We start from the raw sequence: 57,671 nt of genomic DNA, 5'->3' as shown, positions 1-57,671 counted from the left end.
GGTGGTGTGGCGTCTGCTGTGCGTGCGCGAGACCTACGAGGCGCAACTGCTGGTAGATCAAGCTAGGGCTGTACTGGGCGAATCACCCGAGATCGCACTGGCCCAGGCGGCGCTCGCCGGCGCGGCCAACAGATCTCGCGTGGTCCTCGAACTCGTTCAACCTCTTCTCGTCGCCTCGGCGTCGGTGCATCCCGTCCACGCGGTCACCGGGTGGCTGTTGCACGCTCACGCCCATCAGGAACTGGGCGGGACGGCTTCGGCGCGTCAGGGAGTGCAGAACGCGCTGCGCTGTGCGGCCCCCGAACAGATCGTGCGGCCGTTCCTGGATGTTCCCGGCGCGCTGTCGCTACTGGACACGTTCGCCGGCGGCTTCGGTCAGCAGAACGCCTTCGCGGCGTCGGTGCGCCGACATCCATTGGTGCGCAGGCTTTCTCGCCATCCCACCCTGACCGATACCGAGCTCAAGGTGCTGCGGCACCTCCCGTCCGCGCACACCACCCAGCAGATCGCCGACGATCTGGGAGTCTCGATCAACACGGTCAAAACCCACCTACGCGGCATCTACGCCAAGCTCGGCACCAACTCGCGCGTGAAGGTGATGGCCGCGGCCCGCCGCAGCGGATTGCTCTGAACTTCTCACGGCCGAATTCACCCGCATCGGATGAAGCCGCTCTTGCACCCGGGCGCGCACACTTCGGTCGAAGCAGAACCTTGGGCGCCACTCGAGATCGTCCGACCAGGAACCTTCCAAGGAAAGCGGGGTCAGTGTCCGATGTCGACGAGATATCAATTCGTTGTCGACGGTGAGCTGTCCGAACGCGCGCTGGCCGCGTTCCCCGACCTGTCCTCAACGGCTCCGAATCACGGCACCACGGTGCTGTTCGGTGCGGTCACCGACCCCACCGCGATGCGCGGCATCCTCGCTCGCCTGGACAATCTCGGACTGACTCTCCTGGAGATGCGGCAACTACCCGATTGAGGAGTGCGCCATGCATCTGCTGGCCCCGGAACGCCAACGCCGAACTCTCGACGAACTTCACGACCGGCTCGATTTCACAGTCGGTGACGCGCGCTCGAAACGATCGGCGTTCTGGATCATGCTCACTCTCTCGAGCGTGATCGCGATCTCCGGCGTCATCGGCGATTCGACCGCCACGGTGATCGGCGCAATGATCGTGGCACCGCTGTCGGTTCCGATTCTGGGCGTCGCCCTCGGGATCGCCACCGGCAAAGCAGGTCTGGTCGGACGAAGCCTGGTCCTCGTCGCCGCAGGGATCGTGCTGGTGATCGCGGTGGGTTTCGTGTTCGCGCAACTGCTACCCAATCCGACGAACGTGCTGTCCAACGCTCAGGTGCTCGGTCGCACCTCACCGAAGCTGATGGACCTGACCGCCGCGCTGGCCACGGGCCTCGTCGGCGTGATCGCGATGATCCGCCGCGACGTCGGTGACGTACTGCCGGGCGTGGCTATAGCGATCTCGCTCGTACCGCCGCTGGCCGTGGTGGGTGTCTGCCTCGGTTCGCACGCTCCCGCACTTGCTCTCGGTGCGTTCGTGCTCTTCGCCTCCAACATGATCGCGATGATCATCACCGCCACCGTCGTCCTCGTCGTGACCGGATATGCCCACGAGGCAGGGATGGCAGGTGCCCGCCGGGGCCGGGCCTACATCTTGCTGACGGCGGCGCTGATCCTGGTGGCCGCGCCGATGGTGGTCAATTCGCTGTCCTCGCTGTGGGCCGATCGGATCGCGACCGCCACGCGCGCGTGGCTGGCCGATGTGCCCGGAGCCCAGGTCACCGAGGTGACCTTGCACAGCGATACCGCGACCGTGCGGGTGCTGGCGCCGAACGATCTGCCACCGATCGAGGAACTGCAGCGCAAAGTCGACGATATCGTCCCGTGGAACCCCCGGGTGGTCATCGTGCACACGGTGGGGAGCAGAACCGAGAATCGTTGAGCTAAGCGGGATTCCAGGTCGATGCGGCCCAGATCACCAGTGCGTCCAGAGCCATGATCAGGATGGCCCACCACGGGTAGTAGGGCAGCGACAGGAAGTTCGCCACCATCGACAACGCCGCGAGGCATATCGCGATCATCCGGCCGAACCGTGAACCCGACATCAGCCCGAGCGCGGCCAGGCCGAGCAACGCGCCCAGAACGATGTGGATCCAGCCCCAGGTGTTCAGGTCGAGCCGGTAGGCGTAATCGGTGCCGACTGCGAACAAGCCGTCACCGTTGACCGCGGCGATGCCCTGCAGTACCGAGACCGCCGCGGCGACCAGCATCAGCACCCCGGCCGCGAAGGAGATTCCGAAGGCGAACCCCTGACGCGCCGGATGTTGTGTGGTTGGTGACACCATCGGAACCCCTCTCGTGGAAACGCGGATATCCCAGGGTGTCGCGTGCCGCGACCCCGCGCTTCACCTGAATCGGGTGAGCCCATCCCTCACACGGCACATTCCGCGGACACCCGCGGTCCGGGGCTGCTGATGCGCGATCCGGACCGGGGCCGCGTCGAAGGAACTATTCATCCTCGACGTATGACCTGTCGGTGAAGTCTGTGCTGGCCTCCTCCCGATACGGGAGGGATCGGGTGGGAGCAGGGCGGTGACGGATTCCGGGCCGGGGAGTCGGCGCCGCCCCTGGGGCGGGTGGCTCTGTCCAGCAGTGGTTGCAGGCGAGTGTTCAGGGGAGCGGGGACATGGTGGAGAGCCAGGAGGGCTCAGCTCGCGCCTGCGGCGTGTCGACCATCGCGACGCGTATTCTCATCCTTCGTGCCGACTGGCGGTAGCAAACAGGTTCGCGCCGCGCGCAAGCGCAAGAAGCGGATGGCGAGCGTCGCCCACGACCTCACCGATGTGCAGTGGGCCGCTCTCGTGACGGCCTGGGGCGGGTGTGCGTACTGCGGTTCCGCCGGCGCATCGCCGCAGAAGGACTGCGTGCAAGCCATTTCGCGCGGTGGCCGCTACACGCTCGCCAATGTCGTGCCCGCGTGCGCGTCGTGCAATGCGAGCAAATGCAACGCCGAGGTGACCGGCTGGCTGCGGCGCAAGAAGCTCGACGAACGCTCGTTCCTCGTGCGCCACTACGAGATCTCGACCGAGCTCACCACCCGGTTCGCGGGCGGCGACGTTCTCCAGGAGCCGGACGGCCTGCTCGAGAGTGGCTAGCGTGGCTGCGAGATAGGCTATAACCGAACGGTTTTCGTTGTCGGCGATCGTTTTCTGGCAGAGGAGTCCGGGCGGATGGATCGCCGGTACACAGGGGTGAGCCGCCGCCGGGTACTGATCGCGTCCGGAGCCGCCCTCGCGATCAGCGCGCTGACCCGCCCGGCTCCGACCTGGACGATCAGCCGGAATGTGAGCCCCTACGCCGTCGGGACCGAGGCGAGCAGGGCGCGGGCCGAACTGGCCGAACAGGCGATCGTGCGGCGGAATGTGCGTTCGCTCTGGGGGCAGCCGGGCGTGCAGCTGGGCAAGCTCGTGTGGCCGTCGTCCGTGGCGGATCTGTCGTTCCTGAAGTGGTGCTACTGGTGGCAGGCGCACCTGCTCGACTGCGCGATCGATGCCGCCTGCCGCGCCCGCGACCCGGAACGGCTGCACCGGGTGGCCGCCCTCGCATCGGGAATTCGCACCCGCAATCTCGGCGGCTGGACCAATCGGTACTACGACGATATGGGGTGGCTGGCGATCGCGCTCGAGCGTGCCGATCGTCTGCTCGACGTCCGGTTCGGTGATGCCGTCGGGGATCTGCGCGATGCCTTGATCGGCGGCTGGAACCCGGTCGTCGGCGCGGTGCCCTGGCGGTTCGGTGACGACTACTACAACACCCCCGCGATCGGCCCGACCGGTATCGCCTTCGCGCGACTGGGCGAGGTGTCCCGCGCCGGGCAGCTGGCCGACTTCCTGCACACCCGATTGCGGGACCCCGGCAGCGGCCTGACCCTGGACGGAGTGCACGAGCCCGGCGGACGGGTGAATCGCACCACCCTGACCTACTGCCAGGGTGTGGCCATCGGGTTGGAAACCGAATTGGCCGTGCGCACAGGCGAATCGGAGCATCACCGCCGCGTGCGGGAACTGGTCGCCGCGTCCGGCGCCGGACTCACGCACGGGGGAGTGATCGCCGCGTCCGGCGGCGACGACTCCGGGCTGTTCATGGGCATCCTCGCCAGGTATCTCGCCGAAGCCGCACTCGCCCTGGGCGACACCGCCGCCGCGAAGATCGTGCACGACTCGGCCCGGGCCGCCTGGGACAACCGCGCCGAGGTGGACGGGCTTCCGCTGTTCGGGGTGGACTGGTCCCGCCCGGTCACCGCATCGGGTATTCCGCAGCTCGCCGCCCGACTCGTGCTGTCCCCCGGACCGCCCCCGTCGAGCGTGTGCCCCGATCTGTCGGTGCAGCTGAGCGGGTGGATGCTGCTCGAAGCGGACCACCGGCTCACCGCCGCCGGGTTGTGAGTCGGTAGTCCGCGGCGTGCTACCCGGTGCGGTCCGGAGTGGGTGCAGCACTTCGCGGATCGGCGAGGCGCCCGTGGGATCGACGGTTCACCGAACCGTTGCGTATTCGTCGAAGCCGAGCCGCAGGTCGTGATCGGCGTCGCCGTCGGTGATGGTGACCTGATCGGTCACGAGCGAATATCCGCGAACCTCGACCGTGTACTCACCGGCGCACAGGTCGCTCACGGCGTAGTGGCCGTGCTCGTCGGTATGAGCGGTACCGACGATGGTGCCGGACCAGTCGAGCACGGTGACCCTGGCATCGTGCACCGTCCGGCCGTTGGCGCGCACCGTGCCGGACAACACCGCCATCGGCGACAACTCGACGTCGATGCGGAGGCGGCCACTGCCGGGCATCGTCAATGCCGTTGCCGTGGGCCGCATTCGGGAGGCGACCGCCACCAGCGTGTAGGTTCCGGCGAGCACGCCACGACAGGTATAGGTGCCGTCCGCCGCCGTGACGGCGGTACCCACCACGTCACCGCACAGATCGGTCACACTGACCGTGGCATCGCGCACCGGCTCGTGTCCGGCGCGCACCACACCGGACACCTCGCTGGATCCCACCAGTGTGACGTCGAGGCGGTGTGCGCCGCTGTCCATCACGGTGACATCCATTGCCGCCGGTTGATATCCGTCCGCCGAGACGATCAACACGTAGCCGCCGGATGCGGGCGGCTCGATCGTGTAGCGGCCGCTGCCGTCCGCGGTCGCTCGCGAAACCTGCTGTCCGCGTGGGCTGATCAGCGTCAAGACCGCCTCCGGCACCGGGTGCCGGTCCTCGCGGCGGATCCGGCCGCCGATGGATCGGCCGCCCAGAGGGGCATGCGGTTCGACGACATCCGCCGCGGCGGCCTCCGGGCTGTGCGTCGCGTCCTGCTCCATGCGGACCCGCTCGGCCCGCACGGTCCCGACGTGTTCGTTCTCGATCTGCTCGACAGCGGTCGAAAGCTCCGGTGACGGCGACTGTGCGGCTTCGACGGGCACGAGCCACTCGGGATGCGCCCGTCGGCGCAGCCGCTGCAGCTTCGCCCCCTCGACGTCGATGTCGGGCACGAGTCGGTCGAGCCACCGTGGAATCCACCACGATCGGTGTCCCATGATCACGAGCAGCGCCGGGACCACCACCATCCGCACCACGAACGCGTCGATCGCGACACCGCACGCCAGCGCGAAACCCATGGATTTGGCGGTGACATCGGATTCCAGCAGGAAGGATCCGAACACCGAGATCATGATGATCGCCGCCGAGGTGACCACGCGGGCTCCGTGGTGGTAACCGGAGATCATGGCGTCCTTCGGTGATTTCCCGTGCACGTACTCCTCTCGCATGCGGGTCACCAGGAACACCTGGTAGTCCATGGCGAGCCCGAATACCAACCCGATCAACATGATCGGCAGGAAGCTGATGATCGGCTGCGGATCGGCGATCAGGCCGAAGGTGCCCTCCTGGAAGATCAGGACGGTCGCGCCGAAGGTGGCGGCCATGGACAGGAGGAAGCCGACGGCCGCGGTGAGCGGCACCAGGATCGACCGGAACACCAGGATCAACAGCACGAAGGCCGCACCGGCCACGATCGCCAGATAGGGCACGATCTTGCCGAGCAGGACGTGGTCCATATCGGCGTAGATCGCGGTGGTTCCGGTGATGCCGTACTCGATGCCATAGCGTTCGGTCAGCTCACCTTCGGCATCGCGGGCCGCGCGCACCAGGTCCTTGGTCGCCTGGTTGTTCGGCCCCGATTTCGGTACGCCGCTGAGCATTACGCCGAGACCGTTCGCGCTGATCTGCGGCGCGGTGACGTAATCCATCTCCTCGAGCGCGGCGAGCCGGTCGCGCAGCGCGGCGATCGCGGCGTCGCGTTCGCCCGGGGGGACCTCCGTCAGATCGGCCACGACGGTCAGCATGCCGTTGCTGCCTTCGCCGAACCCTTCGGTCTTGATGTCGTACGCCCGCCGGACCGTGGATTCGGTCGGGAAGCTGTTCTCACCCGGCAGCCCCAATTGCAGATGCAGTGCGGGGGCGGCCAGCGCGCCCAGGGCCGCCACCGCGATGATCAACGCGACCCACGGTCGTGCGCCGATCAGGCGGGCCACCCGGGTGCCGACGGTGACAGAGGTGTCGTCCCGCGGATCGTGCCGAGCGAGGATCGGCAGCTTCGGCGTGAACAGGAAACGGCCGAAAGCGCCGAGCAGGGCGGGCATCAGGGTGATGGCGGTCAGCACCGCGAAGAATGCCGCGATGGCGCCGCCCAGGCCCATGAACGTCAGGAAGTTCACCCCGACGATGCTCAGCGCGCCCAGCGCGACGATGACGGTGAGCCCGGCGAACACCACCGCGGATCCCGCGGTGCCGACCGAAATGCCCGCGGCCTCTTCCGAACTCTCCGTGACCCGCAGCTCGTGCTTGTAGCGGGAGACGATGAACAACGCGTAGTCGATGGACAGCGCGATGCCGATCATCGACGCCAGAAACGTTGTGAAACTGGGAATCTCGATGATCGAGGTGCTCAGCGAGATCAGCATCATGGCCGCGCCGAGACCCACGATGGCGGTGACGATCGGCACGAAGGCGGCCACGATCGCCCCGAAGGCGATCACCATCACGACCAGCGCCACGCCCATGCCGATCATCTCGGCCCGACCGCTGGGCTGTTCCTGCTTCTGCTCGATCGCCCCGCCGATCTCGACGCTCAACCCGTGGGCGCGGGCGGGGGCGGCCACCTCGTAGGCGGCCCGGCGCTGCGCGTCGGTGATGTCCGCCGCCGAGGCGATGTCGAACGGCACCGAGAGCACCGCGACGGTTGCCGGCGCCTGCTTGTTCAGCACGTTCAGCGGCGCACCGGAGCACACCGCCGGGTCGGCGTTCTTCAGACATCCCATCGCCTCGGCCGCCGCGATCGGGTTCTTCAGTGCCGCAGCGTTTTTGTCGGCGACGAGGCGCTGTGTGCCGTCCTTCACCGACAGGCTCTTCAGATCGGTGATCAGCGCGTCGATGGCCGCACGATTGTCCTTGTCGGTCAACGTCGTACCCGCCGGCGCCTTGATGACGTACGTTCCGCTGACGGCATCGATGCCGAACTGCCCTGACATGCCTGGGAATTGCTTGTCCAGGATGTCGGTGGCGCGTTCGGACGGCAGCGACGGCATGCTGAACTCGTCGCTCATCGGCTTGCTCAACACGCTGCCTCCGACGCCCAGCGTCACGAGCAACAGCAACCACACCGGCAGGACGATCCATGTGTGTCTGAACGCGAATTTGCCCCACCGATAAAGGTATACGGACACGAAAGGTTCTCCTAGGTGGTATCCGGATCTGCCGATTTCCGGGCCCGTGAACAACGCTTTCGCGGCCCCGCCACGCATGCGAACAGCTCCCCCCGGGCTCGCTCCGCCGATCTACCGCACAGCCCGACTGGTCGATCGACAGAAAGCCGAAAACGGAGGAGTAACCTCAAGTTTCGCGAGTTTACCGCACGAGAAATCGACGGCGCCGTCGGCGGGGTTCCGGGCCGAGCACCGCGCGCGAGCACCGAGTCGCCGCCGCCTGTGCGGGTGACGCCACCTCGATCGAGCGGCGAACCAGGCGGACTCCGCGGTTCGGCCCGTCGCCGCCGGTCGGCCCCTGTAGGTTGCGATGATGTTGCTGAATGTCTGGGCAGCTCATGCCGCGCCAGGTACGGACGGTTGGTTCGAGCGGATGATCGTCCTGCCGGGCAAGCTTCCGCTGGCGATCCTGCTGGTGATGTTCGTGCTCACGTTCGTGTTCATTCGGTTCAGCGTGCGGATGATCCGGGCGCAGGTGTCGTGGTGGCCGGGCAATATCACCCCGGGCGGCACACATATTCACCACATGGTGTTCGGCGTGGTGTTCATGATCGCGTCCGGATTCGGCGTCTTCAGCCCGATCGGTGACAGGTCGCCGTGGCTGGAGATATTCGCGGGACTGTTCGGGGTCGGCGCCGCGCTGGTTCTCGATGAATTCGCGCTGATCCTGGATCTGAAGGACGTCTATTGGTCCCAGCAGGGGCGTGTGTCGGTGGATGCCGTCGTCATCGGGGCGTCGGTGTGCGCGTTGATGTTGCTCGGGGCAACGCCGCTGGGTATCACCGATTCGTTTCGCGGTTGGCGGGTCCTCGTGGGGCTGGTGCTGTGGCACGGCACGCTCGCGGTGGTGACCATGGTCAAGGGCAAGGTGTGGATCGGCCTGCTCGCACTGTTCGTTCCGATAGTGGGCCTGGTGGGTGCGGTGCGGTTGGCGCGGCCGACATCGCCGTGGGCCCGTTGGCGATACCCGGCGGGATCGGCGAAGGCGCGCAGGGCGCAGCGGCGTGCGGCGGCGGAGGGCTGGATCGGCCGATGGCGTGACGCCGTCTACAACGTCATCGCCGGACGCCCGAACCCGTAGGCGCTCAGGCGGGCTGGAGCGCCTTCTCGCGCAACTCCTGCAGCACGCGAGTGAGAATGCGTGATACCTGCATCTGCGAGCAGCCCAATGCCTTCGCGATCTCCGCCTGGGTCATTTCCTGTCCGAACCGCATGGTCAAAATGTCGCGATCGCGCTCGCTCAGCAGAGCCAGGAGCGGTCCGGCGGTGAGCGTGTCCTCCATCAATGCGTATCCGGGATCCACGTCGCCGAAGGTATGGGCCACCGAGGAGGACGGGGCTTCGTCGGTGTCGGAGCCGGTGCTGTCGAGGGACTCGGTCTGATAGCTGTGGCGCGCGATCAGGGCCTGAGTGACCTCGCCGAGGTCCACTTCCAGATAGTCGGCCAGCTCACGCGCGGTGGGCTCGCGCCCGAGCCGCTGTGCCAGCACCGGGGCGCCCCGGGTGATCTTCAGGTGAACTTCCTTGGTGCGTCGCGGTACTCGCACCGCCCACCCGGTGTCGCGGAAGTAGCGCTTGACCTCACCCATGATCGTCGGGATCGCGAATCCGAGGAACGAGGCGCCGACCGCGGGATCGAACCGGTCGACCGAAAGTACGACCGCCAGCGCGGCGACCTGCGCGAGGTCTTCGTGGTCCACGCCGCGGCCGCTGTAGCGGCGCGCGATGTGGTCTCCCAGGGGCAGCGCGCGGGCGATGATGTCGGCACGCAGACGCGCCCGGGCCGGATCATCGGGCTCCAGGGCCGCGAGCCGGGTCAGGGCTGGTTCGATGTCGTCGTAGGAGTCGCCGCTGGTCCTCGCGCGGGCCGGAGCCGTGGGCTGTGCTGCGTATTCCGTTGACATATCGGTACTTTCGGTGCGTCGTGCCGAATATTGGGTAACCCTCAGGCATTTCCCCAAAAAACCGTTTCGAAACAATACGGACGAAACCCCCGCCACCTGGTCGAATGGGCGCTGACGGACGGAGCGCGTTCCGCCTGACCGGATCAGTCACCGCTGGGGGACCGGCACTATTCCGAGTTGCTGCATGAGACCGAGTTCGTCGAGCCGACCGCAGCGTTCGGTGATCGTGCCGTCGCGGACGATGGTGCCGCCCCGCGGCGTCGCGGGTCGTCCGGTGGGCGCGATGCCCACCGGATGGGTAGCACTTCTGCGGTTTCGTGCTGTGACCCTGCGGTGATTGGGCCGGTCGATCCCGGGTACGCCTGGCAAACCACCAGCTTGGTGTCTGGGCGAAAGGAGATTTCTCATGATGACGGACCGAGAAACCATGAACCGGGGTTCCGGGGAGCCCACGTCCCGGCGCGGGCGCCGGCCGCGCCGCCACGCCGGTGAAGGGGTCGAGGACGGATTCAACGTCGTAGGGGTGATCCTCGGCGGCCTGGGAATCCTCGCGCTGGCACTCGCGCTGATCGCCGCCGGATACGGGTACGCCGGATGGGCCACGGTGGCCGGCATCGCGTGCGTGGTACTGATCGTCAGCGGTATCGCGGTCATCTACGCCGAATGGCGTCGTCGCCGCACCCAGGAAGGCCCCGATTCCGAAGAGCGACAGGGACATTGAGCAGGTAAGCCGTATTCCAGCTCGCGGCAGTAGGCGCTAGCTCGCCCGAGAAGTTGTCCGGAATGTTCCGAAGATGCCGCTATCGATGAAAGTCGCTGCTCCGAAGGCTAACTCGTCGATTGCGGGGTACCTCTGGGTGGAACCCACGCAGAGGAGTCGAGACATGCCGGAAGACCTGTCGAAGGAGTGGGCCGACGTGCCCACCGGGCAGCGTGAGGCGCTGCGACTGGTCCGAGCACGCTTGCTACGAGAGTTCGCCGGGCTCGATGCCGCCATCGTGGGAGACACGGTGCTCACCTCTCGTGACTACCTCCTTTCCGTTCCCCGCGAGCACGAGCGGTCGGCGGCCATGGTGGAGCGCTTCGCCCGGGACCGGCTCACCGCCGTCGCCAAGTTGCGCGGGTGGCGGAGAGCCGGTCCCGCGGTGCTTTTCATGTGTAGAAACAATGCGGGGCAGTCTCAGATGGCGCGCGCGTTCTTCACCCGTTTCGAGCACGATCACGCGGTGGCCTGGTCCGGAGGTTCGGCACCCGGCACGCACGTGGACCCGGTCGTCGTGCAGGTGATGGCCGAACGGGGAATCGATATCGCGGAAGAATTCCCGAAACCCTGGACCGCCGAGTTTCTACAGGTCGCCGACGTGGTGGTGGACTTGGGCTGCGGGGACACCGATCCGATCGTGACGGGCCACCGCTACGAGCAGTGGCCGATCCACGACCCGGCCGGGCAGCCCATCGAACAGGTCCGCCTGATCGGAGCCGAGATCGAACGCCGGGTGCGGCGACTGATTTACACGCTCGGTCTGTCCTGTGACCAGGTCGGATGACGGTTATGCCGCAGCGGGCGGAAGGTGAGCCTCGTCGCGGACCGGCCTCGGGCGATTGGCGGCGAATTCCGCGGGTATGTCCAGCTCGAACGCGGCCCCACTGAGGGTGCCGCTGAATGACGAGAACGGAGAATTCGATGCTCGGACTCGGGATCATCGGCTGGATCATCATCGGTGGCTTGGCCGGCTGGATCGGCAGCAAGATCATGAAAACTGATGCCCAGCAAGGCATCTTGCTCAATATCGTCGTCGGCGTCATCGGCGGCCTGCTCGGTGGATTCCTGCTGAAGCTGCTCGGCGTCGACGTCGAGGGCGGCGGCCTGTGGTTCAGCTTCTTCACCTGCCTCGGCGGCGCGGTGATCCTGCTGTTCCTGGTCAACCTCGTCACGGGTCGTCGCGGCGCACTGCGCTGAGTCATTTCGAGGCTGAGTCATATTCAGCTCGACCCGAGGGCAGTGCGGTTCGCCGCGCTGCCCTCGACGCATGTTCGGCCCCGTTTGCTGCGTCGGCCTCGGGGTAGACGGCACGCATGATCATCCGGGAGGCAGCCGTCGCGAGTCCGCGCGCGATCGACGATGTCGTGGTCGTGGTGCCGGTGCGTGACGAGCAGCGATTGCTGAGCGGCTGTCTGCACGCGCTGCGTGAGTGCGCCGAGCGGGTGGATGTGCCGGTGCGCCTGCAGGTGGTGCTCGATGCCTGCGCCGACCGATCCGCGCTGGTGGCCGCGGCCGCCGGGGTGAGCGTGATCGAGGTCGGTGCGCACAACGTCGGCATCGCGCGTGCCGCCGGATTCGTCACGGGCGGCAGGGGGAGCGGCGCCACGACCTGGTTCGCCACCACCGACGCCGACTCGTGCGTCGATCCCGAGTGGCTCTCGCGCCAGCTGCGCTACGCGCGGACCGGTGCGGAGATCGTCGCCGGTGTGGTCACGGTGGCCGACTGGAGTCAGCACTCCCCGCAGGTGCGGGCCAGGTACGAGCGGGACTATCGGCGAACCCGCGCCACAGGTCATGTGCACGGTGCGAACCTGGGCTTCCGGGCCGATGTGTACTGGCGCACAGGCGGATTCGCGCCATTGAGCTCCGGTGAGGACGTGGAGTTCGTGAGCCGGGCCACGGCGCACGGCGCGCGAGTGCACTGGGCGGAGGATGTGGTGGTGACGACCTCGGGTCGACGGTTCGGACGTGCGCCGAGTGGTTTCGCGGCCCATCTGCGCGGCCTCGAGTCGCCGGGTGCGCCGGAGGTCGAAAGTGCCTGAACCATCACCGGATCTGGCTCGCAGGCTGCGTGCGCTCTCCCGCTCGGGACGGCTCACGCTCCCGCTTCCGGGCGGCGGGCAGACCACGCGGCGATTCCAGGCGTTGGCGGCGCTGGCTGCCGAGAACACGGTTCTGGGTCGACTCGCCGAGGCTCACGCCGATGCCGCGGCGATCCTGCACGAGGTCGGCGGCCGGGTTCCCACCTCCGGGCAGATCTGGGGAGTGTGGGCGGCCGAGCCACCCGAACCGATCCTGCGCGCACGGTCCACCCCGGCGGGCTGGGTGCTCGAAGGTCGCAAATCGTGGTGCTCCGGCGCGCGCCTGTGCAGTCACGCACTGGTGACCGCCCGTATCGGCGAGGAACGCCGACTGTTCGCCGTCGAGCTGACTCCTTCGATGGTGCGACCGGTGCCGGACAGCTGGCATGCGGTGGGCATGCGTGAATCCGATTCCGGCGCGGTGGACTTCGACTCCGCACCGGCCACACCGGTCGGCGCCCCCGGTGCGTATCTCGAGCGGGCGGGATTCTGGCACGGCGCGGTCGGAGTGGCCGCGTGCTGGTACGGGAGTGCCTGCGAGGTCGCCCGGCCCCTGTACGAACGCGCGGCCGCCGGGCGCGCCCACGAGCATGCGCTGGCGCATCTGGGCGCGGTGGCAGGCGCGCTGCAGTCTGCACGGCTGGGACTCAGGCAGGCCGCCGCGGAGATCGACGCCGACCCGGACGGGAGTGATGTCGACGCACGGCTGCGCGCACGCCTGGTCCGGGCCGTGGTCGAGGACGCGGTCACCACGACAGTGGATCGCGTCGGCCGTGCGCTGGGTGCCGGGCCACTGTGCGCGGACGGTGAACACGCGGCGCGGGTCGCGGACCTCACGGTCTACCTGCGTCAGAGCCACGCGGAAATCGACCTGGCCGAACTCGGCCGTGATGTTGCGGGACAGGAGTTTTCATGGCCGAACCTGTGATCGACGTGCGCGCGACCGGTGTCGCGGAACAAGAGTGGGAATCCTGGCGCCGCGCCCGCGCGCCGATGACGCTGCCCGCCTGGAGCCGACTGTTCGTGATGGCGGCGCATCCCGACGACGAGGTGCTCGGTGCGGGCGGACTCATCGCCATGGCGCGCACCGCCGGGATCCCGGTCACCATCGTCACCGCGACCGACGGGGAAGGCTCGCATCCGGATTCGCTCACGCACGGCCCGGCTCGACTGGCGCGGCTGCGAGTCCATGAAGCACGAAGTGCCGCAAGAGAATTGAAGACGGAGGACCCGGTCCGGCTGGGATTTCCCGATGGCGAGCTCGCAACGCACGAGTCCCGGCTGGGCGATCGATTGTGTGCGCTCCTGGAAGAAGCGGACGAGGCACGTGTGGGCTGCGCGGTGATCTGGCGTCACGACGGCCATCCCGACCACGAGGCGCTCGGCCGGGCCGGGGCCGCGGCGTGTGCGGTCACCGGCGCGGAACTGCTCGAGTACCCGGTGTGGATGTGGCAGTGGGGTGACCCGGAACACCCACGATTACAGGCAGAAATGCCTGTGGCACTGGCCCTTTCGCCCGCCGCTCGGGAGGCGAAGAATCGCGCCCTGACGTGTTTCCGGAGCCAGTTCCTGCCTCTGTCCGACGCGCCCGCCGACCAGCCCATCGTGCCCGCCCATGTGCTGCGCCGATTCACCGGCCCGACCGAAATCTACTTCCGATGAGCACATCCCGCCTGCCCCGCACCTACTTCGACGAGTTGTACGCGCGCAGCGCCGATCCGTGGGAGTTCACCACCCGCTGGTACGAACAACGCAAACGAGCGCTCACCCTCGCGGCACTTCCGCGGGCTCGCTACCGCCGCGCCTTCGAACCGGGTTGCGGCATAGGCGTTCTCACCGCGGAACTCGCGACCCGCTGCGATTCGATAGTGGCCACGGACATCGTCGAGGACGCGCTGCGCACCGCCGCGGACAGGCTCGGCGAGACGGTGGACTCCGGGGCCGTGCAACTGCGACGCTGGGGCCTGGGTGATGACTGGCCGCCGGACACTTTCGACCTCGTCGTGCTCAGTGAGGTTTGCTACTACCTCGATGCCGCGTCGCTGCACAGCGCTCTCGACGAGTTGCTCGCCCATCTCGACCCCGACGGCACGGTGATCTGCGTCCATTGGCGCCACCACGTTCCCGAATACCCGCTCACCGGGGACCGCGTTCACGCCATCCTCGCTGCCCATCCCGGCTTTTCGGTCACCGCTCGCTACCACGACGAGGACTTCCTGCTCGAGGTGTTCGCCCCACTCCCGTCCGACCTGCGGTCCATCGCACAGCGGGAAGGTCTCGTCTGAATCGGCGATCGCCTGACCGAATCCGGGTGGGTCTGAGAGGGTCGGCACATGAAGATCGGTGTCGCACTTCCACAAATGGCTCCCGGCTACGGACCGGGTACGACGCTCGACTGGGCCCGGCGAATCGACGCGGGTCCGTTCTCGAGCGTCTCGGTGGGGGAGCGGGTGACGTTCTCGAATCCGGAGATGGTCGCGACGCTGGGCGCATGCGCCGCGGTCACCGAGCGGGTGCAGGTCCTGGCGAATCTGTGGGTGCTGCCCCAGCATCCGACGGCGATGGTCGCCCAGCAGATCGGGACCCTCGACCAGCTCGCGAACGGCCGCCTCGAGGTCGGCGTCGGTGTCGGGGGTCGTGAGCACGACTATCGCGCTCTCGGAGCGGATTTCACGGGACGGCACCAGCAGCTCGACGACAAGGTCGCCGAGTTGAAATCACTGCTCGCGGGCAAGCCGCCGTTCGAGGGCGCGGACCCGGTCGGGCCGGCGTGCGTGCAGGCGGGCGGACCGATCATTCTCGCCGGCGCGATGGGTCCGAAGGCGATGCGCCGGGCGGCGCGGTGGGCCGACGGCGTCTCCGGTTTCAGTGTTTCGGGCGACGCGGAGGAGATCGCGAAGGCGAGTCGGCTCGCCGACCGGTGCTGGGCCGAGGCCGATCGTACGACGCCCCCGCGCAAGGTCAGCGGCTGCTTCACCGCCCTGGGCGTCGCGGATGCCCCGAAGGTGTTGCACTCCTTCATCGCTCGCTACCTCGGCTTCCTCGGACCCGAGCTGGCCGAGATCGTGGCGGCCTCGGCGCGGGCGTCGAGTCCCGAGGTGCTGGCCGATATTCTCGACGGCGCGGAGCGGGCCGGGTGCGACGAGTTCATCCTGGTCCCGGCCGTCACCGACCTGAAGTTCCTCGAGGTCGCGACCGAGGTGGTGGCGGCCCGCTCTTGACGGTCATGGAATAGAACATGTTCTATTCCATGCATGACTCTGCGAGTGATCCAGTGGGCCACCGGTGGGCTCGGCCAGGCCGCGATCGGCCAGATCCAGCTGCACCCGGATCTCGAGCTCGTCGGATGCTGGGTGCACTCGGAGAGCAAGGCGGGCAAGGACGCCGGTGAGCTCGCCGGAATCGGCCCGATCGGCGTCACCGCCACCAACAGCATCGAGGAGATTCTCGCCCTCGACGCCGACTGCGTCCTGTACTCGCCGCTGATGCCGAATCCGAAAGAGGTTGCGGCGATACTGCGTTCGGGCAAGAACGTCGTCACGCCGCTGGGCTGGTTCTGGCCGACCGACAAGGAGCGGGAACGGATGACGGCCCCGGCGCTCGAGGGCGGCGTGACGCTGCACGGGACCGGGATCGACCCGGGCGGCGCGACCGAGCAGCAGCCGCTGTTCTTCGCGGGTCTGTCCAGCGCGATCACATTCGTGCGCGGTGAGGAGTACTCCGACATCCGCACCTACAACGCGCCCGATGTCGTGCGCCACATCATGGGTTTCGGTCAGTCGCCGGAGGCGGCGATGAACGGTCCGATGCTGGCGTTGCTGGACAACGGGTTCGACCAGTCGGTGCGGATGTGCCTGGACACGCTCGGCTTCGCCGACGCCGAGATCCGCAGCAGTCGCGAGGTGGCGGTCGCGACCGCGCCGATCGATTCGCCGATCGGCGAGATCCAACCGGGCCAGGTCGCCGCCCAGCGCTTCGCCTGGGAGGCGTTCATCGGCGAGGTCAAGGTCGTCAGGGTCGCGGTCAACTGGTTGATGGGCGATGAGCACCTCGACCCGCCCTGGAAGTACGGGGACGGCGGCGTCCGGTTCGAGATCGAGGTGAAGGGCGACCCCGACTGCCAGGTGACGATTCACGGATGGCATCCGACTGGTGTGGCGGCCGGCCTCGAGCGCAACCCCGGCATCGTCGTGACCGCCGCGCACTGCGTGAACTCGATCCCCTACGTCTGTGCCGCCGAGCCGGGCCTGCTCACCTTCGTCGATATGCCGCTGGTCACCGGGCGGGCGCACCCGGACCTGGCACGCTGAGCGCGGCATGAGGCCCGAACGCGCACTCTGTGTGATTCGGGCGGGGGGGGTCAGGCGGGTTGGAGTGCCTGCTCGCGCAGCTCACCCAGCACGCGGGCGAGGATGCGGGAGATCTGCATCTGCGACACGCCCAACTCCTTGGCGATCTGGCCCTGGGTCATGTCCTGCCCGAAACGCATGGTCAAGATCTCGCGGTCTCGCTCGTTCAACGAGGCCAGTAGCGGACCGGCGGTGAGAGAGTCCTCCATCAGGCCATATCCCGGGTCGTCCGCGCCGAGGGTGTAAATCACCGACGAGAAGTAGGTGTCGTCGGTGTCGGGAGTCGTGTAGTCGAGCGATTCGGCGCGGTAGCTGTTGCGCGCGATCAGCGCCTGGGTCACTTCGCCCAGGTCGGCCTCGAGGTGCTCGGCGAGCTCGCGTGCGGTGGGTTCGCGCCCGAGTCGCTGGGCCAGCGCCGGGGCGTCCGCGGCGATCTTCAGGTGCACCTCCTTGGTGCGCCGCGGCACGCGTACCGCCCAGCCGGTGTCGCGGAAGTGGCGTTTGACCTCGCCCATGATCGTGGGCACCGCGAAGCCCAGGAACGACGCGCCCCGGTGCGGATCGAAGCGGTCGACCGCGAGCACCACCGCGAGTGCGGCGACCTGCAACAGATCCTCGTGCTCCAGGCCGCGGCCGCTGTAGCGCTGGGCGATGTGCTCACCCAGCGGCAGCGCGCGGGCGATGATGTCCTCGCGCAGCCGGGTGCGGGCCGGATCGCCGGGATCGGTGCCCGCGAGCTCGATGAGCGCGGGTTCGATGTCGTCGTAGGAGTCACGGCCCGTCGCGCGGGCAGTGACGTGTGCTGCGCAATCCGTTGACATATCGGTACTTTCGGTGAGTGGGGCCGAAAATGGGGTATGTCCTGGGTTCGTCCTCTCCATGATTACGTCGAAACAATTCGGACGAAACCCCCCGCTCTACCTGCGCGAATAACTAATCGATCCGATTTTCAGGGCCTCTACCAGGGAAGATGCCGGAAGTGTCGAGACCTGGTCATGTGATCACGGTTTGATAAAGGGTGGGTCGGGCACCAACACGACATGATCCCGACTCCGCGCACCCTCCGCCCGAGCATCAGGACCGATCTGACCACGACCGCCCTCACCGTGATCACGTGTGCGATCTTCTTCGCCGGATTGCTCGCGTTGACCGGATCGGTATCCACAGCGCTGGCCGGAGGTGCCGGGTGGGGTGCGGCGGTGGTGCTGGCGCTGAGGATGATGGCGCTTCCCTCAGGCCCGCGCCCGGCCTGTCCCGCGGCCGCCCGGCACTGACTTCGCACCGTCCACAGCCATCCTCAGCCCCCGAGGCTGGACCCCAGCGCAGATGTGGGTGCGAGTGCTTCCAGCAGTATCCCGCGGTGTGATGCTCCGGCCGGATCACGCCATCGTGCGGCGACACGACCGGCGACATCATGATCGCCCGCAGTGATCATTGCGGGAGTTCTGTTGATGCGCAGCATGATCCGCAAGTCAGCATCAGCACTGGACACTTCGACAGTGTCGTCCACCGTCCCGCTCTCGTTCTGTGCCTGGGGCAGGGCGCGGCCGGTCAGCAGAGCAAGGGCCTGCGTGCGGAGTACCGGGTCGAACTCCCCGTCGTAGAACCAGCGGCGCCCCAGGACTCCGTGTTCCGAGATGCCGATCAGGGCGTGGTCGTTCCCGGCGAGCGGTTCGCCACGGTAGGCCATCGGCACGTGGTAGGTGATCGCGGTGGGCCCGGAGGAGTCCGTCAGAACCATGAATTCGAGACCGACGTCCCCCGCCGGGTCATCGAGTCGGAATCCTCCGGCCTTGGACAACCGCGGGGTACCGGCACCGTGAAACCACGGCTGCCTCGGGAGCCAGCCGGAAAGCAACTCGAGCTTGCTCGGCTGCAGCGTGGTGCGATGGATCTCGGCCATTCGCTGACCCTAGCGAACTCGGGCAGGTGGCACCGCCGGAGGGACAACGCGTCTACATGCCGCATGGCCCGCTGTTCGGACGAGTGCCGTGTCTGCCCGAAGATCAAGGAGCGGAGGCGCTCTCGGCTCCAGCGGAGATGCGGCCGAGGTTGCTATCGAGTCGTGAGTTCTATGACCGCTCGGGGCTGCCAGGGCAGTGGGCCGGTCGGAAAGGTGAATTGCACCAGGCGGTGAGTTGCGGCTGCCTCGAAATGACAGGTGAACGGTGGGAGGAAGCCCGACACCACTTTGTCCAGCAGCGTGTTGATATGGCTGAAGCTGGGTCGCAGGTTCACCTGCCAGACATCGATCGAGCCTGCGGGCACCGTGATGGTCATGCGCTTCTCGACCTTCACCTCGAGCGGCCAGGAGATCGAGAAGGCAAGCCACAGATCGTGTTTCGATTTCGCGCCGCGCCGGAAATCGAGCCCGCGCAGGAGGGTCAGCCCGCCCAGTAGCGGCATGACACCGCGCGGGAACGGGGCGAGTTTTCCGCCGAACTGAATGTGGTGCGTGTCAAGGAAATAGCCCTCTTCACGCGACACCGTGCGGCCTCGGAAGTAGGAGGCGGCCCGGTAGCTCTCGGCCTCGATGAAGCCTTCCGAGCGGCGGATGCGCTGTTCGACCTCGGCGCGGAAGGAGTCGTCCGATCCGACCTCGAGATGCGAGATGTAGCAGTCGTCGTCGTGGTCGACCACGCCGGTGATCGCAGTGCCGGTGGGACTGTCGGTGAGCCGAATCCGATAGTGCGATGTCTCGCCGTCGGCGATGTCGGGGTCGCGGAATGGGCTGGCGGCCATGGCAATCCTTGTCGTCGGGACCGGGGCGCGGGGGCCCGGTCCAGCCATTCAACTGATGCGCGGTTGAACAACGAGCGGAGTTACAGGTCGGCGGTCTCGTCTCGGCCCGTGTCGGCTGTGTGTTCCTTGGCCCACTGCACGGTGCACCAGGCGATCATGTAGGTCGCCCAGGTCACCGGACCGATTCCCGGAATGTAGAACGAGATGAAGCCGTTGGCGGCGTTGAAGGGTCCATACAGCGTCGTGACGCCGAAAATGGCCGGGAATTGAGTCAGTACTCCGAGCACCGCGAGTCGGCTCAGCCACGTGGGGAACACACCTGCGCGACGGCCTATGACGGCGACGGCGATGATGTTGGGAATCCACAGCGGACCGAGCATTCCGCCCGCCGCGAAGGCCTGGACGTGCAAGACGTGGAGCAGTTCATCGGAAATGTGCCCGTAGAGCACGATGGGCGCGGCCGCGAAGCTGACGTACATGAAAATCGCTGTGACGAAGGCGATGTCGCTCACGATGGCGATCCACGAGAGAACGTGGTGTTTGCTGGTGTCGATGCTCCAGAAGTACGAGGCGGTCGCGCCGACCATGGCCAGAAACGGGATGGCAGCGGTGCCGATGACGATCATCCCGATCTTGCCCACGAGTTGATATCGGCGATAGAACTCGACAGTGCCTTGCTGGTCCCAGCTTTCAGGAAAGACGTAGGCGATGACCAGGGCAGCGGCGATACCGCCGATGATCAGCGTCACGGCGATCAACGCGTAGACCAGGCGTGCGCCCGAGGGTTTGGCCAGCCACGCCGCGAATCGGTGCAGCAGAGCGGCGAACCGCGAGGACGACGAGCGAGGCGGGATGACGGCGGTGTGAGACATCGGGGGATTCCTTGCTTCGGGTGGCTATCGGGTGTGACGGCGGGCCGGGGACGACGGCAGATACCGGACCGCCTTTCGGGCCGTGCCTTCGGCAAGGGACATCGTGGGAATCGCGCAGATTCGTCGCAGCAGGCCGGGTGAGATCCGGTGCAGCACCCACGCCGCGGTGGCGTCGAAGTTGACCGGCACGATGGCGAGGTCGAAGCGGATCGCGAGTTGCACCGCGCGGGCCACCAGATCCGGAGAGGCCAAGCCGAAGCGATCCTGGATCGATTGGAAATCGGCCCGCACCGATTCGGTGGTGTCCGCGTCGGAGGTGACCAGGGTCGCGTGTGTGGCCAGCTGGGTCCGGGTGGCGCCGGGGCAGATGGCGCTGACGCCGATGTTCTTGGGTCCGAGCTCACTTCGCAACGACTCGGTGATCATCAGCGCGGCGGCCTTCGAGGTGGAGTACGAGACCGCGACGCGGTTGGGGGTCCACGCCGCGCCCGAGACGATGACCACGATATGGCCGGGCCGGCCGCTGGCCAGCATCTTCGATCCCACGATCTTGCTGCCGTGAATGACGCCGTAGACATTGATGGACATGACTCGGTCCCAGTCCTGCGGCGTCTGATCCATGAACGCCCCGCCGACCGCGATTCCGGCGTTGTTCACCAGGACGTCGGGAACACCGAAGCGAGCGATGATCTCGTCGGTGAGCGTCTCCCACCGCGCGGGATCACGTACATCGAGTTCGTATGCGTGGCAGTCACCTTCGGTGAGAGTGGTCGTCTCCTTGACCGCGGGCAGGTCGATGTCGGTGGCGATCACCGTGTCGCCCGCCGCGGCCTGCCGCAGCGCGATCGCGCGGCCGATGCCGCTGCCCGCGCCGGTCACCAACACCACACGGCCGCGCTTGCTCGCTACCGGTCCGGTAAACGGAAGTCTCATCGTCGAGTCCAATCCCTTGTCGATCGATTGCCTTGTCCTGCAGGTCAGTCCGCCACGGCCACACGGGCCGATGCCGAATCGACCGAATGCCCATTGCCGTTCGCGCGCGTCGAGGGCAGGACCCGAAAGGTGTAGTCCTGCCGCGGATCGAACCGTTCGCTGTGGTTCCACAGCGAGTTCCGGAATCCCTGTGATGGGCGCACGATCGGAACCTCGCCGCGAGCGTTGGAGAAGTAGCTGCGCACATTGTGTCGCTTGACCTGGCGTTCGACCACGTACTCCTGCGCGACCAGAGTGAACGGGCTGGTGATCATCATCTGATGCCAGGCGTCGTGCGCGGCCCGGGTCACCTCCACGATCTGCGCGCCTTGCCTGCGTGCTTCGGTGATGACTCGCGCGACGTGCAGCCCGGCGGTCTCGCTCATGCTGACGAAGGTCACACCGTTCCAGCCGTACGGTCCGTAGATGGACCAGCGGTTCGGCAACCCGGGGATGGCGACACCGGCATAGGCCTGCATGCCGTTGGCGCGGTAGAACTCACCCAGATCCAGGCCCTCGCGTCCGCTGACCGCGCCGACGGGGAAGGATTCCGGTTCGGATGCGACATCGAAGCCGGTAGCCAGGACGATCATGTCGTAGGCGTGGTCCACACCGTCGGTCGTTCGGATCCCGCGTTCGGTGAATCGCTCGATCGGTGTGGTGAGGAGATTTCCGTTGTCTCGGTTGAAGGACTGCAGGAAACCACGCCCGAAGGTCGGCATGTTGGCCATCAACCCATGCCGGGGAATCAGGGCAGCACGGACGTCCGGATCCTTGACCTGGACTCGCAGATACGCCCGATAGGCCGCCCGCAGCGCATTCTCGAACGTCTCGATCACGGCGAGCGTGACGCGTTTCGGGAGACGCTCGGCCGCCACGATCACCGCCTGGTACAGATACCAATTGGCCATGTACGCCACGGCGTGGAAGCGCCGTGACCGCATGAGCGCGCGTCCCAGGCGGCCGAAGGCGAAGTCCGGTTTGGGGCCGCACCAGGTCGCGGTGCGCTGGTACATGTCCAGCTGGGCCACCTCGGAAACGATCGACGGCACGATCTGCATCGCGCTCGCCCCCGTGCCGATCACCGCCACCCGCTTGCCGCGATAGTCGTAGTCGTGGTCCCACCCGGCCGAGAGCATCACCTTGCCGGCGAACTTCTCCACATCGGGGATGCCCGAGTTCGACCGCGGCTCGAGGAAGTATCCGGTGGCGTTCAGCACATAGCGCGCCGTCAGTGTCGACCCGTCGTCCAAATGCAATGTCCAGAAGCCGGTTTCGTCGTCCCACGCTTCACGTTCGACCGAGACGCCGAACCGGGACCGCTCGTACAGCCCGTGTTCGCGCGCGACCCGCTGGCAGTATTCGCGCACCTCGGCTCCGGTCGCGAACATACGTGACCAGCTGTTCGGCGCGAAGGTGAACTCGTAGGAGGTCGAGGGCACGTCGAGGGCAACGCCGGGATAGGTGTTCGCGATCCACGTTCCGCTGAAATCGCCTCTGCGATCGATGATGACGAAGTCGTCGATACCGGCGCGCCGGAGTTGGCAGCCCGCTCCGATGCCACTGACGCCCGCACCGACCACCACGACCTCGAACTGAGGCTTACCCCCTGCGGCCGTTGGGGTTTCGGTGTTCTTGCTCAAGGAAGGGCTCCTCACTCGATGATCGTCGGATGGTCGACGATCGGACGTGCTGCTCCGCCGATTTCTCGGAGTGTCGTGATGGCCGGTGCGTCGGCCTCACTGTCTCAGATAGTTGCAGATTTCGGATATGTTGGCAATCCAACTAGCGAATAAATCGGAATAGTTAGAGTATTTGAAAGCCGCTTCGGCTTCTCCAGCTGCAGGTCTGTCGGCTTCGTCGCCACAGTAGGGTGGACAGTCCGCAGCCTTCGTTCATGCGTGATCGACGCCTGTGGGAGGAGGGTGCTGTGGCGCGGAGATCTGCGAACGACGGGGGCTACATGAGGGACACCACCGAAGCGGGTATCGACGATGCGGGCAATGTCTTGCTCGCGCCCGCGGTCCCGCGGGGCAGGGGCCTGGGCGGGGAGTTTTTCGGGTCCACGATCAGCCCGGAGGACCTGGCTCGTGGCCGGGTCGATGTTTCGCGCAAGACCGTCTACCTGTGTGGTGAGCTGTCAGCGATCAGTGAACGCCGATTGCGCTCGGCCGCACGGGTTTTCGTCGTTCGGGAGCTGTCGGAGGGGTATCGCCCGGATGTTTCGTGGACTCTCGTCGATCTGGGACGGGTCCCGGTCCGCGTGCACGGCGTCGGGGTCTACTACCGCCGCTTCTTCGACCTCGCCGCCGACCACTTCGGGCGGATCCGCACGGAGCACGTGTTCCAGTCGCTGACCGAATCCACCAAGCCGGGGGCGGCCCATCGCAGCGGGATCTACCTGACGCCGGTGACGCGACGCGAGGATGGACTGCATTTCCGTCTGCTGCGCTGCTCCACGAATCTCGCGGGACCGACCGAGAACTTCGGACCGACCGATACGGGCATCGTCGATGCTCTGAATCGCGAGGCCGCCACCATCTTTCGGGACCAGGCGCCGCTCAATCATGTTCTCGCCCAGATCTACCACAACACCCTCGCCACTCCCGAGCGGAAGCAATCCAAGGCCAAGATCTCGGCTCACGCCGACAAGACCAAGGACATGCCCGCCAACGGAATCATGGCCTTCTGCACCTTCTACGACGGGCTCGACCGGTTGGAGCCCATCGACGCTGATGGCTTCGACTACGGCGTCAAGGGCGTGAGCGGGCTGACCACCCTCCGTTTTCACCTCAAGGATTCGGTCGAGGTGAGCGACACGCTGCCCTCACGGTTCAGCGTGACCCTCCATCCCGGCTCCGTCTTCTTCATGCCGCTGTCCACCAATCGCCTCTACACCCACGAGATCCGGCCCTCGATGCTGGATGCCGAGCGGCTGCCCACCCGTTTGGGATACGTGGTGCGGTGCTCGAGCACCGAAGCCGTGCACCGGGACGGCCGCACGTTTCTCGCTCGGGACGAAGGCTTGGTGGAACTGGAGCCGCCCACCCTCGAAGGCATGGACGAGCTGCGCAGGTTGTACGCCGAGGAGAACAGGACCTCGTCCTTCATCGACTACGGCGACCGGTTTCGCTTCAGCATGAACGCGGGGGATTACCGTGCTCCCCGAACCTAGGATCTCGGACGAGATCCTGTCGTACACACTGCCTTCCACGCAGGACCTCTTCGCGGAGCTCTCCGCGTCGGTCCGGTGGGAGGAGCTGGGAAAGGGCCGGCGAGGCGCCACGCTCACCAAACCCGATGCCGCGGGCGGCGTGCCCCTGGTTCGCACCACCACCCGATACGGCAGTCCGGCGCAGCGCTTCGGGCCGGTGCACGATCGCCTGGCACAGCGGATTCAGGCACGCGCGGGGCTTTCGGCGGGCTTCGACAACGCCCTCATCGAGACCTATACGAACGCCTACGCGAAGATGGGCAGCCATTCGGACCAGGCCCTCGATCTCGAAGACGAGTCGTTCATCGCCGTCTTCTCCTGCTATCGGCATCCCACCGCGGTCCCGCCCCGCAAGCTCATCGTCGAACGAAAAGCCTCCGGCGATATGTTCGAGATTCCGTTGCCGCACAACGGTTTCGTCACGTTCTCGGTCGCCGCGAATCGGCGGCTGAAGCACAGGATCGTGCTGGACACACCAGTCGGGGCAGCGGAGAACCACTGGCTCGGCGTGACCTTCCGGACATCGAAGACCGTCGTCCGGTATCGCGGGGAACACGCGTACCTCCCGCACGGTGAGCGCCTCGCCCTGGCGGATGAGGATCAGCAGCGCGAGTTCTTTCAGCTACGGCGGCGCGAGAACAACGAAACGGATTTCGTCTATCCCGCATTGACATACACCGTCAGCCAGAGCGATCTGATGCCGCCCGTGTGACCCCTGGTGGGCGAAGGCGGTCACTCCGCGCCCGCGCCTCGGACCGCCGGTGGAGACTGCCTCGACGTCGCGGTGGGGTCGGTCGGCGGTGATCCTCGCGGATCGCCGCCGACCGATCTTCCGCTCAGCTGTCCCTGTCTCGATCGCGCAGCATCGTGTTCAGGGCCGAGCCGATATCGGCCGCCCCCTTCGGATTCATCATTCCCGTGTGGAACTCATCGATCAGGACCTGGTGAATCGTCCCGGTGATGTGCCCGTTCCAGGTTCCCGCGATCTGGTCCCGATACCCCTCGCGGGCGGCGACGAACAGCACGGCGTCGCCGTCGAAGCAGCCCGGTGCGTGGGCCACCGGCGTGGTGAAGCACTCGGTCATCCGCTCCACCTGCTCCGGGGTCAGGATGCCTTCGGTGCTGAGCCGCTCCACTATGAGCGGGAGCAACTCGGCTGGATCGTCGATCTGCTGGTCCTCGCTTATACCGAGGAATTCCCGCCAGCCACGCAGGAATTCGGCCAATGCCAGGCGGTCGTGCTCGGCATCGGGCTCGGGCGCCGGTACGAGATTCTCCGCGATTCCCGCGTCGACGAGGGCGAGGAGACCGACGCGGTGGCCCATCGCCTGCAATCGCGCCGCCATGGCGTGCGCGATCTTTCCACCCAGCGACCAGCCGAGCAGGTCATAGGTGATGCCGGGGAACGACGTCACAAGCTCCTGGACATACCGCTCGGCGTACTCCTCCACCGTGTGGAGGCGGGGACCGTTCTCGACGATATAGGGATCCTGAAGGCCGTACACGGGACGATCCGGGTCCAGGTCGCCCGCGAGGGTGCCGTACACCCAGGCGAGACCGCCACCCGGGTGCACGCAGAACAACGGTGCCTTGTGCCCCGTCGAACGCAGCGGTGAGAGCACCCCCAGCGATACGCCGATCTCGGACCGCGGTTCGGACAGATATCGCGCCAGACCCGCCGGGGTCGCATCGGCGAACAGCAGCCGATAGGGGACGGCGATGCCGGTGCGCGCGCGGAGCCGGGACACCAGTTGCATTGCGACAACGGAGGTTCCACCCGAGGTGAAGAAATCGTCGTCGACTCCCACCCGCTCCGAGCCGAGCACCTCCGCGAACACCGCGACCACGATGTGTTCCAGCGGCGTCGACGGTGCCCGATACGTCACGGCCACCCGGTCCGGCGCGGGGAGCGCCCGCCGATCGACCTTGCCGTTCCTGGTCAGCGGCAGCGCCTCGAGCACGGTGACGGTGTCGGGCACCATGTACGACGGCAACCGCAGCGCCACGGCCCGCCGAATCTCCGCCGCATCGAGGCTGTGCCCCGGCACGGCGGTGACATAGGCGGCCAGCCGGACCTCCGAACCGGATGTGTGGACGGTGACGACCGCGTGGCGCACCCCGTCCACGCCCGTCAGCGCCGTGTCGATTTCGCCGAGTTCGAGGCGTTGACCGCGAATCTTGACCTGGAAATCGGCGCGGCCCACGAACATCAACACCGCGTCGTCACCGCGGGACATCCACCGCACCAGATCTCCGGTGCGATACATCCGTGACCCCGGCGCGCCGAAGGGGTCGGCCACGAACGACTGCGCCGACATTCCCGCCCGGTGCAGATAGCCGCGCGCCACGTTCGGCCCGGCGACATACAGTTCCCCGACTGCGCCCACCGGCACCGGCCGCAGCGACGAATCCAGCACCGCCACACGAACTTCCGGAAGCGGACCGCCCAGGGACAGTGGGCCGTCGGTATCCAGCGCCGTACCGGCGAGCCACATGGTGCACTCACTCGGCCCGTACACGTTGTACAGCGTGCGCACACCCGAGGCGTCCGTGCCGGACCACCGCCGCACCAACTCCGGCGTGCACGCCTCGCCGCCGCTCACCACCACGCGCAGATCGTCGAGCCCGGTGGGATCCACCGAGAGCCCGACCGCAGGCGCCATGAAAGCGTGCGTGATCCGCTCGGCGCGCAACAGTGCCGCCAGCGGTTCCCCGGCGAACACGTCGTCCGGAGCGGCGACCAACACCGCACCGGCGGTGACCGCCGCGAGCAATTCGATGACCGCCGCGTCGAAAGTGCGTGCGACACCGGCCAGTACGCGGGAGTCGTGATCGAGGCCCCAGCGTGAATTCTGCACGGCGGCAACGGTGGCCAGCCCCGTATGCGTGACGGCCACACCCTTGGGAGTACCGGTCGACCCCGAGGTGTAGACGACGTAGGCGATAGTGGTCGCCCGCACCGCACCGCCCCGGTCGAGATCGCCGACCGGCGCCGCGCCGTACCCGGACAGGTCGATCCGGTCCAGGTCGACCACTCGAGATCCGGCGCTGTCCAGCTCCGTCAGGACCGAGCCGGCGAGACCGGTTGCGCGCGAGACGATGTCACCGTTGGTGAGCACGACCGCCGCGGCACAGTCGGCGAGAATGAACCGATTGCGTTCGGCCGGATGGGTGGGATCCACGGACAGGAACGCGGCGCCGGTCTTGGCGACCGCCCAGACCGCGCGCACCCACTCCGCCGATCGCGGAATCGCCACCGCGACAACGGAGTCGGGTCCGACCCCGGATTCGATCAGCAGCCGCGCACATCGATTCGACCACTGATCCAGCTCCCGATACGTCCACTCGCATCCGGAATCGGCGACCGCGAGCCGATCCGCGTGCTCGGCCGCCGCCCGGCGCAACATCTCGGGCAGCGTGAGCTGTTCCGGCCCGGGACCGCCGTCACCCCACGCCGACAACGACACTCGCTCACCCGGATCGAGCACGTCGATATCGCGCAGGCTCACCGCGGGATCCGCGATGACGGCGTCGATGATCATCCGCAGCCGCCGGGTCAACGCGATGATCGTCTCCCGGTCGAACAGATCGAGGGCGAAGCTCGCCCCGACGGTCAGACCACCGTCGGCGGTGTCGGACACGCTCACGGTGAGATCGAACCGCTCGACGCCGGTGCCGAGAGTCACCGGGGTGCAACTCATTCCCGGCAGCTGGGCCGCTGTCGGCTCCAGGTCGAGGTGCTGGAAGGTCAGCATCACCTGGAACAGCGGGTGATACGCCTGCGTGCGGGGCGGATCGACCACCTCCACCACCCGCTCGAACGGGATATCGGCGTGCGCGAACGCCTCCAGATCGACTCGGCGGCACTCATCGAGCAGCGCGTCGAACGAGGAAGCCTCATCGACCCGGGTGCGCAGCACCAAGGTGTTGACGAACATCCCGACGAGCCCGTCCAGCGCCGGTGCGCCCCGCCCCGCGATCGGCGTGCCCACCGCGATATCGCCGCTGCCCGACAACCGAGCCAGCGCGACCGCCAGCACCGCGTGCATCACCATGAACACGGTCGCGTGGTGCGCGTGCGCGACTCGCCGCAGCCCGGCCGCCGTGTCCGCTTGCAGCGCAAAGGAATACGTCTCACCGCGCTGAGAGGCCACCGCGGCCCGGGGCCGGTCGGCGGGCAACTCCAGCCGATCCGGCAATCCCGCCAGCTGCCCCGCCCAATACCCGATCTGCCGCGCCGAGACGCTGTCCGGATCGGACTCAGCTCCCAGCACCTCCCGCTGCCACAGCGTGTAGTCCGCGTACTGCACCGGCAACGGTCCCGCCCACTCGGGATCCCCTCCTGTGCGGCGGGCCGCGTACGCCAGTGACAGATCCTGCGCCAACGGCGCCAGGGACCCGCCGTCCGCCGCGATGTGATGCAGGACCAGCACGAGCACATGCTCATCGGAACCGCTGTCCAGCAGGGTGATCCGCAGCGGCGGCGCACTCGACAGATCGAATCCGCTTCGCACCAACGGCATGATCACGTGCTCGAGGTCGGCCGCGTCGACCCTGCGCACGTCGACGGTCGTGGTGACCTCGGCGACCGGGACGATCCGTTGATACGGATTCCCGTCCCGGATCGGGAACACGGTGCGCAGGGTTTCGTGCCGCGCCACCACGTCCCCGAGCGCGGCGATCATCGCCTCGACATCCAACTCGCCGGTCAGCCGCAACACGAGCGGAATGTTGTAGGCCGGTGAGTCGGGTTCGAGCCGGTTGATGAACCACATCCGCCACTGTGCGAACGACAGCGGCGGGTATTCGGGTCGCTCACGGACCACCAGCCTCGACCACCTCGGGTCCGGGCCGCCGGTCGAGCGCTCCGCGAGCACCTGCCCCAGCCGGGCCGCGGTCGGCGCGTCGAAGAGATCGCGCACACCCAGCTCGGTGCCGGACGCCGCGGCCACCTGTGCCGCCACCCGCGTCGCCGAGAGCGAATGACCGCCGAGGGCGAAGAAGTCGTCGTCGACCCCGACCCGGTCCACACCCAGTTCCGCCGCGAACGCCGAGACCACGATCTCCTCGAACGGTGTCGAGGCGGCGCGATAGGTCACCGCCACCCACTCGGGGGCGGGCAGCGCGCGAAGATCCACCTTGCCGCTCGAGGTCAGCGGCAGCGCCTCGAGCACCGTGACGGTATCGGGGACCATGTAGGAGGGCAGTGCTCGCGCGACCGCCCGCCGGATGGTGACGGGGTCGGGCAGCCGACCGGGCTCGGCGGTGACGTAGGCGGCCAATCGCACTGTCGCGCCGGGCTCGTCACCGGCGGTGTGTGCGCTGACCACCGCGTGTCGCACCTCGTCCAGTCCGGTCAGCACCGCTTCGACCTCACCGAGTTCGAGGCGCTGGGCCCGGATCTTGACCTGACGATCGGCGCGACCGGCGAACATCAGCGTGTGACGCTCGCCCTGCGGCATCCACCGCACCAGATCGCCCGTGCGGTACATCCTGGACCCGGGCGGCCCGAACGGATCGGCGATGAATGCCGCCGCCGTCAACGCCGCTCGATCGCGATATCCGCGCGCCACACCGGGACCGGCGGCATACAGCTCGCCGATCACGCCCTCCGGCACCGGCCGCAGCCACCGGTCCAGCACCACCAATCGCACCCCGGGCACCGGGCGACCCAGCGAGACAGGCTCGCCCGCACGCAATTCGGCCGCGGTCACCCAGATCGTGGACTCACTGGGGCCGTACAGGTTGTGGAACTCCCGAACGCCCGCGGCGTCGGTACCGGACCACTGCCGCACCAGCGCCGGCGGGCACGCTTCACCGGCGACCATCAGCACCCGCAGGTCGTGCAGCCGCTCGGCATCGAGCGTGGCCGCCACCGCCGGAGTCACGCAGGCATGCGTCACGGCTTCGGCGCGGAGCAATTGCGTCAGCGGCGCACCGCCGAAAGCGTCACCGTCGGCGACGACCAGGGCAGCGCCGACCGAGACCACCGACAGCAGCTCGAACACGGCCGCGTCGAAAGTGCGTGCGGCAACGGCCAGTACGCGCGAATCGGCGTCGAGACCGAACTGCTCGCACTGCGCGGCCGCGACAGCGGCCAACCCGGCGTTGGTGACGGCGACGCCCTTCGGAGTCCCGGTCGTCCCGGAGGTGTACACGACGTACGCGGTATTGTGCTGCCGCACAACACCATTGCGCTCATCATCGCTCACCGGGGTGTCGCCGTATCGGAGCAGGTCGGTCAGGTCCGGATCGATCACCGGGATTCCGGTGTCGCTCAGCTGGTCGGTCTGGGCGATAACGACCGCGGCGCCGACATCGTCCAGGACGAATCGGTTTCGCTCCGGCAGGTGTGCGGGATCGATGGACACGAACGCAGCGCCGGCCTTGGCCACCGCCCAGACCGCCCGCACCCAGGCCGCCGAGCGTGGCAGCGCGATCGCCACCACCGTTTCCGGACCGGCGCCCCGCGCGATCAGCATCCGCGCGCATCGATTCGACCAGCGATCCAGCTCCCCGTAGGTCAGGTGGTTCGTCCCCTCGAGGACCGCGAGACGAGTCGGGAACCTCGCGGCCGTCGACGCGAGGATCTCGACGAGGGTGATCGGGACCGGTCCCGCGCCGCCGTCTCCCCACTCCCGCAACGACTGTCGCTCGCCCGAGTCGAGCAGGTCCAGATCGCGCAGTCCGGCCCGGGCATCGGCCGTCACCCCCGACAGGATTCGCTCGAGCCGGCGAGCCATCCGCGCAACCGTCGAGGGATCGAACAGTTGCGTGGCATAGCCGATGCTGACCGGAATATCGCCGTCGGCGTTGGGTATGTCGGCGACGGTGATCGAGAGGTCGAATCGTTCGACACCGGCGTCCAGGGCCACGGGCGTGACCCGAATTCCCGGCAGCTGTGCCGCGTCCGCGTCCAGGTCGAGATTCTGGAAGGCCAGCATCACCTGGAACAACGGATGATGCGCCTGGGTCCGCGGCAGATCGATGGCCTCCACCACCCGCTCGAACGGAATGTCGGCATGGGCGAAGGCTTCGAGATCCACCTGCCGGACCCGGCCGAGCAGGTCGATGAACGAACCGGACTCGTCGACCTGCGTCCGCAACACCAGCGTGTTCACGAACATGCCGATCACATCGTCCAGAGCCGCCGCACCGCGTCCGGCGATCGGCGTTCCGATGGCGATGTCCCCGCTGCCGGACAACCGCGACAGCAACAGGGCCACCGCGGCGTGAACGACCATGAACACGGTGACGCCGTGGGCATTCGCCAGTTCGCCTATCCTGCCGAACAATCCGGCGTCCAGCGCGAACGAACAGGTGGCCCCCTCGTGCGAGGCGACCATCGGTCGTGCCCGGTCGGCGGGCAACTCCAGCCGATCGGGCAATCCGGCCAGATGCGCTGTCCAATAGGCGAGTTGACGCGCCGACACCGATCCGGGGTCGGCCTGTTCACCCAACTCCGCCCGCTGCCACAGCGCGTAGTCCGCGTACTGCACCGGCAACGGAACCCAGTGCGGGGACCGCCCCGAGCGACGCGCGGCGTACGCGATCGACAGGTCGCGTGCGAGCGGTGCGATCGACCACCCGTCCGCGGCGATGTGATGGAACACCATCACCAGCAGGTGCTCGTCGGAACCGCTGTCCAGCAGCGTGACTCGCAACGGAAGCTCGGTCGCCAGGTCGAACCCGTGCCGAATCGCCTGTGCGACCGCGGCGTCGAGCTGTGCCGGATCCACCGATCGGACCCGCACCGCTACCGCGGCCTGATCCTCGGGCAGCACCCGCTGGAACGGCGTGCCCTGCACGTCGGGGAAGACCGTGCGCAGACTCTCGTGCCGCCCCACCACATCGCCGATCGCCGCGATCAGGGCGGCCGTATCCAATTCGCCGGTCAACCGCAGCACCAGCGGAATCGTGTACGCCGCTGACGCACCATGGAATTGGTTGATGAACCACATGCGCAGCTGGGCGAAGGACAGGGGCACCCGCTCGGGGCGCGACTGGACCACCAGCGCCGACGCCGTCGTGCCCTCGGCTCCGGCATCCACCACCCGCGCCAGCAGCGCGGGAGTCGGCGCCTCGAACAGCTCGCGCACTCCGACGCGAACACCCGCCAGCGCGGACAGACGGGCCGTCACGCGCATCGCCGAGAGCGAATGCCCACCGAGGGAGAAGAAGTCGTCGTCCGTGCCGACCCGGTCGAGTCCGAGCAACTCGGCGAACACCTCCGCCACCATGTGCTCGGTCGGCGTCGACGGCTCGCGGTAGACCCGGGTCAGCTGCTGCGGTTCCGGCAGGGCCGCGCGATCCACCTTGCCGCTCACCGTGAGCGGCAATTCGGGCAGGACCGAGCACACATCCGGCACCATGTGCGCCGGAAGCCGATGCCGGGCAGCGGCCAGCACCTGCTCCGGGTCGAGTCCGTCCCCGACCAGATAGCCGATGAGCCGATGCGATGTCGCGTGCTGCACCACGATGGCGCGCCGCACCCCGGCCTGCTCGGCGAGTACCGCCTCGATCTCGCCGAGCTCGACCCGCTGCCCGCGCACCTTCACCTGGAAGTCGTTGCGACCCAGGAACTCCAGGTCGCCGTGTGCGTTCCAGCGCATCTGGTCCCCGGTCCGGTACAGGCGGGACCCGCGGGCGCCGAACGGATTCGGGACGAACGACGCGGCGGTCAACGCCGCCCGGTTCGAATAGCCCAGCGCCTGCTGAATGCCGCCGAGATACAGCTCACCGCGCACGCCGACCGGCACCGGCCGCAACATCGCGTCCAGGAGCACCGCCTCGATGCCGCGGATCGGCCCGCCCAGGGTCACCGGTGCGTCGGGATCCATCGGATCGCTGATCGTGGTGACGATGACCGTCTCGGTCGGCCCGTACGCGATGTACAGCTCGCGGCCCGGCGCCCACGCGGACACCAGTTCCGCGGGCACCCGCTCACCACCGGTGACGAGCACTCGCAGCGACTCGAGTCCGGCGGGGGACATGGTCGCCAGCACGCTCGTCGTCACGAAGGCGTGCGAAACACCGTGCTGCCGAATGAGTTCGGTGAGAGATTGGCCGCCGAAGACGTCCGGCGGCGAGACCACCAGCGGCGCCCCGTTCGGGTGTGCCATCAGCAGTTCCATCATGACCGCGTCGAAGCCGGGCGCCGATACCGCCAGCACCCGTGCGCCCTGGTCCAGACGGTAGCGCTCGCGCTGCTCGGCGGTGAAGTTCGCCAGGCCCTCATGGCTGACCACGACACCCTTCGGGGTGCCGGTCGACCCGGAGGTGTAGACCACGTAGGCGGTGTGCGCGTTCCGCAGCGGGCGAACCCGCACGGAGTCGGTCACCGCCGCCGCGGAGTAGCCCGCCAGGCGCGCGGGCAGATCCGGTTCGTCGAGCATCACTCGATCGATGGTGTCCGGCACCGTGCCCACCGTGTCCGCCACCGACAGGGCCAGGCGCACCGCGGAATCGGCGATCATCGCGACGACCCGATCGAGCGGATGGCGTGGATCGATCGGCACGAAGGCCGCCCCGGCCTTCGTCACCGCCCACATTCCGGCGATGAACTCGACACCCCGGGGCATGGCCAGCGCGACGGCGTCACCCGGCCCGATGTCGAGTCCGATCAGCATGCGCGCCAATCGGTTCGAATAGCTGTCCAGCTCACCGAAACTCAGGGTCACCGCACCCGAGACCACCGCGGGTGCGGCCGGGTCGATCGCGGCTCCGGCGACGAGCAGATCCGCCAGTGGTCGCGTCGGCTGGGCCACCGATCCCCGTACGGGCACCAGTCGAGCGCGCTCGGCCGGTGACAGCAGAGCGATCGACGCGACCGGGACCGACGGATCGGCGGTGATCGCGTCCAGTACGTGCGCCAGCCGATCGGCGCAGGCGCGAACCCAGTCCTGAGTGAAAACCCCGGGCCGATACTGCAATTGCGCCCGGAACGACTCGCCCTTGGCCACCACCAGCGCCAGCGGGTAGTGCGCGGAGTCGTTCGACCGCAGCTCCTGCACGCTCATGTCCTCGATGGCCGCGGCCCGGGCCGCGAGCGCGGCTTCGTCGACGGGATAGGACTCGAAGACCAGGACCGTGTCGAACAGGGACGAAACATCCAGTGCGGCATGGATATCGGACAGTCCGATGTGATGGTGACCCAGCAATCGTGACTGTTCGGCCTGCACCCGGGCCAGCACCGTGGCGATCGGCTCACCGGGGTGATGCGCGACGCGCACCGGGATGGTGTTGATGAACAACCCGACCGCGGATTCGATACCGGGCAGGTCCGCGGGCCGCCCGGACACCGTCGCGCCGAACACGACATCGTCGCGCCCGGTCAGGTACCCCGCGAGGATCGCCCACGCCACCTGGAACACGGTGTTCACGGTGACTCCGGCGGCGGACGCCGTGGCGATCAGCCGGTCCGAGAGCGCCCGGTCCACAACCACTGCGACAGAACTCATTCGCTCCGCCGGTCCCGAGGTGTCCGCGTGCGGGGCCAGCAACGTCGCCTCGGCCCCGTCGAGCGCGTCCCGCCACACCCGCAGCGAATCCTCCGGATCCTGGCGGCCGAGCCAGGCGAGGTAGGACCGGTACGAGCCCGCCGACTCCACGACGATCGGGGCGTCGGGCTCCGCGTAGGCCGCCAGCAGCGTGTGCAGGAGCGAGGGCATCGACCAGCCGTCGAACAGTACGTGGTGGTACGAGAGCAACAGCGTGAAACGGCTCTCGCCCACGGCGATCAGGGTGCAGCGCATCAGCGGCGCCGCTTCGATGTCGAACGGCTCGGCTCGGTCCCGCTCCATGACCCGCTCCAGCGCGGAGTCCGATTCCTGCGTCAGGTCCACCTCACGCCACGGCAACACCACGTCCTCGGCGAGGATCTGCACGCCCTCGCCCTCCGCGGTGGTACCGAACGCCACCCGCAGGTTCGGGTACCGCCGCAGCAGAGACCTCGCCGCGTGACGCAGCCGTCCGGCGTCCACCGCCCCGGAGAGGGTGATCGCGAGCTGCACCGCGTACACGTCCACCGTCGACTCGGCCAGGCGGGCGTGGAACAGGAGCCCACTCTGCAACGGCGACAACGGCCAGACGTCCATCAGACTCGGGTACCGCGCCTCCCAGGTCGTGATGTCGGCCTGTGCCGCCCGCACCAACGGGAAGTCGCTGGGCGTGTGTCCGCCCGAGTCCGGGTGCCGCAGCCGAGACACGACGGCGTGCAGTGCCTGGATCCACAACCGGCCCAGCTCATCGACTTCCGCGTCGGAGAGCAGGTCCTCGTGATAGCCGAAGGTGGCCGAGAGTTGCCCGTCGGTGACGGCCGCGGTGATGTCGAGCACCGCTGTCGCCATGACGTGCAGGTCCTTGTCGGCGATCGGTGCGCCGAGTTCGTCGGTGACGGCGAACGCGGTCGCGCTCGTCCCGCCCGATGATCCACGCGCCGAGAGCTGCCCGAGATAGTTGAACGAGATCTGGGCGGGCAGCCGGTCCGGCAGGGCCCGCGCGGTCGCCGGGTTGAGGTAGCGCAGCATCCCGTAGCCGATGCCGTGATCCGGGATCGCGCGCAACTGCTCCTTGGTGCTCTTGAGCGCGGTCTCGATCGCCGGGCCGCCGGCACAGGCGTCGTCGAGATCGATTCCGGCCAGCTGTATCCGGACCGGGTACACGGTCGTGAACCAGCCGACCGTCGCGGTCAGATCCGCACCCGCGAGGACCTGTTCCTCGCGGCCGTGCCCCTCGAGCTGCATCAGCGTCGAGGACTCGTGAACTCCACGCGCTGCCCGCCAGCGCGCGACCGCCACGGCCAGCGCGGCGACGAGCACGTCCTGGACATCACCGTGGAACGCCGCGGGCGCCCGGGTCAACAGGGACTCGGTGTCCTCCGGCGAAACCCGCACTCGCCGTACGCCTATCGCGCCTGTCCGGGCTCGCCCGGGATCCACCGCGGCCGAGCCGAGGAGTGGATCCGGCCCGTCGAGAATGCGCTGCCACATCGGCAGTTCCGCGACGCGCTCCGGCGACCGCGCCGCCTCGAGCAGGCCGTGGGCCCAGCGCCGCATCGATGTACCCACGGGCGGCATCGTGATCTCCGCACCGGCGCGGTACCGCTGCCACGCCGACATCAGATCGGGAAGCAGGATGCGCCACGACACACCGTCGACCACGAGGTGATGTGCGATGAGGATCAACTGCCCGGCCCGTCCCGCCCCGGCGGGGACGAACCAGAGCGCCTGCAGGACAACGCCGTCGGCGGGATCGAGGCGATCGAGCGCCGCGTCGACCTGCGCCGCGACCAGACGATCGCGGTCCTGCGCGGTGGTGTCCGGGGCGATCGCGATCGTGCGCACCAGCGACCCGGCGTCCACCGTCCCGCCTGCTCGCGTCTCGAGCTGCCAGTCTCGGCCGTCGTGCCACAGCCGGGACCGCAGCATGTCGTGCCGGTCGATCAGCGCGCTCAGAATCGCCGTCAGACCGGTCCGATCCAGTTCGGCCGGTGCGGTGAGTACCACCGTTTGATTGAATCGGCCGAAACCGCCCTGCTCCGCCATCCATCGAGTGATCGGGGTCAGCGGCAGTTCACCGACGCCGCCGCCGGGCAGCTCCGCGAGAACCGTTGCGGGTGCTACCGATTCGGCCACGCGCGCCAGCGCGGTGACCGTGCGCGCCTCGAACACCTGCCGGGGCGTGAACACCACCCCGCGGTCCTTGGCCCGCGCGACCAGCTGGATCGAGACGATGCTGTCTCCGCCCAGGGCGAAGAAATCGTCGTCGGCGCCCACCAGGTCGAGTCCAAGGACCTGTGCGAACACCTCGGCCAGCACTTCCTCGGTGGCGGTGGCGGGTGACCGGTAGATCGTGGTCACCCACTCCGGTTCCGGCAGCGCGCGCAGGTCCACCTTCCCGCTCGGGGTCAGCGGCAATTCGTCCAGGACCGTGAAGGTTTCGGGGACCATGTACGACGGCAGTCGCCGCGCCGCGGCCTCCCGGAGGGCGACCGGATCGGGGACCCGGTCGGGAGTCGCGGTGAGGTAGGCGGCCAACCGGGCGGACTCGCCGTGCCTGACCTCGGTGACGACGGCGCGCTCCACCTCGTCGAGTTCGCTCAGCACGGCCGCGATTTCACCGAGTTCGAGGCGCTGGCCGCGAATCTTGAGCTGGGAATCGGCGCGCCCGACGACCATCAGCGCGCCGTCGCCGGGCAGCTGCCGCACCAGATCGCCGGTGCGGTACATGCGGGATCCGGCGGGTCCGAACGGATCGGCGATGAATGCCGCCGCGGTCGTCGCGGCGCGATCGAGGTATCCGCGGGCCACACCGGGACCGGCCACGTACAGCTCGCCGACCACGCCCGGCGGCACCACGTCGAGCCAGGCGTCCAAGACCATCGAGCGGATACCGGGAATCGGTGTGCCGATCGACACCGGTTCTCCGGCAGTCGATTCCGCTCCGGTCACCCAGATCGTGGCCTCGCTGGGCCCGTACAGGTTGTGCACCGTGCGGACCCCGGCGGTGTCGCTGCCCGACCATTGCCGCACCACGGCCGGTGGGCACGCTTCGCCCGCGACGATCAGCACTCGCACGGTGTCGAGCTCTCGCGCGTCGAGCGTGGCCGCGACGGCGGGAGTGACACACGCGTGCGTCACGGCCTGGGCGCGCATCAGCTCCGTCAACGGCGGCCCGGCGAACACGTCGTCCGGCGCCACGATCAGGGCCGCACCGACCGGAACCGCGAGCAGCAATTCGAAGATCGCCGCGTCGAAAGTGCGTGCGGCGACCGCCAATACCCGTGAGTCGGAATCGGTCCGCAGATCTCGGCGCTGTGCCGTGGTGATCGCGGAGAGTCCGGCGTGGGTGACCGTCACGCCCTTCGGCGTACCGGTCGATCCGGAGGTGTAGACGATGTAGGCGGCATTGCCGGGCCGTATCGCGCCGCGTCGATCCTGCTCACCGATCGGGGCGGCACCGCACGCGGTCAGGTCGAGCGCGTCCGGGTCGATCGCGACGATTCCGGGGATTTCCCATTCCCCGGTGGTGGCCTGGGCGCCGTCGCCGGTGAGCAGCACGGTCGCCGCGCAATCGGTGAGGATGCCGCGATTGCGTTCCCTCGGCTGTGCCGGATCGAGAGAGACGAACGCGGCCCCGGTCTTCGCGACGGCCCACACCGCCCGCACCCATCCCGAGGATCGTGGGATGGCGATCGCCACAACGCTTTCCGGCCCGACGCCCTGCGCGATCAGCGCCCGCGCGCACCGATTCGACCACTCGTCGAGTTCGCGATAGGTCCACTCGTGCTCCGCCGTCACGACCGCGGGCCGATCCGGGAAGTCCGCCGCGGCGCGCACGAGTATCTCGCTCAGCACGAGCGGCCGCGGACCCGCACCGCCATCACCGCAGCGGCGCAGGAACTTTCGCTCCTCCGGTGCGAGCAGATCCAGATCGCGCAGGGCGATCGCCGGATCGGCCACCACCGCGCGCACCGTGCGCAGCAGGCGCTGGGCGAATGCGGCGATCGTCGGTTGATCGAACAGGTCGAGCGCGTAACCGATGGTGATCGGAACGCCGCCGTCGGTCGCGACGCTGTCGGAGACGTCGGCGACGGTGATGGTGAGATCGAACCGCTCGACCCCGATATCGAGACTCCGCAGCGGCTCGACCTCGAGCCCGGGCAGCTGTGCCAGCGCCGGATCCAGATCGAGATTCTGGAAGGCCAGCATCACCTGGAACAGCGGGTGATGCGCTTGGCTGCGAGGTGGGTCGATGGCCTCGACGACCCGTTCGAAGGGAATGTCGGCGTGCGCGAACGCGGCCAGATCGACCGCGCGGCACTCCTCGAGCAGATCGGCGAACGAGCCGGCCCCGCGCACCTCGGTGCGCAGCACGAGCGTATTGACGAACATGCCGACCAGCCCGTCCAGGGCCGCCATGCCCCGGCCCGCGATCGGAGTGCCCACCGCGATGTCCGCACTACCCGACAACCGCGACAGCACCACCGCCAAGGCCGCGTGCACCACCATGAACGCCGTGACCCGGCGGGTGCGCGCCATCGCGTTCAGTCCGGCCACCGTCTCGGCATCCAGGGTGCACGAATAACTTCCGCCGCGCTGGGACGCCACCACCGGGCGGGGCCGGTCGGACGGCAGTTCCAGCCGATCCGGCAGGCCCGCCAAATGCGCTGTCCAGTACGCGAGTTGACGCGCGATCACGCTCTGCGGGTCGGATTCCGCGCCGAGCACCTCGCGCTGCCACAGCGTGTAGTCGGCGTACTGCACCGGCAGCGGCGTCCAGCGCGGCGTCCGCGCGGCTCGTCGCGCGGTATAGGCGAGGGACAGATCACGGACCAGCGGTGCTATCGACCATCCGTCGGCGATGATGTGATGCAGCACCACGACCAGCAGATGATCCTCTGATCCGGTGCGCAGCAACGTGACTCGCCACGGCGGCCGCGCCGACACGTCGAACCCGTGCCGCACGATACTGATCACCCGGTGGGTGAGCTCGGTCGACTCGGCGGTATCCGTCGTCAGGACCGCGGTGCCCTCGGCGGGCAGGATCCGCTGGCACGGTATTCCCTTCTCGTCGGGAAACACCGTGCGCAGGCTCTCGTGTCGTGCCCCGATGTCGCCGATCGCGGCGGACATCGCCGACGCGTCCAACTCGCCACGCAACCGCAGCACCATGGCGATGTTGTAGGCGGGGGAGTCCGGCTCGAATCGATTGATGAACCACATTCGAGACTGCGCGAACGACAGCGGTATCGGCGTCACCCTTTCCCGTGGCGACAACGCCACGCCCGGGTGTCGCGCGAGTTCGGTGGAACGCTCGGCCAACACGACGGCCAATCGGGCAGCGGTCGGCGCGTCGAACACGTCGCGCACCTCGACCGCGATGCCCGTGGCGGTCGCGACGCGGGACGCCACCCGGGTCGCCGAGAGCGAATGCCCGCCCAGCTCGAAGAAATCGTCATCGGCCCCGACTCGGTCCGCGCCGAGCACCTCGGCGAACACCGAGACGACGACCTCCTCCCAGGGCGTCGAGGGGGCCCGATAGGTCGAGGTGATCAGCTGCGGGGCGGGCAGCGCGCGCCGGTCCACCTTGCCGTTGGGCAGCAGCGGCAGCTCGTCCAGGATGACGATGGCCGCCGGAATCATGAACTCCGGCAATCGATCCGCGGCGAACTGCCGGATCTCGGCCACCAGATCGGCGATGCCGGGATCGTTCACATAGCTGCCGAGCGAACCCAGCGCGCCCTGGCCCGGGTACACCTCGTCCGACACCGTGGTCTCGTCCGTCTCGCGCACGAACACCGCGTCCATCGCGCCCGCCACCGGCGACCAGGTGACAGCCACCGTGCAGCCCACTCGTGCACCGAGCGAACGGATTTCGTGCGGCAGTACCGTCGCGGACGGGGTACGCATGTCGAGATCCCTCAGGTGAGCGCGCTCGGCCGCGGCATCGATGACGCGGGTCGCCGTCACGTCCACCACCGTTCCGGCCTGCGGGATTCCGGTGATCCGCAGACCCTCGGGGCGCTCGGCACGGAGCTGGGCGTACAGCTCTCGCAGATCACCGAATTCGGCCCAGGAGCGCTGGGGCAGTGCGGCGAGCGAGCGAACCCGCGCCGGAGCCTTGTGCAGCACCACGTCGTAGCGATAGCGCGTCAACTCGTTGTCGACCGGCGCGTACTTCAATTCGATGTCCACCGCGGCGATCCCGGGGACCGTGTCGCGCACCGCGAGGAAGAACTCGGGAGCGACCAGCAGTTCCTGCTCCGCCGTCACCGCGCGCCGGGCGCGCTCGCGAACCGCGGCCACCGTGTCCTGCTCGTCGCCGCCGGCCATCTGCGTGCCGGTGGCGAACTCGCGCAGCAGACTCAGATTGCGGATATCGCCGAGGAAGAACGCGCCACCGGGCGCCAGCAACCCCATCACCTTGTCGATCACGTCGATCAGATAGGCGGCGTTCGGGAAGTACTGTGCGACCGAGTTCAGCACCACCACATCGAAGCGATCCCGTGGCAGGTCCGAGACGTCGTCGGCGGACTGCACCCGCAGGCTCACCCGATCCGCCCAGTCCACCGCCGATTCGGCCAGTCGCGATCGCAGATTCGCGATGGTCGCCTCGGAGAAGTCGGTGCACCAGTACTCGACGCACTCCGAGGCCAGGCGCGACATCAGCAGGCCCGATCCGACACCGATCTCCAGCACCCGTCGCGGCCGCAGACCCAGCACCCGGTCCACGACCGCGTCCCGCCATTCCCGCATCTGCGCCACGGGGATCGGCTCGCCGGTGTAACTGCTGTTCCACCCGCCGAAATCGGCGTCCAGGGCCATCGGCTCGGCGAATTCACGCCCGTTGCCGAGATAGCTCTCCTTACCCGCGTACAGGTTGTCGTAGACGTCTCGCCAGTGCCCGACCAGCTCGGCCGCGCGGTCACCGTCCGCGCTCACGGTGCTTTCGCGATCGCGGACGATGTAGGCGACCAACTGTTTGTCCAGCACCGCCGCGGCGTCGGCCGGGGCCGAGGAGACGGCGCGGGCGACGACCACCGCGCGCGATACCGCCGCGTGCGACACCAGGGCCGCCTCGACCTCGCCGGGCTCGATCCGATACCCGCGCACCTTGACCTGATCGTCGGCGCGGCCCGCGAATTCGAGAACTCCGGCTCGGGTCCACCGCACCACGTCTCCGGTCCGGTACATCCGCTCCGCGACGCCGAACGGGCACGCCACGAACCGCTGTGCGGTCAACCCGAGCCGGCCCGCGTAACCGCGCGCCAATTGCGCTCCGGTGACATACAACTCACCCGCCACGCCTACCGGCACCGGTCGCAATCGGGAATCCAGGATGAACACCCGCACATTGGCCACCGGGGCGCCGATCGGCACCCGCGCATCGGTGTCCCACGGCCGCGCGGCGAGAATCTCGTGGGTCGAGACGCATACCGTGTTCTCGGTGGGCCCGTAGGCGTTGGCGATGTCCACGCCCGGCCAGCGGTCCCGGAAGCGGGTGACCGCGGCCGAACTCAACGCGTCACCACCGGTGACGACCTGACGCACCGGATCGGCGGCGAGGCCGGGTTCCGCGGTGGCGAGCACCTCGAACAGGGCGGTCGCCGCGAAGATCGTCGTGACGCGATGCCGCGAAACCGTGCGCATCAGGACCGCGAGGTCGAGTCGATCCGGCGGTGCGATGACGATGGTCGATCCCGCCAGCAGCGCGGGCCACAACTCGTACGCCGACGCGTCGAAGGCCATCGAGGAATGCAGCAGCACGCGCTCGCCCGGTCCGCCCGGCCAGCCGTGGACCGCCATGTTCAGCACGCCGCGATGTTCGACCACAACACCTTTCGGGCGTCCCGTCGAACCCGAGGTGTAGATCACGTACGCCGCATCACCCGGCGACAACGGGGGCGTGCCGGTGTCGAGCGGCTCGCCGGTGAGATCCACGACATCCACACACAGCGATGCCCGCTCGCCCATGGGCAGATCCGCCGCGACCGAAACGGTCGTGAGCACCAGTTGTGGATCGGCGTCGTCGAGAATGAATTCGATACGGTCACTGGGATATTCGGAATCGATCGGCAGATACGCGCCCCCGGCCACGACCACCGCCAGCACGGCGGTCACCAGATCCGCCGACCGCGGCAGTGCCACCGCGACCACCGAACCCCGGCCGACACCCCGATCGGTGAGCAGCCGAGCCAGAACCCGCACCCGCGAAGCCAATTCGCGATAGGTGAGGTCTCCGTCGAGATGCGCGACCGCGACCGCCTCGGGCGTGGCCGCTGCCTGTCGCGCGAACAGGTGCGCGAGCGAGGTCGTCTCCGGCACGGGCGCCGCCGTGTCGTTCCAGATGCGCAGCAGCCGATCTCGCTCCTCGGGGGCGAGAACATCCATCCGGCCCAGGGGTATCCCCGGGTCCGCGGTGACGGTCTCCAGCAGCCTGATGAAACGCGCGGCGAGCTCGGTCACGGTGGTGCGATCGAACAGATCGGTGGCGAACTCGATCCGGCCCGACAATCCCGGAGCGGCGGTGGCGTCGTCCGGATTCACCCGTTCGACCACATCGACGTGCAGGTCGAACTTGGCGGTGCCGGTGATGGCCGGAACGATCTCGGCGTCCAGCTCCGGGAGCCGCAGATCGGGCAGCAGGTTGTTCTGCAGTGCGAAGGACACCTGGAACAGCGAGTGATACGCCGGAGAACGCGTCGGTTGCAGCAGTTCGACCAGCCGCTCGAAGGGAGCGTCCTGATTCTCGTACGCGGTCAGAGCTTTCCGTCGCACCTGCTCGAGCACCTGATCGAAGCGCGGGTTGCCGGACAGATCCACCCGCAGCACCCACGTGTTGACGAAGAAGCCGATCAGATCGTGCGTCGCCTCGTGGGTGCGCCCCGCGACCGGACCGCCGAGGCAGATGTCCTCACCGGCGCCGACCTGTGACAACAACACCGCCAGCGCCGACTGCAGCAGCATCGACACCGTGACCTGGCGATCATGGGCGAGTCGATACAGCCGCTCGCACAGCGCGTCCTGGAAGGCGAACTCGATGACATCGCCGCGATTGCCGGCGATCGCCGGACGAGGGCGGTCCGTCGGCAGCGTTATCGGCTGCGGGACATCCGCCAATTCGTTTTCCCAATAACGGAATTGGGTCGCCAGCACGCTGTCCGGATCGGATTCGGCGCCCAGGGTCTCGCGCTGCCACAGCGTGAAGTCCGCGTACTGGACCGGCAGGGGCGTCCAGCGCGGCGCCCGGCCCTGTCGGCGCGCGGTGTACGCGGCCGTGAGATCCCGCACGAACGGCGCGATCGACCAGCCGTCCGCGGCGATGTGGTGCAGAGCCATCACCAGGGTGTGGTCATCGACACCGTTGCGCAGCAACGTCACTCGCAGCGGCGTCGCCGTCGCGACATCGAAGCCCCGGCGCACCAGATCCACCACGGTCCGCTCGAGCTCATCGGGATCGACGGTGAGCGTCTCGATCCTCGGTGCGGCCACCTCGACCGGCAGGATCCGCTGGAACGGCACCCCGTCCTCATCGGGAAACACGGTGCGCAGACTCTCGTGCCGCGTCACCACATCGATCAGCGCGGTGGAGAGGGCCTCGGAGTCCAGCGGTCCGCGCAGGCGCAGCACCATCGGGATGTTGTAGGCGGGGGAGTCCATCTCGAAGCGGTTGATGAACCACAGTCGAGACTGGGCGAACGACAACGGCATTCGTTCGGGGCGCTCGCGAACGGTCAACGCCGGTCGGGCCGGAGCCAGGTCCGCTCCGCGCTCGGCGAGCGTGAACGCCAGCCGAGCGGGAGTGGGGGCCTCGAACACATCGCGTACACCCACCTCGATACCCAGCACCGTGGTCATTCGCGAGGCCACCCGCATCGCGGAGAGCGAATGCCCGCCCAGGGCGAAGAAATCGTCCTCGACCCCGATGCGGTCCGCGCCGAGCACCTCGGCGAACACCGTGGCGGCGAGCTCCTCGACCGGTGTCAGGGGCGCGCGCTGGTCCGCGACGGCGAAGGTCGGCGCGGGCAGTGCGCGCCGATCCACCTTGCCATTGGGCGTCAACGGCAGTCTGTCGAGCACGACGATGACCGAGGGCACCATGTACTCCGGCAGTCGATCCGCGGCGAAGCGCCGAATCTGCTCGGGAAGCACGGCATCTTCGGCCTCGTCGCCGGCACGATCGAGTACCACGTACCCGATCAGGCGCTTGTCCGCCACGCTCGTCGAATCCGCTGTCACGGAACCGATCTCACGGGCGATCACCACCGACTGCGACACCAGCGGGTGCGCGGTCAACGCGGTCTCGACCTCGCCCGGCTCGATCCGGAACCCGCGCACCTTGACCTGTTCGTCGGCGCGAGTGACGAATTCGAGTACACCGGCGCGCGTCCACCGCACCACGTCACCGGTCCGGTACATGCGCTCACCGGCTCCGAACGGAGACGCCGGGAACCGCTCCGCGGTGAGACCCGATCGGTTCCGGTATCCGCGCGCCAATTGCACTCCGGCGACGTACAGTTCGCCCGCCACGCCCACCGGCACGGGCCGCAACCGCGAATCCAGCACGAAGACGCGCATATTCGCCACGGGCGCGCCGATCGGCACGCCGGTGCCGCTCATCCGCTCCGGCGCATCGGGGATCTCATAGGTGGTGACGCACACCGTGTTCTCGGTCGGGCCATAGGCATTGACCACGTCGATGCCGGGGCACCGGTCGCGGAAGCGGGCGACCGCGGCAGTACGGAGCACATCACCGGCCGAGACCACCCGGCGGACCGAGTCGAGGTTCAGTTCCGGCCCCGCGCTCGCCAGTACCTCGAACAGCGGGGTCGTCGCGTACAACGCCGTCACGTCGTGGCGGGTGATGGTCCGGCTCAGCTCCGCGATATCGGAACGACCGGGCGGCGCGATGACGATGGTCGATCCCGCCAGCAGCGCGGGCCACAACTCGTACGCCGACGCGTCGAAGGCCATCGAGGAGTGCAGCAGCACGCGCTCGCCCGGTCCGCCCGGCCACCCGTAGGCCGCCATGTTCACCACACCCCGGTGCTCGACCACGACACCCTTCGGGCGTCCCGTGGAACCCGAGGTGTACATGACATATGCCGCGTCCGCCGGTGACAGCGACGGCAATTCGCCGCCGGACTCCTGCGCGAGGTTCGTGATGTCCAGGTACAGCGCCGCCCGCTCACCCAGGGGTGAATCGGCCGCGGTGGCCTGGGTCGTGAGGACGAGCAATGGATCGGCGTCGGCGAGAACGAACTCGATACGGCTGCTCGGGTATTCGGGGTCGATCGGCAGATACGCGCCGCCGGCCATCACCACCGCCAGCAGAGCGGTCACCAGGTCCATCGACCGGGGCAGCGCGACCGCGACCACCGAACTCGGGCCCACACCGCGTCCCGCCAGCACGCGCGCCAGCACGTCGACCCGCGCGGCCAATTGCGCGTAGGTCAGCTCCCCGTCTCCGAACCGCAGGGCCACCGCGGCCGGTGTGGAGTCCACGCGCGCGAGGAACTCGGTCGCGATCGTGGTCTGTGCCGGGGTGTGCTCGCATCGCGAGTTCCACTGTGCCAGAAGCTGTTCGCGTTCGGCGGCGGCCAGCAGGCCGATATCGGCGATCGCTTCGGACGGGTCGGCGCTCACCGCGCGCAGGACCCGGAGGTAGCGCTCGGCGATGCCGATGACCGTGCTTCGATCGAACAGATCGGTCGCGTATTCGATCCGGCCGAGAATGACCGCGGGAGCACCCGCGGCGCCGCGGGTCTCGATCAGATCGACGTGCAGGTCGTTCTTGGCGCTGCCGGTGGAGACCGGGCGGAACTCGGCGACCAGATCGGGCAGATCGAGAATGGGCAGGCCGTCGTTCTGCAATTCGAGCGACACTTGGAACAGCGGGTGATACGCGGTGGACCTGGCCGGGTTGATCAGTTCGACCAGCCGCTCGAACGGGGCGTCCTGATTCTCGTAGGCGGTCAGGGCCTTACCGCGGACCTGCTCGAGCACCTGATCGAAGCGCGGGTTGCCGGACAGATCCACCCGCAGCACCCAGGTGTTGACGAAGAAGCCGACCAGCTCGCGCAGGGCGTCATCGGTGCGCCCCGCGACCGGACCGCCGATCGAGACATCCGGTCCGGCCCCCAGCCGCGACAGCAGCACCGCCAGCGCCGCCTGCAACACCATCGACGCGCTGACCCGGTGTTCGCGAGCGAGCCGGTACAGCGCCTCGTGCAACGGTGCGTCGATCGTGAACTCGACGACGTCACCGCGATTGCTCAACACCGGCGGGCGCGGGCGATCGGCGGGCAGCGTCACCGGCTGCGGCGACCCGGCCAATTCCCTTTCCCAGTAACGACATTGAGCCGCGAAGGGGCTCTCGGCGTCGGATTCCGAACCCAGCAGTTCACGCTGCCACAGCGCGAAATCCGGGTACTGCACCGGCAGGCGGTCCCACCCGGGCTCGAGTCCCGCGCACTGTGCCGCGTACGCCGTCGAGAGGTCACGCAGCAGCGGCGCCATCGAGACACCGTCCGCGGCGATGTGATGCACCACCAGCACCATGACGTGCTCGGAGCGCCCGCACCGCAGAACCGTGGCCCGCAGCGGCAGATCCGTCCGCAGATCGAATCCGCCCCGGACGTGCTCGGCCACCACCTCGTTGAGCTCCGCCGGGTCGACGCCGGTCACCTCGAGCAGGGGAGCGGCCGCCTCGCTCGGGACGATCTCCTGATACGGCACCCCGTCGAGTTCGGGATAGCGGGTGCGCAGCGCCTCGTGGCGCGCGAGCACCGCGCCGAGCGCCGCGGACAAGGCCTCGGTGTTCAGCGATCCGGTCAGACGGAATACCAGCGGAATGTTGTAGGTCGGTGTCGCGGGATCGAACCGGTTGATGAACCACATCCGCAATTGCGCGAACGACAACGGTATGCGCGCAGGGCGTTCCCGGACGGTCAGTTTCGCTCGCGCCCGGCCCGGCCCCAGTTCGCGTTCGGTGAGCACCAGAGCCAGGCGCGCGGCCGTCGGTGCGTCGAAGATGTCTCGGACGCCGACCATGCGGCCGGTCACCCCGGCCAGTCGCACCGCTACCCGGGTCGCCGATATCGAATGCCCGCCCCGGGCGAAGAAGTCGTCGTCGACGCCGACGAGGTCCGCACCGAGCGCCTCGGCGAACGCGGTGGCGATGATCTCCTCGAACGGTGTCGATGCGGCGCGGTAGGTCGCGACCGTTCGCCGCGGGATCGGCAGCGCGCGGCGATCGATCTTCCCGCTCGCGGTCATCGGGAATTCGTCGAGAACGGTGAAGGTCTCGGGGATCATGTAGGACGGCAGTCGTCGCGCGATCGCTCGCCGGACCGCGTCCACATCGAGGGCGATTCCCGGTGCCGCGGTGAGATAGGCCGCGACCCACGGTGTTCCGTCCCGGTCGGCAGATCCGCCGACGGTGGTGGTCAGGGCGTGGCGCACCTCGTCCAGGCGGGTCAGCGCGGCGTCGATCTCGCCGAGTTCGAGGCGCTGACCGCGAATCTTGATCTGGGAATCGGTCCGGCCGACGAAGACCAGATGTGCGCCGCCGGTATCACGCTGCTCCCAGCGCACCACGTCTCCGGTGCGGTACATCCGCGCACCCGCTGGACCGTACGGGTCGGCCACGAACGAGGTCGCGCTCAGCGCGGGCCTGCCGAGGTATCCGCGGGCCACACCGGGACCTGCCACATACAACTCGCCCGCCACCCCCGACGGTGTCGGCCGCAGCCACGCATCCAGCACCGTCAACCGGACTCCCGGTATCGGGGTGCCCAGCGCCACCGCGTCACCCGGGCGCAACGGCGCGCCGGTGACCCAGATCGTGGCCTCGCTGGGCCCGTACAGGTTGTACAGCATGCGAACACCGGCCGAATCGCTCCCCGACCACTGCCGAACCAGCGCGGGCGGGCACGCCTCACCGGCGACCATGAGCACTCGCAGAGCATCGAGTCTCGGGGCATCGAGCGTGGCCGCGACGGCTGGAGTGACACACGCGTGTGTCACAGCGTGGGCATGCATCAACTCCGACAACGGGGCACCGGCGAAAACATCACCGGGGGCGATGATCAGTGCCGCTCCGACCGGTACCGCCGACAGCAGCTCGAAGATCGCGGCGTCGAAAGTGCGTGCGGCAACGGCCAATACGCGTGAGTCGCCGTCGAGCTGGTACTCGCGAGCCAGAGTGTCCGAGACCCCGGAGAGCCCCGAGTGGGTGACGGCGACACCCTTCGGTGTGCCCGTCGAGCCGGAGGTGTACACGATGTACGCGGTGTTGCCGATCCGCACCGCGCCGCGTCGATCGGCGTCGGTGATCGCCGCGGCGTCCCACTCGTGCGGTGCGAGCCCGTCGATGTCGACCACCCGGATCCCGGGTCCCTCCAATCCGGTGGTGTCCGCGGCGGTGTCGCTGCTCGTGAGGAGGATCTCGGCCGGGCAATCGGCGAGTACGAACCGATTCCGCTCGACCGGCTGGGTGAGATCCACACTCACGAACGCGGCGCCGGTCTTGGCGACCGCCCAGACCGCCCGGACCCACGCCGCCGAGCGCGGAATCGCCACCGCCACCGTGGTTTCCGGTCCGGCGCCACGCTCGATCAACGCCCGCGCACACCGGTTCGACCACTCGTCGAGCTCGCGGTAGGTCCAGGTGCGCCCGGCGTCGTGCACGGCCACCCGGTCCGCGTGCTCGCGCGCCGCCCGGGAAAGCATGTCGGGCAGCGTGATCCGTTCGGGCCCCGCACCACCGGAGCCCGCCTCCTGCACCAGGCGGCGCTCGTCCGGCTCGAGCAATTCCACCGACCGCACCCGAGTCCCGGGATCGCTCAGCGCACACCGCAGGAAACTGTCCAGGAACCGCGCGAAACGCCGATGATGGCAGGCGACCTGGTCGGCGGTGTAGACCTTCGGGTTGGCGAAGAAATCGACCTGGGTGCTCTCGCCGCCGACGGCCGGATAGACGTTCACCGAGATGTCGGGGACCAACCCCGGAGTCAATACCCGCAACCGGCCGGTGATGTCGCCCAGGACGATCTTCGTATCGAGGATCATCAGATCGACCATCGGCCCGGCCGCCTGCGGCAGCCGCCGGGCGGCGATCGAATGCGAGTCGTCGAGCATGTCCTCGTGCCGGTAGCGTTGTCCGCGAAGGACTTCCATCAGCGTGCGCTGGGTGTGCTCGAGCAGTTCGGCGATCGTGCTCTCGGGTGTGAGGCTCACCCGGAACGGCACGACATTGGCGGTCATCCCGCCCGAGCGGCTCATCGCCGCCGTGACCCGCGCGGACACCGGCACGCTCAGCACCACGTCGTCGGAGCCGGTCATGCGCGCCAGATACACACCGAACGCGGCGAGCACGAACACCGCCGATCCGGCCGATCGGGTCGCGACGGCGGTACGCAGCGCGGTCTCGGTGTCCGGAGACAGCAGCGCGCTCACCGAGAGCGGGTGCTCCTCGGCGAGCGCGACCCGATCGGTGAGGGTCACCGGCGCGGGAAGCTCCGCCACATACTTCGACCAGAACATCCGATCGTCGTGGAAGCGTTGCGAGGTGCGGTACTGCTCGTCCGCGGCGACGATCTCGCCCAGGGATCGAATCGCCTGCGCCTTGGGCTCCCGGCCCTCCAGCGCGGCGGTGTAGAGCTGCGCGCTGCGGGTGAGGATGTTCAGCGCGGCGATCCCGTCCATCACGATGTGATGGGCGCGCAGGTACCAGAACCACCGGCGCTCGGCGACCCGCACCACCGCGCCCATGACCACCGGGCCGTGTTGCAGGTCGATGGGTGCGCGATAGTCGCCGCGCATCCACTCCAGCGCCGCGGCGACGGGATCGGGGGCCGAGGTGTAATCCAGCTGCTGCACCGCGCCGTTGGCGGTCTCGTCCACCACCTGGCGTGGTTGACCGTCCACCTCGATCACGCGCACGCGGCTGACCTCGAATTCGTCGAGCGCCTGCCCGTACGACGCGATCAGCAGCGCGGTGTCGAGATCGCCGGCGAGCTCCAGGTACAACGCGTTCGACAACGGCGTGGCGCCGGCCAGCTGTTGCAACAGCCGAATCGCACGCTGTGCCGCGGTGAGCGGATAGGTGGCTGCGTGACCGTCATGGGCATGCAGGGGTGAACGATGGTCGCGCATCTCGCCTCCTGAAAATCCGAAGCTCAAAGAGAACGGGCTTTGTCCGCAAGGGTGGCCAGCGATCGCAGACCGTCGAGCACGGTCGGCGCGGCCACTCCGAAGTCGATCAGGCAGGCGATCTCGTCAGCGCCCGCGCGGTGCAGGCTCTCGACCATCGAGAGCGCGGAATCGGGGGTGCCGAACAGTCCGCTGCTGCGGTAGTACCGTTCGAAGGCGAAGTCCAGCACCTTGTTTCGTGACCTCTCGTCCAATTCGTCGAGAGACTCGGCGCCTCGGCGCCACAGGTCGACCGAATCGGCGAGGTAGCTCTTGAACGGCTCGTGCACCGTCCGGCGCACCGAGGTGTCGTCGTCTCCGACGAAGGTGTGCAGCATGACCGTGACTCGTCCGGCCTCCGCGCCGTGGCCGTGGCGGGCGCGCGCCTTGCGATAGGCGGTGATCTTGTCCGCCAGCTCGTCCACGGTCTGAAACAGCAGGGCGGTCAGCACATTCGCGCCGAGCTCGCCCGCCATCTCGAAGCGTTCGATACCGCCGCTGCAGGTCACCCAGGTGACCAGGTCCGGCTGGATCGGGGTGGGGAAAATCTGTACCGAACGCGATTCGCCCACCCCGTTCGGCAGCGAGATGGACTCGCCGCGCCACAGCTGCTGAACACTCTGCATTCCGGATCGCATGACCTCGACCCTGGCCTCGTAATTGTGCTGCGCCAGGACGAAATCGTCGGGGTTCCACCCCGTGGCGAACGCGACGTCCACCCGGCCGTCGGAGAGATTGTCGACCACCGACCAGTCCTCGGCGACTCGCACCGGATTGTGCAGCGGCAGAACCACGCTGCCCGCTCTGATCCGCACCCGCTGCGTGATCGTCGCCAGTGCCGCCGCGAGGACGGCCGGATTCGGGTACAGCCCGCCGAACTTGTGGAAGTGGCGCTCGGGCAACCAGATCGAGCTGAAGCCGTGGGTGTCGGCGAAGCGCGCGCTGTCGAGCAGCAGCTGATAGCGCTGGGACTCGCTGTGCTGGGCGTCGCTGGCGAAGAAGAACAGGCCGAACTCGATGCCGCCGCCGATCCGGTGCGACGGCGTGCTCGGCGCGGCGGCCCTGCCGGGGAGGTCGGCGCCGGGTTCGCGATGCCGGGCGACCGCCTCGACCAGGTCGGCGACGCACAGGCCGCCGTAGATGTCCTCGGCCGATACCTCGATGCCGAATCGGTCCTCGAGGATCGTCAACAGCTCGGCGGCCCTGACCGAATCGAGCCCGAGTGCCGTGAGCGGGGTGCGTGGGTCGACCGAATCGAGCCCCAGCCGCCCTCTCGCCCATTCCATGAAGAACTCGGTGATTTCCGAGTCGTCCTGCGGTTCGCTCATATTGCCCTCGATTCGAATTCGTTGGCGTACAAGTCACGGAGGTGCGATCGGCGGATCTTGCCGCTGGTTGTCTTCAGCACTTTGCCCTTGCCCACGAATATCACTCGATGCAGCGATACGGCGTGCTCCCGGCTGATGACGGATTTGATCGAACCTTCCAGGGCCGCAGTGTCTTCGGTGCAGTCGTCGTCGAGTTCCTGAACGACGATCAACCGTTCTTCGCCGTCTATGTCGACCGACAGCGCGGCACAGCCGCCACGGCGCAGGTTCGGATGGGTGGATTCGATGCTCCACTCGATATCCTGGGGGAACAGATTGCGCCCGTTGATGATCATGACTTCTTTGAGGCGCCCGCAGATGAACAGATGCCCGTCGACGGTGAATCCGAGATCGCCGGTGCGCAGGTAGGGGGTTCCGCTCTCGTCCGCGATTTCCGCCGAGACCGTTCGCTCGCTCTCCTCGGGCTTGTTCCAATAGCCCGAGGCGACACTGCCTCCGGACAACCAGATCTCACCGACCCGCCCCGGCTCCGATCGTCGCAGCGTCTCGGGATCGACGATCGCCGCGGTACCCGCCCGCACCGGCCCGTAATCGACCAGTTCGCGGCCGTTCGCCTGCTCCGTGACGAAGCCCTTCTCCAGTTCCTCGCTCGCGAAGGAACTCGTGCGCACCCCGGCGCCGACGGGTCCGCCGCTGACATACAGGGTGGCCTCGGCGAGTCCGTAGCCGGGGAAGAAACTTTCCCGACGGAATCCGCTCGCGGCGAATTTGTCGGCAAAGGTATCCAGGACAACGGGATTGACCGGTTCGGCGCCGACGAACGCGATATTCCATTGCGACAGATCGAGCTGTTCGGCATCGGCGGTCGAGACCCGCTCGGCGCACAGGCCGTATGCCAGATTCGGCCCGCCCGCGGTGGTGTTCGCGTTCTCCGATATCGCACGCAACCAGACGATCGGATTCCGCAGGAACGTCATCGGCGCCATGAGCGTCACGGGATATCCGACGAAGGGCGGGGAGAGAATTCCCATGATCAGGCCCATGTCGTGCGACGGCGGCAGCCAGTGGACGGCCGAGGTCCGCTCGGTGTGCCCGAGGGCGATCCGCAGGCACTCGAGGTTGTGCACGAGATTGCGATGGCGCACCACAACGCCTTTCGGGTTTCCGGTGGAACCCGAGGTGTACTGCAGGTGCGCGATATCGTCGGCCGAGGGGAGCGGGGTGTCCAGTAGTTGCAGGGAACCGCCGTCTCCGGTCGCCGCGCTGTCGATGATCTTCTCGTCCGGCCAACCGAGCAAGTCCCGGGCAACCGGTGCGGCGGACTGGGGCGCGATGACGGCCACGGCGCCGCTGTCGTGCGCGATCGCGGCCACGGTGTCGGAATGTCGTTGCGAGGTAGGCACGAACAGTGGTACCGCGACGCGTCGAGTCAGCAGGCAGGCCAGGAAGGCGTGCACCATGTCGAGGCCCGGTGGGCACAGCAGCAGGACGCGATCGCCCGGCTGGCTGATTTCCCGCACTCGGCTCGCCACGTCGATGACACGGTCCAGCAGGAGTGCGTAGTCCTCGACGTCGCGGTTCCCGCGAGCGTCGAGGAACGTGTAGGCGATGTGCCCCGGTTGCTCGGCGGCGCGGCGCACGAGGATGTCCGCCAGGGTCGCCGCACGCCCCGAATCTCGTTCGTTGTTCATCGACCTTCGACCTCCCAAGTCAGCTTCAGCCACACTGGACGAACGATTTCGGGCATGCGGAAAGACGTCCGGCAGCGGTGCGGAACCACTCCGTGCGCAGGACACCTCGGCAGGATCGGATCGATCGGCCGAGCGGCGCTCGGAGTCCGCGTACCCGGGACTCGGCGACCAGAGCGTCGGCGATACGTCGAGCATCTCCGTCATCACGCCGGTCGGCTCGTGAATGCTACAACCCGGAACCTCGAAAGCGCTTACACCAGTGCGGGTTAGGCGCGTCGCATGCGCTCGGGTCCCGCGCCGCGCGGCAGGGCACAGGGCATGTCGAACCGACGCCTGTCACTGCTCCTTCCGTGCCGGCGCGCAATGGCAGTCGTAGAGGATTCCTCCTGGTCCGTTATCGCGAATTGGTTCGGCACCGCGAGGGTCGCGGATGGGTCGAGAATTCGGTCGAATCCGAAACGTTGCGGAGTGCGGCGTCGAGGGCGCCCGCTGTGCTCGATGCCCGCGCGGCCGGAGTCTCGGCCGAGTTGCCGGACCCGCTGCTGTCGATTTGCGGGCAACCCGTGCGGGGTTCCTCGATCGCTACGACGGAGGGTTCGGCCCGGGCGGGGATAGGGGTGTGCTCGCGGGCGAGCGAAGGCTGCCGAATCCGTATTCACGGGTAGTTTGCTGGATCAGACCCGCAGGTGAGCCTATTGACCTTGTCGCGATCGCGATGTTAATCATGTGATTAACATTCGCTCTACGGGTGTGCGCGGCAAGCTCCGCGCACACCGGTCGCCTCGGCAACGAGGAAGGAATTCACGATGACGGTGCAGTCGATACTGGACGAACTACGCGAGCGCCCCGGTACTGGTGATGTCGTCCCGATCATCGATCCGGTGACCGAAGAACAGATCGGCGAGTTCACCGACTGCGGTCGAGACGCGGTGGACGAGGCTGTGGCTCGTGCGAAGGCCGCCTTCCGATCCGGGGTATGGAACGGCCTGCCCGGGCGCGAGCGCGCGAAGATCATGTGGCGCATCGCCGACCTGATGGACCAGCACCTCGACGAGCTGGCGGAACTCGACTCGCTCAACACCGGTATGCCGCTGGCACAGGCCAAGATGATCGTGCCCACCTGCGCGGAATTCTTCCGCTATTACGCGGGCTGGTGCACCAAGCTCAACGGCACCGCGCACGAGGTGCAGATGCAGGGCGGGGTCTCGGGTGCTTTCGCGGAGATGCACGCCTACACGCTCAAAGAGCCCTATGGCGTTGTCGGCCTTATCTTTCCGTGGAACGGACCGATCTTCAACGCGTGCGCCAAGATCGCGCCCGCCCTCGCGGCCGGATGCAGCAGCATCGTCAAACCCGCTGAGGAGACGCCGCTTTCGGCATTGCTGCTGGACCGGCTCATTCGCGAAGCGGGTGTCCCCGAAGGTGTGGTGAACCTGGTGACCGGATACGGCCACACCGCCGGCGCCGCGCTGACCGCCCATCCCGATGTCGAGAAGATCGCCTTCACCGGATCGACCGAGGTCGGCAAGATGATCGTGCAGGCCTCGGCGGGCAACCTCAAGAAGGTCATGCTCGAACTCGGCGGCAAGTCGCCGGTCCTGATCTACGACGACGCCGATCTGAACATGGCCATCATGATGGCGTCGATGGGCATCTTCGTGCACTCGGGCCAAGGCTGTGTCTGCGGTTCGCGCATCTTCGTTCAGCGCGGCGTCTATGAGCGGGTCGTCGAGGGTATCGCGAACGTCGCGAACAATCTGAAGCTGGGCGGGCCGAAGGAGGAGGGCGCCATGATCGGCCCGCTGATCAGCCAGAAGCAGCTCACTCGCGTCATGGGATACATCGACGAGGGCAAGAAGGACGGCGTCGAGGTGGTCACCGGTGGTCACCGGCTCGACCGCGTCGGCTATTTCGTCCACCCCACCGTGCTGGCCGGGGTCGATCCGGCCACCAGCAGGCTCTATCGAGAAGAGATCTTCGGTCCCGTGGTCACCGTCCTGCCGTTCGATGACGACGACGAAGCCGTGGCGATGGCCAACGATACGACCTACGGACTCGCCGCGACGGCCTGGACCACCGATCTGAGCCGCGCCCACAACCTCGCACGACGCCTCGAGGCCGGAACCGTCTCGCTGAACTGCCAATTGGTCTTCGATCACGGCGTACCCTTCGGCGGCTACAAGCAGTCCGGCTGGGGCCACGAATTCGGCAAGGAAGGTATCGAGGGCTACCTGAAGACGAAGTCGGTGTGGGTCCAACTCTGAATGTCGGTTCCCGATGCCTCGAACCTGCCCGGGGTGCGCTGTGTCGCGGCGTCATTCGGGCGTCATGGCGGCGGCGACCTCCTCGGTGCTCAGGCAGGAGATTCCCATGCCCGGCATCTCGTGGTCCGCGTCCCGGGTCCATCCGGAGATCGCGTCACGCGCCGCGACGACGCGCAGGTCGTGTGCGGTCGCCTCGACCAATGTGGCGCGCGGGCAGTTGGGATAGTTGCAGCCGGTGACGACCACGGTGCTGACCGCGCGTTCGGTGAGGTGATCGGACAGCGCGGTGTCGAAGAACGCACTCCAGCGCGGTTTGTAGAGGATGTGTTCCGCGGGGCCGATCTGTTGTGCGCGCCCGGTGAGGAGCAGTGCCGGATCCAGCGTGCCGGAGGTCGAAAGCTCCTCGGCCAGTTGGGATCCCGGTGAGTAGGCCGTCGCCTTGTCGCGCACGGTGCGTCGGCATCGCTCGGCGTTGCTGCCATCGGGCAGGTACAGCCGCACCACGTGCACGATCGGTCGACCCGCGGCGCGGAACGCATCGACCAGGCGCCGCGCCGCGGGCAGCACCTCACGGGTACCGGCGACATCGGCCACGAAGTCCCGTTGCAGATCGATGGTGAGCAGGGCGCTGCGAGCGAATTCGGGGCTGGTGTGTTCATCCACGTCGTAGACGCTAGAGACGTCGGTCGTCCCGGTCTTGTACGTTCTTGCGCGCGAACTGCCCCGGAGTCCCCGCGAACATGCGGCGGAAGTGGCGATGCAGATGTGCCTGGTCGTAGAAGCCGCTTTCGGCGGCGGCATGGGCGATGGAGTGCCCGGCGTTCAACAGTTGCTGGACGTATCGCAGTCGTAGCTGCAGCAGATATCCGTGCGGGGTGACGCCGGTGTCGCGGCGAAATGCCCGCAGCAGCTGGAATCGTGGCAGCCCCGCGACGATCGCCAGTTCGTCCAGGGTCGGGGTGCGTCGC

33 protein-coding genes and 2 pseudogenes (2 of these 35 cut by a window edge) are annotated in these 57,671 nt (G+C 67.9%); 19 read left to right on the top strand and 16 right to left on the bottom strand.

Annotated features, from left to right (window positions below; genetic code table 11):
- The 3 genes from NJ1_RS09390 to NJ1_RS09380 form a co-directional block, all read left to right on the top strand.
- Positions 1-631 carry the end of a winged helix-turn-helix domain-containing protein gene (locus tag NJ1_RS09390; protein ID WP_157573859.1) on the top strand. Its footprint begins 2,066 nt before the window's first position, so only the last 631 of its 2,697 coding nucleotides appear in the window; its start codon lies beyond the left edge, outside the window; its stop codon occupies positions 629-631.
- A 141-nt stretch (positions 632-772) separates the two neighbouring features.
- The gene (locus tag NJ1_RS09385; protein WP_067690439.1) at positions 773-979 is read left to right on the top strand and encodes a DUF8691 family protein; all 207 of its coding nucleotides are present in this window, start codon (positions 773-775) and stop codon (positions 977-979) included.
- Positions 980-989: 10 nt separating this feature from the next.
- Positions 990-1,958: a DUF389 domain-containing protein gene (locus tag NJ1_RS09380; RefSeq protein ID WP_067690435.1), complete on the top strand. Its 969-nt coding sequence runs from the start codon at positions 990-992 to the stop codon at positions 1,956-1,958.
- 1 nt (position 1,959) lies between these two features.
- Here NJ1_RS09380 and NJ1_RS09375 read toward each other — a convergent pair whose 3' ends face one another.
- Positions 1,960-2,361: a DUF7144 family membrane protein gene (locus NJ1_RS09375; protein ID WP_067690431.1), complete on the bottom strand. Its 402-nt coding sequence runs from the start codon at positions 2,359-2,361 to the stop codon at positions 1,960-1,962.
- 468 nt (positions 2,362-2,829) lie between these two features.
- Here NJ1_RS09375 and NJ1_RS09370 point away from each other — a divergent pair, with 468 nt between their 5' ends.
- Together NJ1_RS09370 and NJ1_RS09365 are read left to right on the top strand one after the other, a co-directional pair.
- Positions 2,830-3,171, top strand: a complete 342-nt coding sequence (locus tag NJ1_RS09370; RefSeq protein WP_067690429.1) for an HNH endonuclease — start codon at positions 2,830-2,832, stop codon at positions 3,169-3,171.
- Positions 3,172-3,246: 75 nt separating this feature from the next.
- Positions 3,247-4,461 (top strand): glycoside hydrolase family 76 protein, encoded by a 1,215-nt coding sequence (locus NJ1_RS09365; RefSeq protein ID WP_084477920.1) that lies wholly within the window; start codon positions 3,247-3,249, stop codon positions 4,459-4,461.
- Between the two features lie 87 nt (positions 4,462-4,548).
- On the opposite strand, the pseudogene NJ1_RS41120 reads toward NJ1_RS09365, so the two are convergent.
- A pseudogene (locus tag NJ1_RS41120) lies at positions 4,549-5,295 on the bottom strand (MSCRAMM family protein); the annotation flags it as partial.
- A gap of 201 nt (positions 5,296-5,496) precedes the next feature.
- A pseudogene (locus tag NJ1_RS09360) lies at positions 5,497-7,788 on the bottom strand (MMPL family transporter); the annotation flags it as partial.
- A 352-nt stretch (positions 7,789-8,140) separates the two neighbouring features.
- Here NJ1_RS09360 and NJ1_RS09355 point away from each other — a divergent pair.
- The gene (locus NJ1_RS09355) at positions 8,141-8,908 is read left to right on the top strand and encodes a hypothetical protein (protein WP_067690886.1); all 768 of its coding nucleotides are present in this window, start codon (positions 8,141-8,143) and stop codon (positions 8,906-8,908) included.
- A gap of 4 nt (positions 8,909-8,912) precedes the next feature.
- Here the strand turns inward: NJ1_RS09355 and NJ1_RS09350 are convergent, their stop codons facing one another.
- Complete coding sequence (locus NJ1_RS09350) at positions 8,913-9,731, bottom strand: SigB/SigF/SigG family RNA polymerase sigma factor (protein WP_067690422.1); 819 nt, start codon at positions 9,729-9,731, stop codon at positions 8,913-8,915.
- Between the two features lie 147 nt (positions 9,732-9,878).
- A complete protein-coding gene (locus NJ1_RS40140; RefSeq protein ID WP_218025157.1) occupies positions 9,879-10,022 on the bottom strand; it encodes a nuclear transport factor 2 family protein in 144 nt (47 codons plus the stop codon).
- A gap of 118 nt (positions 10,023-10,140) precedes the next feature.
- Between NJ1_RS40140 and NJ1_RS09345 the strand changes: the two genes are divergently transcribed.
- The 9 genes from NJ1_RS09345 to NJ1_RS09305 all read left to right on the top strand — a co-directional run bounded on the left by NJ1_RS09345 (position 10,141) and on the right by NJ1_RS09305 (position 16,885).
- A complete protein-coding gene (locus NJ1_RS09345; protein ID WP_245717298.1) occupies positions 10,141-10,452 on the top strand; it encodes a hypothetical protein in 312 nt (103 codons plus the stop codon).
- 163 nt (positions 10,453-10,615) lie between these two features.
- Complete coding sequence (locus tag NJ1_RS09340) at positions 10,616-11,278, top strand: arsenate reductase/protein-tyrosine-phosphatase family protein (RefSeq protein WP_067690416.1); 663 nt, start codon at positions 10,616-10,618, stop codon at positions 11,276-11,278.
- Positions 11,279-11,415: 137 nt separating this feature from the next.
- Positions 11,416-11,691, top strand: a complete 276-nt coding sequence (locus NJ1_RS09335; protein WP_067690883.1) for a GlsB/YeaQ/YmgE family stress response membrane protein — start codon at positions 11,416-11,418, stop codon at positions 11,689-11,691.
- A gap of 116 nt (positions 11,692-11,807) precedes the next feature.
- Positions 11,808-12,536, top strand: a complete 729-nt coding sequence (locus NJ1_RS09330; protein ID WP_067690412.1) for a glycosyltransferase family 2 protein — start codon at positions 11,808-11,810, stop codon at positions 12,534-12,536.
- Positions 12,529-13,503: an acyl-CoA dehydrogenase family protein gene (locus NJ1_RS09325; RefSeq protein WP_422615744.1), complete on the top strand. Its 975-nt coding sequence runs from the start codon at positions 12,529-12,531 to the stop codon at positions 13,501-13,503. Before NJ1_RS09330 ends, NJ1_RS09325 begins: the two co-directional genes overlap by 8 nt.
- The gene (locus NJ1_RS09320) at positions 13,488-14,237 is read left to right on the top strand and encodes a PIG-L deacetylase family protein (RefSeq protein ID WP_067690410.1); all 750 of its coding nucleotides are present in this window, start codon (positions 13,488-13,490) and stop codon (positions 14,235-14,237) included. Before NJ1_RS09325 ends, NJ1_RS09320 begins: the two co-directional genes overlap by 16 nt.
- Entirely contained in the window at positions 14,234-14,860 is a 627-nt protein-coding gene (locus tag NJ1_RS09315; protein WP_067690405.1) for a class I SAM-dependent DNA methyltransferase, read from the top strand. The genes NJ1_RS09320 and NJ1_RS09315 overlap by 4 nt, the downstream gene beginning before the upstream one ends.
- 48 nt (positions 14,861-14,908) lie before the next feature.
- Positions 14,909-15,796 carry an LLM class flavin-dependent oxidoreductase gene (locus NJ1_RS09310; protein ID WP_067690403.1) on the top strand — a complete coding sequence of 296 codons (888 nt, stop codon included), beginning with the start codon at positions 14,909-14,911 and terminating at the stop codon, positions 15,794-15,796.
- A 33-nt stretch (positions 15,797-15,829) separates the two neighbouring features.
- Entirely contained in the window at positions 15,830-16,885 is a 1,056-nt protein-coding gene (locus NJ1_RS09305; protein WP_067690401.1) for an NAD(P)H-dependent amine dehydrogenase family protein, read from the top strand.
- A gap of 50 nt (positions 16,886-16,935) precedes the next feature.
- On the opposite strand, the gene NJ1_RS09300 is transcribed toward NJ1_RS09305, so the two are convergent.
- Positions 16,936-17,745 (bottom strand): SigB/SigF/SigG family RNA polymerase sigma factor, encoded by an 810-nt coding sequence (locus tag NJ1_RS09300; RefSeq protein WP_067690398.1) that lies wholly within the window; start codon positions 17,743-17,745, stop codon positions 16,936-16,938.
- A gap of 219 nt (positions 17,746-17,964) precedes the next feature.
- Between NJ1_RS09300 and NJ1_RS09295 the strand changes: the two genes are divergently transcribed.
- Positions 17,965-18,198, top strand: coding sequence for a hypothetical protein (locus NJ1_RS09295; protein ID WP_067690396.1), 234 nt, complete (start codon positions 17,965-17,967; stop codon positions 18,196-18,198).
- 23 nt (positions 18,199-18,221) lie between these two features.
- Here NJ1_RS09295 and NJ1_RS09290 read toward each other — a convergent pair whose 3' ends face one another.
- From NJ1_RS09290 to NJ1_RS09270, 5 genes are all read right to left on the bottom strand, one after another.
- A complete protein-coding gene (locus NJ1_RS09290; protein WP_067690394.1) occupies positions 18,222-18,827 on the bottom strand; it encodes a maltokinase N-terminal cap-like domain-containing protein in 606 nt (201 codons plus the stop codon).
- A 152-nt stretch (positions 18,828-18,979) separates the two neighbouring features.
- Entirely contained in the window at positions 18,980-19,666 is a 687-nt protein-coding gene (locus tag NJ1_RS09285; protein WP_067690391.1) for a hypothetical protein, read from the bottom strand.
- 80 nt (positions 19,667-19,746) lie between these two features.
- Positions 19,747-20,538 carry a hypothetical protein gene (locus tag NJ1_RS09280; RefSeq protein ID WP_067690388.1) on the bottom strand — a complete coding sequence of 264 codons (792 nt, stop codon included), beginning with the start codon at positions 20,536-20,538 and terminating at the stop codon, positions 19,747-19,749.
- A gap of 24 nt (positions 20,539-20,562) precedes the next feature.
- Positions 20,563-21,471, bottom strand: a complete 909-nt coding sequence (locus NJ1_RS09275; protein WP_084477918.1) for an SDR family NAD(P)-dependent oxidoreductase — start codon at positions 21,469-21,471, stop codon at positions 20,563-20,565.
- A gap of 44 nt (positions 21,472-21,515) precedes the next feature.
- A complete protein-coding gene (locus tag NJ1_RS09270; protein ID WP_169813114.1) occupies positions 21,516-23,153 on the bottom strand; it encodes a flavin-containing monooxygenase in 1,638 nt (545 codons plus the stop codon).
- A 320-nt stretch (positions 23,154-23,473) separates the two neighbouring features.
- Between NJ1_RS09270 and NJ1_RS09265 the strand changes: the two genes are divergently transcribed.
- Both NJ1_RS09265 and NJ1_RS09260 read left to right on the top strand, forming a co-directional pair.
- The gene (locus NJ1_RS09265; protein ID WP_067690379.1) at positions 23,474-24,685 is read left to right on the top strand and encodes a hypothetical protein; all 1,212 of its coding nucleotides are present in this window, start codon (positions 23,474-23,476) and stop codon (positions 24,683-24,685) included.
- A complete protein-coding gene (locus NJ1_RS09260; protein ID WP_067690376.1) occupies positions 24,669-25,436 on the top strand; it encodes a hypothetical protein in 768 nt (255 codons plus the stop codon). The genes NJ1_RS09265 and NJ1_RS09260 overlap by 17 nt, the downstream gene beginning before the upstream one ends.
- A gap of 124 nt (positions 25,437-25,560) precedes the next feature.
- Here the strand turns inward: NJ1_RS09260 and NJ1_RS09255 are convergent, their stop codons facing one another.
- Genes NJ1_RS09255 through NJ1_RS09245 form a run of 3 tightly spaced genes read right to left on the bottom strand, consistent with a single transcriptional unit; the run spans position 25,561 to position 54,439 of the window.
- A complete protein-coding gene (locus tag NJ1_RS09255; RefSeq protein WP_067690373.1) occupies positions 25,561-51,384 on the bottom strand; it encodes a non-ribosomal peptide synthetase in 25,824 nt (8,607 codons plus the stop codon).
- 23 nt (positions 51,385-51,407) lie between these two features.
- Positions 51,408-52,748 (bottom strand): MupA/Atu3671 family FMN-dependent luciferase-like monooxygenase, encoded by a 1,341-nt coding sequence (locus tag NJ1_RS09250; RefSeq protein WP_067690372.1) that lies wholly within the window; start codon positions 52,746-52,748, stop codon positions 51,408-51,410.
- The gene (locus NJ1_RS09245) at positions 52,745-54,439 is read right to left on the bottom strand and encodes a fatty acyl-AMP ligase (RefSeq protein ID WP_067690367.1); all 1,695 of its coding nucleotides are present in this window, start codon (positions 54,437-54,439) and stop codon (positions 52,745-52,747) included. The genes NJ1_RS09250 and NJ1_RS09245 overlap by 4 nt, the downstream gene beginning before the upstream one ends.
- 806 nt (positions 54,440-55,245) lie before the next feature.
- On the opposite strand from NJ1_RS09245, the gene NJ1_RS09240 reads away from it, so the two are divergent.
- The gene (locus tag NJ1_RS09240; protein WP_067690364.1) at positions 55,246-56,703 is read left to right on the top strand and encodes an aldehyde dehydrogenase family protein; all 1,458 of its coding nucleotides are present in this window, start codon (positions 55,246-55,248) and stop codon (positions 56,701-56,703) included.
- A gap of 51 nt (positions 56,704-56,754) precedes the next feature.
- Here NJ1_RS09240 and NJ1_RS09235 read toward each other — a convergent pair whose 3' ends face one another.
- Both NJ1_RS09235 and NJ1_RS09230 read right to left on the bottom strand, forming a co-directional pair.
- On the bottom strand, positions 56,755-57,366 hold the full coding sequence (locus NJ1_RS09235) for a cysteine hydrolase family protein (RefSeq protein WP_067690360.1): 612 nt from the start codon (positions 57,364-57,366) through the stop codon (positions 56,755-56,757).
- A 10-nt stretch (positions 57,367-57,376) separates the two neighbouring features.
- Positions 57,377-57,671, bottom strand: the 3' portion of a protein-coding gene (locus tag NJ1_RS09230; protein ID WP_067690357.1) for an AraC family transcriptional regulator. Its footprint extends 503 nt past the window's final position; 295 of the gene's 798 nt are visible here — the last part of the coding sequence; its start codon lies off the right edge, out of view — the gene reads right to left on this strand; its stop codon occupies positions 57,377-57,379.

The organism is Nocardia jejuensis NBRC 103114, from assembly GCF_001613145.1.
GTDB classification, from domain to species: domain Bacteria; phylum Actinomycetota; class Actinomycetes; order Mycobacteriales; family Mycobacteriaceae; genus Nocardia; species Nocardia jejuensis.
The sequence above is the reverse complement of the archived record's forward strand: the minus strand, read 5'-3'. Positions and strand labels throughout refer to the sequence as shown.

What these genes read in the sequence shown, in the direction of transcription:
- NJ1_RS09385 (WP_067690439.1), top strand. Translation starts at nt 773, where the DNA reads ATGTCGACGAGATATCAATTCGTTGTCGACGGTGAGCTGTCCGAACGC.
- NJ1_RS09380 (WP_067690435.1), top strand. Translation starts at nt 990, where the DNA reads ATGCATCTGCTGGCCCCGGAACGCCAACGCCGAACTCTCGACGAACTT.
- NJ1_RS09375 (WP_067690431.1), bottom strand. Translation starts at nt 2,361, where the DNA reads ATGGTGTCACCAACCACACAACATCCGGCGCGTCAGGGGTTCGCCTTC.
- NJ1_RS09370 (WP_067690429.1), top strand. Translation starts at nt 2,830, where the DNA reads ATGGCGAGCGTCGCCCACGACCTCACCGATGTGCAGTGGGCCGCTCTC.
- NJ1_RS09365 (WP_084477920.1), top strand. Translation starts at nt 3,247, where the DNA reads ATGGATCGCCGGTACACAGGGGTGAGCCGCCGCCGGGTACTGATCGCG.
- NJ1_RS09355 (WP_067690886.1), top strand. Translation starts at nt 8,141, where the DNA reads ATGTTGCTGAATGTCTGGGCAGCTCATGCCGCGCCAGGTACGGACGGT.
- NJ1_RS09350 (WP_067690422.1), bottom strand. Translation starts at nt 9,731, where the DNA reads ATGTCAACGGAATACGCAGCACAGCCCACGGCTCCGGCCCGCGCGAGG.
- NJ1_RS09345 (WP_245717298.1), top strand. Translation starts at nt 10,141, where the DNA reads ATGACGGACCGAGAAACCATGAACCGGGGTTCCGGGGAGCCCACGTCC.
- NJ1_RS09340 (WP_067690416.1), top strand. Translation starts at nt 10,616, where the DNA reads ATGCCGGAAGACCTGTCGAAGGAGTGGGCCGACGTGCCCACCGGGCAG.
- NJ1_RS09335 (WP_067690883.1), top strand. Translation starts at nt 11,416, where the DNA reads ATGCTCGGACTCGGGATCATCGGCTGGATCATCATCGGTGGCTTGGCC.
- NJ1_RS09330 (WP_067690412.1), top strand. Translation starts at nt 11,808, where the DNA reads ATGATCATCCGGGAGGCAGCCGTCGCGAGTCCGCGCGCGATCGACGAT.
- NJ1_RS09320 (WP_067690410.1), top strand. Translation starts at nt 13,488, where the DNA reads ATGGCCGAACCTGTGATCGACGTGCGCGCGACCGGTGTCGCGGAACAA.
- NJ1_RS09315 (WP_067690405.1), top strand. Translation starts at nt 14,234, where the DNA reads ATGAGCACATCCCGCCTGCCCCGCACCTACTTCGACGAGTTGTACGCG.
- NJ1_RS09310 (WP_067690403.1), top strand. Translation starts at nt 14,909, where the DNA reads ATGAAGATCGGTGTCGCACTTCCACAAATGGCTCCCGGCTACGGACCG.
- NJ1_RS09305 (WP_067690401.1), top strand. Translation starts at nt 15,830, where the DNA reads ATGACTCTGCGAGTGATCCAGTGGGCCACCGGTGGGCTCGGCCAGGCC.
- NJ1_RS09300 (WP_067690398.1), bottom strand. Translation starts at nt 17,745, where the DNA reads ATGTCAACGGATTGCGCAGCACACGTCACTGCCCGCGCGACGGGCCGT.
- NJ1_RS09295 (WP_067690396.1), top strand. Translation starts at nt 17,965, where the DNA reads ATGATCCCGACTCCGCGCACCCTCCGCCCGAGCATCAGGACCGATCTG.
- NJ1_RS09290 (WP_067690394.1), bottom strand. Translation starts at nt 18,827, where the DNA reads ATGGCCGAGATCCATCGCACCACGCTGCAGCCGAGCAAGCTCGAGTTG.
- NJ1_RS09285 (WP_067690391.1), bottom strand. Translation starts at nt 19,666, where the DNA reads ATGGCCGCCAGCCCATTCCGCGACCCCGACATCGCCGACGGCGAGACA.
- NJ1_RS09280 (WP_067690388.1), bottom strand. Translation starts at nt 20,538, where the DNA reads ATGTCTCACACCGCCGTCATCCCGCCTCGCTCGTCGTCCTCGCGGTTC.
- NJ1_RS09275 (WP_084477918.1), bottom strand. Translation starts at nt 21,471, where the DNA reads ATGAGACTTCCGTTTACCGGACCGGTAGCGAGCAAGCGCGGCCGTGTG.
- NJ1_RS09265 (WP_067690379.1), top strand. Translation starts at nt 23,474, where the DNA reads ATGAGGGACACCACCGAAGCGGGTATCGACGATGCGGGCAATGTCTTG.
- NJ1_RS09255 (WP_067690373.1), bottom strand. Translation starts at nt 51,384, where the DNA reads ATGCGCGACCATCGTTCACCCCTGCATGCCCATGACGGTCACGCAGCC.
- NJ1_RS09250 (WP_067690372.1), bottom strand. Translation starts at nt 52,748, where the DNA reads ATGAGCGAACCGCAGGACGACTCGGAAATCACCGAGTTCTTCATGGAA.
- NJ1_RS09245 (WP_067690367.1), bottom strand. Translation starts at nt 54,439, where the DNA reads ATGAACAACGAACGAGATTCGGGGCGTGCGGCGACCCTGGCGGACATC.
- NJ1_RS09240 (WP_067690364.1), top strand. Translation starts at nt 55,246, where the DNA reads ATGACGGTGCAGTCGATACTGGACGAACTACGCGAGCGCCCCGGTACT.